We start from the raw sequence: 57,671 nt of genomic DNA, 5'->3' as shown, positions 1-57,671 counted from the left end.
GTGCGAAGCTAACTGTGGCAGCTGATGCAACAGAAGAGCAGGTTCGTGAGCTTGGTCTGAACGATGAGAACGCTAAGAAGTTCCTAGATGGCTTAACGATCCGTAAAGTTATCTTCGTACCTGGTAAGCTTCTAAACATCGTTGCTAACTAATCGTTGTAGACTAAAACGAACTTAATTCGTTTTTTGCAGTCTTTAGACAGGGTAATGACATTACCCTGTCTACTTATTTAAACGCTTTACTTTCAGTGACTAACCTCACTTCAACAAGCAAAAGCCTTTAAATAAGTATTCTACCTTCATGAGAGCCATCAAATAATGCGCCTGATTTCACTATCTTCATTGAAAGTTACTATTGTTGTTCTAACCGTTAGCCTACTCAGTGCCTGTGGTTTTCACCTGCGCGGTGACTACTCTGTACCAGAAGAGCTCAACAAGATCTCGGTAACCAGTTACGACCAATACAGTACGTTCACACGTATGATGAAGAGCCAACTGCGTATTAATGATGTAGAGATTGTCCCACCTGCTGAAAATACCCCTAACCTGCACATCATTAGTGAGGGCGTTGGTGAGCGTACTTTATCGCTATACCAAAGTACTCTTGCCGCTGAGAAAGAACTTACATTCAACGCTTCGTACAGAGTAACTATCCCAGAGTTAGGTTCTAAGACATTCTCTACTAGCGTAACCCGCAGCTATCTTGATAACCCACTAACCGCCCTCGCAAAATCGGTTGAACGCGACATGATCGAAGATGAAATGCGCAAGCTAGCAACTAGCCAAATCCTTCGTCAGATGGCTCGCCTAAAAGCCAACATTGCCGCAGGTAGCATGAATCTAGAGTCTTTAGAAACTGTGCAAGTTAAAGAGCTTGAAAAGCAATACAACATCAAGAATGTTGAGATTGACGACGTCGAAATTGATCCAAGTACAGAAGAACAGCCAGAGCTCAGCGAATCTGCTCAATAATAGGTTTATTTGATGCGTATTTTTGCTGACCGATTACCTGAACAACTTACTAAGCAGCTGAGTAACGTTTACCTGATTTTTGGTAACGAACCACTGCTCTTGCAAGAAAGCCGAGAAGCGATTCAAAAAGCGGCTAAACAACAAGGTTTCGAAGAGCGTCACCGCTTTGCGATTGATAACAGTATGGACTGGAACCAAGTCTATGACTGTACCCAAGCGCTAAGCCTGTTTTCTAGCCGTCAAATCATTGAACTTGAGCTACCAGAGTCAGGCGTGAATGCCGCAATAGCCAAAGAATTGTTGGCTATCTCTGAGCATATCCACAACGATATCTTGCTTATTCTTGTTGGCACCAAACTGACAAAAGCTCAAGAAAACGCTAAATGGTTTAAAGCACTCTCTAACCAAGGGCATTGGGTAAGCTGCCTGACGCCTGATGTCAGCAGGCTACCTCAGTTTGTTCAAGCACGCTGTCGTCAAGTCGGATTATCACCAGATCCTGAAGCTGTTCAAATGCTGGCACAGTGGCATGAGGGCAACCTGTTTGCACTCACACAAAGCCTCGAAAAACTGGCGCTTCAGTATCCAGATGGAAAGCTAACCTTAGTACGCTTAGAAAAGTCTCTGAGCCGCCACAACCACTTTACGCCATTCCATTGGAGTGATGCCCTATTGGCAGGGAAAGGGAATCGAGCACAGAGGATTCTCAGACAACTCGAAGCTGAAGGTGTCGAACCGGTTATTCTGCTGCGAAGCGTGCAAAGAGAGCTTGCGTTACTGCTGCAAATGCAGCAACAAATGAAACTCATGCCGATCGGTCAAGTTTTCGAAAAGCATCGTATCTGGCAATCGAAAAAGCCGCTTTATAACGCCGCGCTAACAAGAGTTTCAATTTCTCAATTACACTCATTGTTTGCATTGCTGACCCAAGCAGAATTGATAACAAAAACTCAGTATGAGCAGTCGCCTTGGCCACTAATCCATCAGCTGAGCGTTGAGTTTTGTATCCCTTCAGCTTCAATACCATCTCACGTATAAAAGCGTGTTATGATCTTAGTAGAACCAAATTCAGATTTAAGGAACACCCAGTGTTACGTGAAGAACTAAAAGACTTTCTTGCAGACAAAGCTGACGACATGAAAGCAGAATCTATTGTGACCATCGATGTAGAAGGCAAATCAAGTGTAACGGATTACATGATCGTTTGTACTGGTACATCTAAGCGCCACGTAGCTTCAATTGCTCAGCATGTTGCTGACGAAGTAAAGAAAGCCGGTCTTGAACCACTTGGTATGGACGGCCAGCAAGAAGGCGAATGGGTTGTACTAGATATGGGTACAAGCATGCTTCACGTTATGCAAGAAGAGCATCGTGAACTGTACCAACTAGAAAAACTTTGGGGCTAAACGTTGAAGATCCAGTTAATCGCGGTTGGCACAAAAATGCCGAAGTGGGTTGAAGAAGGGTTTAACGAATATAAACGCCGCTTCCCTCACGACATGCCGTTAGAGCTCGTTGAAATCACTGCAGGTAAGCGTGGTAAGAACGCTGATATCGCTCGTATTCTTCAAAAAGAAGGCGAAGCCATGTTGGCAGCAGTGCCAAAAGGCAACCGAATTGTCACTCTAGATATCCCAGGAAGAAAGTGGGACACACCACAACTTGCAGAGCAATTGGAAAGCTGGAAGTTGGATGGACGTGATGTTTCTATCCTGATTGGCGGGCCTGAAGGACTAGCACCCGCATGTAAAGCGGCCGCAGACCAAAGTTGGTCTCTGTCTGCGCTTACTCTCCCTCACCCATTAGTACGCGTTATCATGGCTGAAAGCTTGTATCGAGCTTGGAGCATAACTGCTAACCACCCTTATCATCGAGAATAAGCGTTAATGTTACGTAAACGTAGCCAAATCCGTGATTACAAAGCAGAAGCACGACTATTTACTAGCCGTGCTTTTGTTGCGTTTGCAGGCATCATAGCCATGATGTCATTGTTGGTTGTTAACCTGTATAACATTCAGGTCAACCAATATCAAGACTATAAAACTCGCTCTAACGACAACCGTATTAAGGTCGTGCCAATCGCACCGAACCGTGGTTTGATTTACGATCGAAACGGTGTACTTCTTGCCGAGAACCGTCCGGTTTTCAACCTAGAAATCACACCAGAAAAAATTAAAGATATGGACGACACACTTGTCCGTCTACAAGAGTTAATTGAGATCCCACCAGAGCGTATTGAACGATTTAACCGTGAGCGCCGTAATTCACGACGCTTTAAATCAGTACCTATTCTTAACCAGCTGACAGAAGAACAGGTAGCTATATTCTCGGTGAATCAACACAAATTCCCAGGTGTTGAAGTTACAGGTACTTTAAAGCGCTTCTACCCGTACGGTGATGTGCTTACCCACGTTATTGGCTATGTCTCTCGAATCAACGACCGTGATATGCAGCGCTTGGTACGCGAAGAAAAAGACGCCAATTACCAAGCGACCCGTGATATCGGTAAGCTCGGTATCGAACGCTATTACGAAGATTTGCTACACGGCACAGCCGGCTATCAAGAAGTTGAAGTCAATAGCCGTGGACGTGTTATCCGCACGCTCAAATTTGTTCCTTCTGTTCCAGGTAAAGATATTGTACTGAACCTAGATATCAACCTTCAGCTTTACGTTCATAAGCTACTCGATGGCCGACGTGGTTCTGCAGTTGTATTGGATCCAAAAGATAACGGCGTATTGGCGATGGTTTCAAGCCCGAGCTATGACCCGAATGCGTTCGTACATGGCATTTCCTCTAAAGGTTATAACGCACTGCTTCAGGATAAGAACCGCCCTCTGGTAAACCGAACCACACTTGGCATCTATCCACCAGCATCAACGATCAAACCTTTCATGGCTGTAGCTGCATTACAGGAAGGTGTCATTACACCGAATACTACACGTAACGATCCTGGCTATTGGAAGATCCCTAACTCTAAAACTCGACCATTCCGAGATTGGTTACGTTGGGGCCATGGTAAAGTCGACATCGTCAAAGCGATTGAAGAATCGGTGGACACGTTCTTCTACCAGATCGCGTATGACCTAGGTATAGACCGCATATCCAAATGGATGATGATGTTTGGATTTGGTGATTACACGGGCATCGATATTTACGAAGAAAGTAAAGCCAACATGCCAACCCGAGACTGGAAAATGGCCAGACACCGTGTGCCATGGTACCAAGGTGATACGATCCCTGTAGGTATCGGCCAAGGCTACTGGACAGCCACACCAATGCAGATTGCGAAAGCGACCTCTGTACTGGTCAATAAGGGCGAGGTAACAGCACCTCACCTATTGCGTGCCACCATTGAAAACGGTCACCCATTCGACGAGCAAGTTATGTCGGACATTGAAACTTACCCGCCACTAACAGGCGTTAAGAAGAAATACTGGGATATCGCTCAAGAAGGTATGAAGCTGGCTAACCACGGCAAAAAAGGAACGGCAAGACGCTCATTCCAAAATATGTCTTACGTTACCGCAGGTAAATCAGGTACAGCACAAGTCTTTGGTCTGAAAGAAGATGAAGAGTACAACGCCGATGAAATTGCTGAGCACCTGCGTGACCACGCGTTGTTTACTGGCTACGCACCAATCGAATCTCCAGAGGCCGTTGTTACCATTGTTCTAGAAAATGCTGGCGGTGGTTCTTCTAATGGTGCTCCAGTAGTACGACGAATTCTAGACCACATTATCCTTGCAAAAGATTATCAAAGCGAGCCAATAAAATAATGAAACTTGATCCTTCAACAGGACGAAACAGAGCCTTATTTGAAAGGCTCCATATCGATCTGCCACTATTACTCGGCATTCTTGTTTTAATGGGCTTTGCCTTATTAATCATGTACAGCGCGAGCGGACAGAGCCTAGCGATGATGGATCGCCAGGCAATGCGTATGGCACTCTCTTTGGGCGTAATGATCTTCTTAGCTCAGATATCACCACGTACCTACGAGACTTTAGCCCCTGTGCTATTCGCTGGTGGCGTTATTCTGCTATTAGGCGTACTCTTCTTTGGCGAAGCCTCTAAAGGTGCGCAGCGTTGGCTTAATTTCGGCTTTGTCCGATTCCAGCCCTCAGAGCTCTTAAAGCTCGCCGTGCCTTTAATGCTGGCGAGATTTATTGGTAAGCGTTCACTACCACCGACATTCCAAACCTTGGCAATCTCGCTGGTTATGGTGTTCGTACCAACCATTCTAATCGCTAAGCAGCCCGACCTAGGCACTTCTATCCTTATCGCGGCATCGGGTATCTTCGTAATCTTCCTAGCAGGTATTAGCTGGAAGATCATTGCCAGTGCAGCTGTCGCCTTAGGCGCATTTATCCCAATTCTGTGGTTCTTCTTAATGCGTGAATATCAAAAGGTGCGTGTAAGAACCCTTTTTGATCCTGAATCCGATCCATTAGGTGCGGGTTACCACATCATTCAAAGTAAGATTGCGATAGGTTCAGGCGGTATATCCGGAAAAGGCTGGCTACAAGGGACTCAGTCTCAACTAGAGTTTATTCCTGAACGCCATACTGACTTCATCTTCGCGGTTATCGCTGAAGAATGGGGCATGATAGGTATCTTGTTCTTACTGGTTATCTACCTATTCATTATTGGACGTGGTTTGTACCTCGCAAGCCAAGCGCAAACCGCCTTTGGTCGAATGATGGGCGGCAGTATTGTACTGAGCTTCTTCGTTTATATTTTTGTAAATATTGGCATGGTAAGTGGCATTCTACCGGTTGTAGGTGTACCTCTTCCTTTGGTCAGCTATGGCGGCACCTCTATGGTCACCCTAATGGCTGGTTTTGGTATTTTAATGTCGATCCACACACACAGAAAAGCATTCTCAAAGGCGACCTAATCGATGTCCATTACAACGTTTTCAAAAAAAGCATCTTTGGTTGATGAACTGCCAATCAAAAAAATAGTCTCAATTCTGGGCTTAGCGATTTTAATCAATGGCTGTTCCTCGCAGAAGCCAAGTGGCCGCTACGATATCGATTCAGATATCGCGCCAGATGCCCCTATTTCGGTCGAGCATTTAGAGGACGCACACCCTCAATACGAACCCTACAGCCTAGGTGGTAACAGTGACTACACTCTGCGCGGTGAAGACTACAAAATCGTAAAGGAAACCGAAGGCTTCATCGAGAAAGGCAAAGCGTCTTGGTACGGCAAAAAATTTCATGGTCATTTGACATCGAATGGTGAGATTTACGACATGTATTCAATGTCGGCGGCACACAAAACATTGCCTATTCCAAGTTATGTCAAAGTCACTAATACCGACAACAACAAAACAACGATTGTGCGTATTAATGATCGCGGCCCATTCCATGAAGGCCGAATCATTGACCTCAGTTATGCGGCGGCTTACAAGCTTGATGTCTTAAGGACAGGCACCGCAAATGTTGAGATTGAAGTGATCAAAGTTGCAATGCCAACTGATGCCAAAAAGAAGGCGGCTTTGCCACAATTTATTATTCAAGTCGCGACATCGCAACATGAAGACAGAACGGAGAAGTTAGCCAAAGATCTCAGCGAAAAGCTAGCAGTAGCAAGCTTCTTGCAGCCAAATGATGGTCAATACCGCCTAATGCTTGGGCCATTTCATGACTATGCTCTGACTCAAGAGAAATTAGAACAGGTTAAGCTCATGGGTTACCCTTCTGCTTATATCAAGAAACACACGCTAACTCGCTAATTAATCTGACAGTAACCTCTGGTAATCAGCGCTCTGGTGTGACAGAGTGATTCTGGTAAGATATGAATAGTTCACCAAATAATTGCATTCAAAATGATTAAATCTAATAAACTTGTTAAAACGATTTTTGCTACTTCTGTTGCGCTTTCAGCAACAATAGCTACATCGTCATTCGCTGCTCCAATTGTTGTTCCTGATGCACCACAAATCGCCGCTAAAGGTTTTGTTCTGATGGATTACCATTCAGGCAAAGTACTAGCAGAGAAAGAGATGAATACTCAACTTTCTCCAGCAAGTTTAACCAAGATGATGACGAGCTACGTAATCGGTCAAGAACTTGAGCGTGGTAACATCAACCTAAACGACGATGTTGTAATCAGTGAAAATGCTTGGGCTAAAAACTTCCCAGACTCATCTAAAATGTTCGTAGAAGTTGGCACAACGGTTAAAGTTGAAGAACTGAACCGCGGTATCATCATTCAATCAGGTAACGATGCTTGTGTTGCAATGGCTGAGCACATTGCTGGCTCAGAAGACGCATTCGTTGACCTAATGAACGCATGGGCAAGCTCTATCGGCATGAAAGACACGCACTTTGCTAACGTGCATGGTCTAGACAACCCGAACCTATACTCAACGCCTTACGATATGGCACTGCTTGGTCAGGCGCTAATTCGTGACGTTCCTGATGAGTACCGTATCTACTCACAGAAAAAATTCACATACAACGGCATCACCCAATACAACCGTAATGGTCTGTTGTGGGATAAAAGCATGAACGTTGATGGCATTAAAACAGGCCACACAAGCAATGCAGGTTACAGCCTAGTAAGCTCAGCAACAGAAGGCAAAATGCGCCTAGTTGCGGTTGTGATGGGTACTAAGAATGCAAACGCTCGTAAAACAGAAAGCAAAAAGCTGCTTAGCTACGGCTTCCGCTTCTTCGAAACAGTGGCACCACACACTGCTGGTGAAACTTTCGTAGAAGAGAAAATCTGGATGGGTAGCAAAGACACGGTAGCGCTAGGTGTTGATGAAGATACCTTCGTAACTCTGCCTCGCGGCCAAGCGAAAGATCTAAAAGCAAGCTTTGTACTTGAGAAAGAGCTAGAAGCGCCAATCAGCAAAGGTGATGTTGTTGGTAAACTTTTCTACCAAGTTGATGGTGAAGACGTTGCGGAATACCCACTACTAGCACTTGAAGACGTAGAGCAAGGCAGCCTATTTAGCCGCCTATGGGATTACCTAGTACTGCTATTCAAAGGCTTATTCTAAGTAAGTCCAAGGTTTTGTCTAAACAAAACCTTGGCTTGTAGGAAAGCTAACCTAATGAGTAAGTTCATTATTTACTCTTTAGTGAAACAAAAGCCGCCATGTGCGGCTTTTGTTGATCTTGAGTTCAGTGATATTTACACGTAATATTCCGCCTTATTACTCGAGTCTACTGACCGAACACGCTTTTTATCGACTTCCGCCAATTTGCGAGAGTCTAGCCTTTTGGAGCTAATCATGAACATCAATTCTGATGCAAAACTAAAAGACCTCTTAGAGTTCCCTTGTTCATTCACTTACAAAGTAATGGGCCACGCTAAGCCAGAACTGACTGAACTAGTGCTAGAAGTGATCCAGCGTCATGCTCCTGGTGACTACAGCCCAACACTAAAACCAAGTGCAAAGGGTAACTACCACTCTGTTTCTATCAACATCACTGCGACTTCAATTGAGCAGGTGGAAACGCTATACAAAGAACTAGGCGAGATCGAAATCGTTCGTATGGTTCTATAATCCTCGATTACGCATGAAAAACAGCGGCTTATTGCCGCTGTTTTTGTTTATAGCCCCCTACTGCGGTCAAATTCATTCAACTTAATTTTAAATAAATACAAAGAAAGTTGAAAAACCTTGCAGTCCATCTGTAGTTAGAATCATGTTTCGCGTTTATAATGCGTTCACTTTATTAATCCTTGAGGGAGTGCCGCTTTGCAAAATAAGCTAATCGTAAAAAAATTAGGCCGTCAGGATTACGAACCTGTATGGAAAGCCATGCATAAGTTCACAGACGAACGCACAGAAGAAGACGCAGACCAAGTATGGTTGGTTGAACACAACCCTGTCTTCACTCAAGGACAAGCAGGCAAAGCTGAGCATGTATTAAATGCTGGCGATATCCCTGTTATACAAAGCGATCGCGGTGGCCAGGTGACTTACCACGGCCCAGGTCAGTTAGTGGCTTACTTTCTGATTAACATCCGCCGCAAGAAGTTTGGAGTGCGTGATTTGGTTACTCATATCGAGAACCTCGTAATCAACACTCTGAAAGCTTACAATATAGATTCAGCTGCCCGACCTGACGCTCCTGGTGTTTATGTCGATGGCAAGAAAATCTGTTCACTCGGACTACGAATTCGACGTGGCTGCTCATTCCATGGACTAGCACTGAACGTTGATATGGACCTGTCCCCATTCCTACGCATTAACCCATGTGGTTACCAAGGTATGGAGATGGCACAGGTAAGCCAGCTAGGCGGACCAAGTGAATTAGAGAACGTTGAGCAACAGTTAATACAAGAGCTCGTAGAGCTGCTCGGCTATGACCAAGTAGACATTCAAGCCACCAGTAACATTACAGCAGAAGCATAAAATCATGAGCAAACCAATCCAAATGGAAAAAGGCGTTAAATATCGTGACGCTGACAAAATGGCATTAATTCCCGTAAAGAATATGCCTGCTGAACAGAAAGAAGTACTACGTAAGCCAGAATGGATGAAGATTAAACTTCCTTCAGACAGCCACCGTATCCAAGAAATCAAATCAGCAATGCGCAAAAACAACCTGCACTCAGTTTGTGAAGAAGCGTCTTGCCCTAACCTAGCCGAGTGTTTCAACCACGGTACGGCAACGTTTATGATTCTTGGCGCTATCTGTACTCGTCGCTGCCCGTTCTGTGATGTTGCCCATGGTCGCCCTGTTGCTCCTGAAGCAGAAGAGCCGAAAAAGCTGGCTAAGACAATTCAAGACATGAAACTGAAGTATGTTGTAATCACTTCAGTAGACCGTGATGACTTGCGCGACGGTGGTGCGAAGCACTTTGCAGACTGTAACCGTGAGATCCGCGAGCTAAACCCAAATATTCGTATCGAAACACTGGTTCCAGACTTCCGCGGCCGTATGGACGTTGCACTTGAGCTACTGAAAGACAATCCGCCAGATGTTTTCAACCATAACCTAGAGACTGCGCCACGCCTATACCGTAAAGCGCGTCCAGGTGCGAACTACAAGTGGTCTCTTGATCTACTGAAGAAGTTCAAAGAGCAACACCCAGACATCCCAACAAAGTCTGGCGTTATGATGGGCCTTGGTGAAACCAAAGAAGAGATCATTCAAGTATTGAAAGACCTTCGTGAGCACGGTGTAACTATGCTGACTCTTGGTCAATACCTAGCACCAAGCCGTCACCACTTACCAGTAGAACGCTACGTGCCGCCTTCAGAGTTCGACGAGCTAAAAGAGATTGCTCTAGAGCTAGGCTTCACTCACGCAGCATGTGGTCCGTTTGTACGTTCTTCTTACCATGCAGACTTGCAAGCACAAGGTATGGAAATTAAGTAACCTTGATTGCTTAAACCAAGATTGAAAAGGCGCTGAACTATCGGTTCAGCGCCTTTTTCTTATCAACAAACCGTCACGTTACCATTCAGATACAACAAAGCCGCTCAATGAGAGCGGCTTTTTTAAATTCAAATGTCTAGACGATAGACAAGCAAACAATAATGGCTAATTAGCCGAAAGAAGCCCAGATAACCGTTGCCACTAAGATTGGGCACACGAACTTCACATACATCGGCCAAACCTTACCAAACCAGCCAAGTTGAAAGTCCGGGCAACCTTGCTCAAGCTCTTTCACTTTTGAATCTCGGCTCCACACCCATCCACCAAACAGACAGAACATCAATGCAGCAATTGGCTGCAGGTACTGTGTCGCTATCATCGCAACCATGCCAAACATCGCAGCAAAGTTGTAAACAATCACCACACTAAACAGCGCAATAGCACCACCAATCACCCAACTTGTTGACGTACGTTTAGTATTGAGGCGCTCACTCACTAGCGCTACCGGGCCTTCTAACATTGAGATAGAAGACGTCAACGCAGCAATGGTTAGCAACAAGAAGAAAACAATTGCGAAGATCTGACCAAGCACACCTAAGCTATCAAACATCAAAGGTAGAACCGTGAACACCAGTGTGTCAGAGCTCAATAGTGAACCATCTTCCGCATAGATTTGAACGCCTTTTTGCATCGCAACAAACATTGCTGGCATTACCACTAAGCCGGCGATAAAAGCCACTGCGGTATCAACAAGTGTCACGTTCATTGCCATTTTTGGCAGATTTTCTTTCTTACTTAAGTAAGATCCATAAACCAACATTGAACAGCCACCAATCGTTAGCGAGAAGAAGCCTTGTCCCATCGCTGCTAGAATTAGCTTTCTATCCCACACCTTTTCAAAATCAGGCACTAGGTAATGCTTCAAGCCTTCTATTGCGCCAGCTTGAGTCATGATATATACGAACAATAAACCGAACAAAACAAACAGTGCTGGCATTAAACGCGTCGACCACTTCTCGATACCTTGTTTAACACCACCCTGAACAATAAGAATGGTCAGTACGTAGAACGCTACAGTACCAAATACATTACGCTCAACGCTGAAGCCTTTGAACCAATCAGCAGCAGCCTCTAGACCAATAAGATCAGCGACAGCACCAATTAGGAAGCAGATTAACCAACCACCAACAATGCTGTAAAACGCCAGCACGGCACTTGGGACACTTAATCCAATCCAACCAACAAATTCACCGACTTTCTTGCCTAGCGGGTTACTCGTTAGTGAGCGCATGCTATCAACTGGGTTGGCTTGGCCATGACGACCAATCGCCATTTCAACCACCAGCATAGGAAACGCAACCACGAAAATCATGATTAGGTAAACCAGTAGGAAGGCGCCACCACCATTGCTCGCTACTTGAGTTGGAAAACCCCAAATGTTACCCAAGCCAACAGCAGCACCAGCCGCTGCTAAAATAAAGCCTAAACGAGAACTAAACAGCTCTCTTGAAGAGGAAGATTGTTGGTCCATATTGCTCGCACAAAGAATCATTGAACTAGTTGGGAAGTACAGTAATAAAAAGCAATGATAGACACAACCAATAAATGAACAATTCTCTGATTTTTACAATAAACCCGCTATTTAGAACCACAAAATTAACAAAATTCCAGTTCGATAATTTTTCATAAGCAGATATATAAGGATTATCAGAACACCCCATCATCAAATCGGATACTGATCGTTGGGCAAACAATACAAACAAAAAGAGCACCCATCGGTGCTCTTACTATTCATCACTAGACTCGAATTAAATCGTGAATACTTGATAATCTTTTAAATTCGGAATGATTTCATGCAGCTCTTGCTCTTGCTCTGCCATCTCATCAAGAGAATCACAGAACTCTGCACTTTCTTCTTCCATCTGTTTAGCGTGCTGCTTCATTCGCTCTTCAACTTTCAGCTTGAGTTCAGCCATGCTGTCTGTCAATTCCGTCAGGTTGAGCCCACCTTCTTGCTTCATCTTTTCTGACATGGCATTAAAGGCACTAGAGATAAACTCTTGGTTAAAGATCTCTTTAGCCTTTTCGAAATCTTCAGACCAACCATTGGCCATCGACTCAAAGCTGTCTGCAGGCAAAACCAGTTCACCGTCTTTGTAGTAACGGGCTTCTAGATCTGCGAAAAACGTTTTCATCGACTCTTTTACGTTATCAAACGATTCTGGAGAGTCCAAGCTGACAGCAATATCGTCAATCACATCATTGGCTAATGCGAGACTTTCGCTCGCCATCTGCTTAGCTCGCGGTATGTACTCACTCATACTCTCGCGATATTTTTCAATCGCCGCTTGTTGGTCAGCATCAAGCTCAACTTTCTCGCCATGGATATAGAGATCGTTGTTGTCATCGAATACGGCGGTATCACCATTTACCTGATGAATTTCGACTTTTTGGTCATCGATTCGCAACTCATTCTTCAAATCAACTCGACATTGAGCTGCAAATGTTGGCAGGCTCACAACAGAGATCGCCGCTGTTAACGATGCAATTAATACACTGTTTTTCATAAATACATTGCTTTTCATAACATCCTCTCATCAATCTGCCAGATTACTATACCCCGAGTTTATGCTTCTTTGTCAGGGCAAGGTTTTATATCAATTCACTCAGAGCTCAACCAATAGAAACCACTTCATAACAAAACGGTTTATCAGCGACGCTAAACTCAATCTCGTCGCCGACTTCTTTCCCCATAAGAGCCCGACCAAACGGCGCATTCGACGTCACTATAGATACCTCATTACCGTTCCAGGTAACAGAAAGCCCACCGACTCTTGGCCCCATGAAAAAATGCTTATATTGATCGTGCTCGTCAATCACCACAACGTAGCTACTCACTGTTACCTTCTCACTGTCACGTAAAACTAGGTTTCGGTAACACTGAATATCCTCTTCGCACTCTTGCACCCTAACCGCTTGTCCGTGAGCAAGGTACGAGGCTTCTAACGCCAACGTATCGTACTTGTGTTCAGGTACCGTCTCTTCATCAGTCGCAGCATCAATGGCGCGCTGTGTAGCGGACTGCGCGATACGTAATCGGGATTCAAGTTGCTCTAGGATTATTTGGCGGAGCTCGGACTTATTCATACTATTGGGGTGCTTTTCTATAGGAGCTACAGAATAGAATTAGGTACAATCAGGTGCAAGAGATTTGATACCTCAAGTGACGCTATCATCAATCAGTGCTCGCTTTAGCATCAAGACAACACTTATTAATTCAGGTAGAACACAAATGATTGAGCAGAAGCTAAAACAAGTATTCGGATTCGATTCACTGAGAAACGGACAGAAGCAAGTCATTGATAATGTTCTATCTGGTCACTCGACAGCTGCGATATTCCCGACAGGTTCGGGCAAATCACTCTGTTATCAGCTACCTGCTTTAGAGTTGCCCCACCTAACCTTAGTGATATCGCCACTGCTCGCTTTGATGAAAGACCAACTCGCTTTCCTACACAGCAAAGGCATCAGCGCGGCTGCAATCGAATCAAGCCAAGACAGACAAACCACCCAGCAAGTAATGCAATCCGTACGCAACGGAGACACAAAGATCCTGATGATCTCAGTCGAGCGACTGAAAAACGAACGCTTTCGCCAGTTTATTTCCCAAGTGTCTATCTCGTTACTTGTGGTCGACGAAGCGCACTGTATCTCGGAATGGGGCCACAACTTCAGACCAGACTACCTCAAGCTGCCTCAATATCAAAAACAGCTCAATATTCCACAGGTACTGCTGCTCACGGCGACAGCTACCACATCTGTTATTCAAGATATGAAGTCGAAATTCGATATCGATAAAGATCGTGTTGTGGTCACTGGCTTCTATCGTCAAAACCTCGACCTATCTATTCAGCCATCCGAACAAGCTAACAAGTTAGAAAGCTTGTGTAATGTGGTCAACCAAGCGGCGCAAGCACCCACCATTGTCTATGTTACCCTGCAGCAAACGGCAGAAATGGTTGCTCAACAGCTCCGTAATGCCGGGGTTAACGCTGTGGCGTATCACGCCGGTCTTAAACCAGAAAACAGAGACGCCATTCAACAGCAATTCATGAATGATGATGTGCACTGTATTGTGGCGACAATTGCATTTGGTATGGGCGTAGACAAATCAAATATCCGCCGAGTGATTCATTTTGACTTACCAAAATCGATAGAGAACTACTCACAAGAGATAGGAAGAGCTGGCCGTGATGGACAAGCTTCTGAGTGTATTTTACTGGCTAACAAACACGGCTTGAGCATGCTTGAGAACTTCGTGTTTGGCGATACACCGGACAACATGTCCATCCAAGCAGTATTGAGAGAGATCTACGAAAACCAAAATATTGGGCCGTCTGGCGCTAATCAATGGGAAATCATGCTTAACCAACTTTCGCGTGAATCTAACATTCGTCAGCTGCCGCTTAAAACACTACTGGTTTACCTTGAAATTGAAGGCGTGATTGAGCCGAAGTACAGCTACTTTGCGGATTACAAATTTAAGTTCATTCGCCCTAAGCAGCAGATAACCGAGCAATTCCAAGGCGAACGTCGTAACTTTGTTGAAGCGATCTTCCAATGTTCACCGCAAGCGAGAGTTTGGTGCCAGGTCGACTTCGAAGCACTTTGGACTCACTTCCAAGCTGACCGTCAACGGGTAATTGCTGCTATCGATTACTTTAATGAGCAGGGCTGGATTGAACTCGAAAGTAAACAGATCACCGATGTTTACGCAATCCACAATACTTCTGAAGAGATGATGCAGTTGTCTGAGCGACTCACCGAGTTGTTTAAAGCAAAAGAGAACAGCGAGATAAATCGTCTTAATCAAATGCTGAGCTTCTTCGAGGCTAACACCTGTTTAAGCTCGCGCCTAGCAAGCTACTTTGCAGATAACGAAGCGCCAACAGCCTGCGGTCACTGCTCCGTATGCCGCGGTCAAGTAGCAACCTTGCCAAGCGTTGATGTTGAATCAGTCGATGATGAGACTGTCATGACATGGATCCATGAGTTTATTTCTGCAAGCCAGCAACTGATTACCGACGAAGCCATCACTCGTTTTCTCTGTGGAATCACCACACCACTTTCGACCAAGCTTAAAGCAAGCAAAATGGCTGGCTACGGAAAGTTAGAGCAACAACCTTTCGCCGACACCTTAGCGCGCGTAAAACAGCTTCCAAGATAACTCTAAACGATAAAAACCGACGAGGACGCAAAGCGAAGTCGGTTTTTATGAAAAGCACTCGCCAATCTCTGTCTTTAGAAAAAGCTCAGCTGACGCATTTGGTCTTTGGGCTGCAACATCACACTCAAACCCAGTAAGCGTATCTCTCGCCCTTGCTGCCTTTTGAGTATTTCACTTAACAGCTCTTTGAAGTGCTCACGGTCTAGAGAAGCATGAATGTGCTCAATAGTAGTTTGCTGAAAATCAGCGAATTTGAGCTTAATACCCTGTTTGATGATCGCTTTGCTTGGGCTCGCCTTTTCCAATCGAGTTTCAAGTTCAGGGAACAGCTTGTCTTCTATCACTTGCCAACACTCGGCGTAAGTCGATATGTTTTGGGTAAAGGTTCTTTCAACCCCAACAGACTTTCGCTCACGCTCGACAATGACTTCTCGCTCATCGATACCATGGCTGCGCTTCCACAGCGAGGCGCCCTGGCGACCAAATTTCAGTAATAGATCGCGATAATCAGACTCTTTTATATCCTTGCAGGTAAAAAAGCCCGCTTGGTGAAGCTTTTCAATGCTCACCTTGCCAACACCGGGAATCTTTTCAAGTGGTAGCTCATCGATCACCGCTTGCACGTCTTGTGGAGGGATAACAAATTGCCCGTTGGGCTTATTCATATCCGAAGCCACTTTCGCCAAAAACTTTATCGGAGCAATACCGGCAGACGCTGTTAGATTGAGTTCATTCCAGATATCACGACGAATCGATTCAGCGATTAGAGTTGCAGATCCATGACACTGCTTTGAGTCGGTCACATCAAGAAATGCTTCATCCAACGACAACGGCTCGATCACCGAAGTGTACCGAGAAAAAATCTCACGGATCTTTTTAGATATCTCGACATAAACCGACATTCTTCCCGGAACAACTAACAAGTTAGGGCAGAGTTGTAGTGCTTTAGCTGTCGGCATGGCCGAGCGAACACCAAACTTACGCGCTTCGTAATTGCATGTGCTGAGCACACCACGCTGCTTTTCATGTCCGCCAACGGCTAACGGTCGGTTACGGTAGGCCGGGTTATCTCGCATTTCTACAGCCGCGTAAAAACAGTCCATATCGACATGGATTATTTTTCTCACTTTCTCTTGGTCCGCACTACACATCAACCAGTAACTCAACCTCGAAACTGTATATAAAAACAGTATACTCAATGATTACTCGATTTTAAATAGCCTCCAACCCAACTAACCATGATAATTTTCAATAATTATCCGTATTCTGATATTATTATTAATGATAAATATAGTGTACAAGTAGGAATCAATTTTGAAAGAAAAGATACTGGTAGTAGAGGATAGTCGAACATTCAGAAACTACTTGTACCAACAGTTGAATAATGCAGGCTACGATGTTGAAACTGCTCAATCTGTCGCAGAAGCTAAAATTATTTTAGAACGAGAAACAAACTTTTTATGCACTGTCTTGGATTACTGTTTACCTGATGGTCAAGACGGCGAAATTATCGATGTTGTACTCAGCTATCAACAGAAGATTATTGTACTCACACGCATATTCAATAATACACTTAGGGAAGCTGTTCTAGCAAAGGGGGTTATAGACTACATCCTAAAAGACAACTTTTCCCCTGTTAGTTATTTACTTCCATTAATTAAACGGATTTCAAATAATCGAAACCACAAAGCTCTGGTTGTGGATGATTCTACAGTCGTACGGCGATATATCGTTCAACTCCTTGAACACCAATATATTCAAACAATAGAAGCGGAAGATGGTGCCCACGCATTAAGGGTTCTCAATAAAAATAACGATATTACTTTTATTGTTACTGATCATGATATGCCAAACAAAGATGGTATTTCAATGACTCACGAAATCCGTAAGAACCATGATCGTAACCAACTCGCAATTCTCGGGCTTTCTGGAAGTGACGATCGCACCTTAACAGCTCGATTTCTCAAGGCTGGTGCCAATGACTTTCTTTACAAACCTTTCAATCAAGAAGAGTTTTTCTGCCGTATCCACCAAATCCTTGATATGAAAGAGGCTACTAATGAACTACTTCGCCATGCTAACGAGGATCCTCTCACAGGACTATGGAACCGCCGCTACATGTTCAGCCAACTCCCTACAATACCCTCAAAAAGAAGTATTGCAATGATGGATATTGATCTCTTTAAAAACGTAAATGACACTTATGGGCATGATGCAGGTGACGCTGTATTGATTGAGGTTGGAAGAATAATTAAGAATTTTTTTACAAACGATCTCACCGTTCGTTTTGGTGGCGAGGAGTTTTGTATTTTAACAAGTGGACCATTCGTACAATTTGTAGAAGCATTAGAATCAATGAGAAGTGCTATTGAAGACTATGAGATTTGTCATAATTCAAACAAAATCAAAGTGAGCGTAAGTATTGGAGCGACTGATCTTCAGGCCCCTTTAGATAAGCAGATCAAAGCAGCAGATAAGTTACTTTATACCGCGAAACAACAAGGTAAAAACCAAGTCATCTTCGCACGTAACAATTTTCAACTAGATAACGAAAAATAGATTAATTTCCAACAGATAAACTTAAAAAAGATTTATTTAATATTGAATTTTTAACAAACGATCTCCCCAAATAAATTTACTATTCAATAGCTTAATCTTTATTTGGGGAATATAAATATTTAATCGTCCATAGAAACTAAGCAATACGATCTTTATTCCAAGCTGCTTCTTTTTGCTGACGCTCAGCCAGTTTCTCTTCGCGGTACGCTTCACGAGCTTCACGCTTTTTACGCGCATCACACGGTTCTGGGCAGTTACATACTTTATCAATACCAACAGCACCTAAGCCACCACAGCTACCTTTAACTACTTTCTTTTGAATGATGTAGCCAATCGACATTGCTGTAATCACAGCTAGAAAAACACCAAATGTAATCAGAAATGTATTCATAATTTTCTCGCTTACCTTATTTACCTAAGTATGGCTTAAATGCTTCAGAAGCAACTTCTTTAAAGCCATCTGCTGTTTTTACCACCATGAACACTGGGATGTTATGTTGGTTTGCGACTTCCATTCCTTTCTCTTCACCTAAGACCATAAGGCCTGTAGATAAGCCGTCTGCAGTCATTGAAGACGAGTTTAAAACTGTTACAGAAACCACTTTATGGTGAAGAGGCTTTCCTGTTTCTGGGTTGATGATGTGTGAGTAACGAACACCATCACGTTCAAAATAGTTACGGTAATCACCAGAGGTTGCGATAGCCATGTCACCCGGCTCGATGATCTCTTGGATATTACGCTCATCAACACTTGGTTTCTCGATTGCGATGCGCCAGCCTACATTCTCACGGTTTAAACCTTTCAGGCGAATTTCACCGCCAACTTCAACCATATAGTTATGGATGCCAATAGAATCTAGGTAATCTGCGACCACATCAACGCCCCAGCCTTTCGCAATGGTTGATAGATCGACATACAAATTAGGCAGGTCTTTCTTCAGCATGTTGCCTTCAACACTAAGATGATGAATACCAATCTTAGCCTTGCGAGCCGCCAGCTCTTCGTCAGATGGCACAACTTCTGGGCGAGCTTCAGGACCAAAGCCCCATAAGTTAACTAATGGACCAACTGTTACATCCAGTGCTCCTTCAGTAAGACCGTTCAAACGAATCGCTTCTTTCACGACCGTCGCTGTTTGCTCGGACACTTCGAATGCGTCAGCACCTTTGTATTGGTTGAAGCGGCTCAACTCTGAATCTTCACGGTATGTCGACATCTGGTCATTTACTTCTTCAAGTAGACGGTCGATCTCAGTATGAACTTCATTAGACTCAGGAAATTCATCACCATTGATGTATTTAATATTGTAACTCGTGCCCATCGTTGGACCACTCAAATGCACTTGCTCTCTTGACTGCTCACAGCCCGCAAGAAAAATCAAAGAAGTTAATGCAACAAGCCAAATTCTCACTTGCTTACTCCTGTCTAATGTTGAGGATTTATATAAGGAAAAATAAGAGTAAAAAATAGGTATTTTGAATGCCTTACTCTTTCTTATATAAGCCAGTATATTGTCAAAAGCTGTCTTAGAAAAACAAATGGCTGACTCGTAGGAGTCAGCCATAATATCAATCACTTAAGTGGATTAACCACCGAAGTCATCTAGTAGGATGTTTTCATCTTCTACACCAAGATCTTTCAGCATGCCGATAACAGCAGCGTTCATCATCGGTGGACCACACATGTAGTACTCACAATCTTCAGGAGCTTCGTGATCCTTCAGGTAGTTTTCGTACAGTACGTTGTGGATGAAACCAGTGTAACCATCCCAATTATCTTCTGGCATTGGATCAGACAGAGCACAGTGCCAAACGAAGTTATCGTTTTCAGCTTGTAGACCGTCGAAGTCTTCTACGTAGAACATCTCACGCTTAGAACGTGCGCCGTACCAGAAAGACATCTTACGAGTTGAGTTAAGACGCTTAAGCTGATCGAAGATGTGTGAGCGCATTGGAGCCATACCCGCACCACCACCAACGAATACCATTTCGTTGTCTGTATCTTTAGCGAAGAACTCACCAAATGGACCAGAGATAGTACACTTGTCGCCTTCTTTAAGAGACCAGATGAACGATGACATTTGACCAGGTGCAACATCTGGATTATTAGGCGGCGGCGTAGCGATACGCACGTTCAGCATAATAATACCATGTTCTTCTGGGTAGTTAGCCATTGAGTATGCACGGATGATATCTTCATCAACCTTAGACTCGTAGCGGAACAGGTTAAACTTGTCCCAGTCTTCGCGGTACTCTTCTGGTACATCGAAATCAGAGTATTTGATGTGGTGAGCTGGTGCTTCAATCTGGATGTAACCACCAGCACGGAAAGGTACTGATTCGCCATCAGGGATTTGCAGCTTAAGCTCTTTGATGAAGGTTGCTTTGTTATCGTTAGAGATAACTTCACATTCCCATTTCTTCACACCGAAGATCTCTTCAGGAAGTTCGATATCCATGTCAGTTTTCATTGCAACTTGACATGCAAGACGCTCACCTTCGCGCGCTTCACCTTTAGTAATGTGGTCAAGCTCAGTTGGAAGGATGTCGCCACCGCCTGACTTAATTTTTACGCGACACTGACCACAAGAGCCACCGCCACCACAAGCAGAAGATACGAATACGCCAGCGCCAGCTAGAGCACCAAGCAATTTACCGCCCGGCTGCGTCGTGATAGCTAGAGATGGATCATCGTTTACAGCGATTGTGATGTCACCTGTAGGTACAAGCTTAGATTTAGCGAAAAGAATCACTAATACTAAAGCCAGTACAATAATGGTAAACATCGCTACGCCAAGAATAATACTAAACATTTGTTATTCCTTATTACTGGGTGCTTACCCTACAGTTGAACACCAGAGAAAGACATAAAGCCTAACGCCATCAGACCAACAGTAATGAACGTGATACCAAGGCCACGCAGACCTGGAGGTACGTCAGAGTACTTCATCTTCTCACGGATACCCGCAAGAGCAACGATAGCTAACATCCAACCCACACCAGAGCCGAAGCCGTAAACAACAGATTCAGCAAAGTTGTAGTCACGAGTTACCATGAAAGATACACCACCAAAGATTGCACAGTTAACTGTGATCAGTGGAAGGAAGATACCTAGTGCGTTGTACAAAGGTGGGAAGAAACGGTCAAGAACCATCTCTAGGATTTGTACAAGTGCCGCGATAACACCGATAAATGCGATGAAGTTAAGGAAACTTAAATCGACACCTTCAACAAGCGCGTTTTCTTTCAGGATGTTTGTGTAAACAAGGTTGTTTACAGGAACAGCGATTGTAAGTACTACAACTACCGCAACACCAAGACCAAAAGACGTTTTCACTTTCTTAGATACAGCTAGGAATGTACACATACCCAAGAAGAAAGAAAGTGCCATGTTTTCGATGAAAATCGATTTAACTAGTAGGCTAATATAATGTTCCATGACTACCTTACCCTTTCGCTTCTACTTGCTCAGGCTTGAACGTACGAATCGCCCAAATCAAGAAACCAATTAGGAAGAATGCAGAAGGTGCTAGAAGCATCAAGCCGTTTGGCTGATACCAACCACCGTTGCTCACTAGAGGTAGTACTTCCATACCAAATAGTTTGCCAGAGCCTAGAAGCTCACGGAAGAAACCAACAGTGATAAGAACGAAACCGTAACCAAGACCGTTACCAATACCGTCGATAAAAGACGGGATTGGCGCAGACTTCATTGCGAATGCTTCAGCGCGACCCATAACAATACAGTTAGTGATGATTAGGCCGACGAATACAGATAACTGCTTAGAGATATCATACAAGTATGCTTTTAGCACTTGGTCTACCACGATTACCAATGATGCGATAATGGCCATCTGAACGATGATACGCACACTGTTAGGAATGTGGTTACGGATTAGAGAAACGAAGAAGTTAGACAGAGCAGTAACAAACATTACCGCGATAGTCATAACAAATGCTGTTTCTAGCTTAGTGGTTACCGCAAGAGCAGAACACACACCAAGAACCTGTAACGCGATTGGGTTGTTATCCAATACTGGCGCTAAAATGCTCTTTTTAATTTCTTTTGCACTAGACATTAGTTCAGACCTCCGTCACGAACTTTTGCTAGGAACGGACCAAAGCCCATATCACCTAACCAGAAGTCAAATGTATGTTGAACGCCAACACTGGTCAGTGTTGCACCAGAAAGGCCATCAACACCGTGCTCAGTACCTTCAGGAGCACCACCTTTAACTACCTTGATAGCTGGCTTGTGGTTTTCGTCGAATAATTTCTTACCAACGAATTGAGCACGCCAAGTTGGGTTCTCAACTTCACCACCAAGTCCAGGAGTTTCACCTTGCTCGTAGTAAGTGATACCAGAAACTGTGTTGCCATCAGTTTCTACCGCAACGAATGCGTACATCATTGACCATAGGCCGTTACCATGAACAGGGATGATAACTTTAGTAGTTTCAACACCGTCTTTCACTAGGTAAACAGTACCTGTGTTAGCACGACGAAGGATCTTAGCGATGTCATCTTCAGCTGAAAGCTTGATTGACTGAGCCGGATCTTTAGCCGCTTTACGTTGGTCGTATGCAGAAGCATCACCGTCAACGAAATCACCAGTAGCGAAATCAACTAGACGAGGTTCGATGTTCTCTGCGTAAAGTGCTGGGATGTCACCTTCAAGGTCAACACCCGCAACTTCTAGGATCTTAGTTTGCTGATCCAGAACCGCGTTATTTTGTTGCTTTGGTTTAAGAACGACTGCAGCTGTTGAAACGATGATTGAGCACACTAGGCTCAATGCGATAACAACAAACAGCGTCTTTTTAATGCTATCGTTATTACTTGCCATAGCGAGCTAGTCTCCGCTTAATGTTCTTCTCGATTACAACGTGGTCAAACAGGGGAGCAAATAGGTTTGCGAATAGAATCGCAAGCATCATGCCTTCTGGGTATGCCGGGTTAACAACACGGATCATTACACACATTGCGCCGATTAGGATGCCGTACCACCATTTAGCTTTGTTAGTAAATGATGCTGATACTGGGTCTGTTGCCATGAAGAACATACCAAATGCGAAGCCACCTAGAACTAGGTGCCAGTGCCAAGGCATGCTGAACATTGCATTGGTGTCAGAACCGATCACGTTAAACAGCGTAGACACAGCGATCATACCGATCATTACACCAGCAATGATGCGCCATGAAGCGATACGCATGTAAACGATCATCGCTGCACCAATCATAAGTGCTAGAGTCGATACTTCACCGATAGAACCTGGGATGTTACCAATGAACGCATCCATCCACGTGATTGCTTCACCAGATACTGTGTTCACTAGCGCGCTACCGCCGCCTTGAGCCCATTGGCTAAGCGCAGTTGCACCAGAGAAACCATCTGCTGCAGTCCAAACTACGTCACCTGAAATCTGTGCAGGGTATGCAAAGAATAGGAACGCACGGCCAGCAAGCGCAGGGTTTAGGAAGTTACGACCTGTACCACCAAAGATCTCTTTAGCAACAACAACACCGAAGGTAATACCTAAAGCTGCTTGCCATAGAGGAAGTGTTGGCGGAACGATAAGCGCGAAAAGAATAGAAGTTACAAAGAAACCTTCGTTAACTTCGTGCTTACGCACCATACAGAACAGAACTTCCCAGAAACCACCAACGATAAATACCGTTGCGTAGATAGGTAGGAAGTAAGTCGCACCAAGTAGCATCTTACTGCCAACACCTGCATCGGCTCCTAAGGAGGCGCCAAGCATTTGAGTTAGCCAGTAGTGCCAGTTACCATCAATTACAGATGCTAGTTCAGCGCCTGCGTACATGTGGTTAAGTGCAGCGATAGCTTGGCCACCCGCGTTGTACATACCCCAGAACATAGCTGGGAATACCGCGAACCAAACCATGATCATGATACGTTTTAAGTCAACGCTATCACGAACGTGTGAGCTTTTCTTTGTGATAAGACCTGGCGTGTAGAACACTGTAGCCGCTGCTTCGTAAAGCGCGAACCACTTCTCGTGTTTACCACCTGGCTCAAAATGATGCTCGATGTCTTCAAGAAACTTTTTAAGGCCCATGAAAATTACCCTTCCTTCTCAATCGTATCTAGGCATTCACGAAGTAGTTGACCGTACTCGTACTTACCTGGACATACAAAGGTACACAATGCCAAATCTTCTTCATCTAGCTCTAGCGCACCTAGTGCTTGTGCACTATCAACGTCGCCTGCACATAGATCACGAAGCAGCAATGTAGGTTCCATATCTAGAGGCATTACGCGCTCGTAGTTACCGATTGGAACCATTGAGCGATCACTACCGTTTGTAGTCGTTGTCATGTTGAACAACTGACCTTTAAACAGGTGACCAAGGAATGAACGAGTAACAGAGAACTTATTCTTACCAGGCATAGCCCAGCCGAATAGCTCTTTATCACGACCTTCACGTAGAACAGAAACTTGCTGATGGTAACGACCAAGGTAAGCATGTGGACCAGTTGCTTGTGTACCAGTTAGTACAGAACCAGAAATCACACGAACTTCGCCTGGCATTAGCTCGCTGTCTGTCAACTCTTCAAGGCTAGCACCAATTTGAGTACGAACTAGACGCGGGTTGTTAACTACTGGACCAGCCAAAGAAACAACACGATCAGTGTAAAGCTCACCAGTAAGGAAAAGCTTACCGAATGCGATAACATCTTGGTAGTTAATGCTCCACGCTACGTTTTCTGCATTTACCGGGTATAGGTAATGCATATGCGTACCTGCAAGACCTGCAGGGTGTGGGCCATCAAAAACATGTTCTTCAACGTTAGACTGAGCCGAACGAGGTAAGCTAGTACCTTTTTTACAAACGTACACTTTACCGTTAGTCAGAGTTGAAAGAATATCTAAACCAGCAACGAAAGCATCAGACTGCTCGTTAATGATTAATTCTGGCTCAGCTGCTAGCGGATTAGTATCCATAGCAGTTACGAAAATAGCCTGAGTTTCAGAATCAATTGCTGGAACCTTGCTGAACGGACGAGTTCGCAAAGCGGTCCATGAACCAGACTCAACTAACTGAGCTTTAACCGTTTTACGGTCAAGACCTGCTAGTTGGTTAGCTTCATAGCTATTGAACGTGATTTGCTCATTGCCTGCTACTTCAATCACTAGAGATTGAAGAACACGCTTAGCACCACGGTTCACTTCAATAACTTTACCGCTTGCTGGAGAAGTAAATACAACACCTGGGTTCTTTTTATCTGCAAAAAGAACTTGGCCTTTCTTCACTTCATCACCAACGCGAGCATGCATCGTAGGACGCATACCAACGTACTCTTCGCCAAGCAAGGCGACTTTAGTGATGGACTTACCATCATTAATCACCTGGGATGGAGTTCCTGCGATAGGAAGATCCAAACCCTTCTTTATTGTAATCATACGCACTTGCACTACTTTATCGGGAAAAAGATTCTTTTAATTGCGTAAATTCAGGACGTTTTAAAATCGCCCTTAGACACGACATTACAGTGTCCGGTTTTGGTAAATTTGAGATACCAAAATCGCAACATTATCTTAATAAAATTCTCACACAAATCATGTGAGATTTATCAGGTGCCGTATTCTAGCATTTTTTGGCATCTTGATGCCATGACCAATAACTTGAATAGCACGTTTATTTGGTGAGAATTGAAGCATATGGACTCTTAAATATGTATAAATTTGACGAGCCGCACAGATAAATTGGCTTTTGAAAGGTGTTTTAAACAAGAGGTTAACACTCTGTCACAAAGTAATATTTTATGAGTTATGTTGAAACACTGTTAATAAAAACACTACTCATTGTAGGTATTTTTAGACGTTTAATTTGCCATCAGTTTGAGTAATATAACGGCAAAAAACAGATGATTTGGGCGATAAAAAAGGCGGCATAGCCACCTCTTTTTATATGTATTAAATCTATTACTTGCCCCCACCCATACACATTGGGCTGTCTGGCACGTTATCTAGCTGCTTCAACCATTCATCTTTTGTATAAGTGTGAATAGATAAAGCGTGAATATTGTTCGCTAGCTCTTCTGAAAGTGCTTTATTTACCGCTCGGTGACGAGTAATAAGACGCAAGCCTTCAAACGCATCGCTCACAACAATCACCTTAAAATGACTCTCAGAACCAGCCGGAACATTGTGCATATAGCTCTCATTAACCACATTCAAGTGACTTGGTGAAAACTCATTGTGCAATTTTGTTTCGATAACTTCTTGGATCATTGTGATTCCTTAATAACGGGTTGGCATTATCTGTGGGGTGAGTATAAACCCTAACAAGGCTACTGTCTGAGTATTTAATAACGAACAGCATAGGTTTAATCGAGTTTTTCCTATCTTGTTCAGCCCGCATTTGAGACAATATCTTTGTTATTCCTCACATAAGTATCCCAAGTAATGAAAACTGAACTTACCCTTCACGATAGAACTTTGACCTTACATCGTTTCCCTAAACGTTCAAATGAAACGCTTCAAGCTTGGGATGCGGGCGACGAATACATTATTAACCATGTTGAAGAGATGAACCTTGAACCTGGCAAACACATCCTGATCTTAAACGACAGCTTTGGTGCCCTATCCGCTTGGTTCTCAAAAGATCACGATGTGACCATGATGAGCGACTCGTTTATCTCTCATCGAGGCGGCCTGAAAAACTTACAGCGTAATCAGTGCAATCGCGTCAACTTTTTAAACACCATGGATGATATCCCTCACGGTATTGATCTGGTACTGATGCAGCTACCAAAAACCAACCGCCATTTGGTGTGGCAACTGAGTCAATTGCGCCAAGCTTTGCCTGAAGGTTGCCAAGTGATTGGTGTCAACAAGGTAAAAGAGATTCACACGTCAACGCTGAATCTGTTTGAAAAGTACTTAGGTGAAACCAAAACATCACTGGCGAAGAAAAAGCACCGTTTGGTGTTCTCCTCTCCAAACTGTCAGCCTATTCACAAAGTTGAACCATTCGTTGAGTGGGACGTTGATGGTGAAGATATCCGTCTGAAAAATTTACCAAATGTTTACTCAGGGGAGGCACTCGATCAGGGCGCTCGCTATATGCTAGAGCATATCCCTCAAGATCCAGAGTTACGTCATATCATCGATCTTGGTTGTGGTAACGGTGTACTGAGTGTTAAAGCTGGTCAACTGAATCCGCAAGCTCGTATTACGTGTGTCGATGAAAGCTTTATGGCCGTAGAATCAGCGCGCCAAAACGTAAAAGATAACCTTGGGGAAGAAGGCAACTTCCAGTTCATTGCTAACAACTGTTTGGACGGTTTTAAGAAAAACAGCACATACCTAGTTTTGTGTAACCCTCCATTCCATCAACAACAAGCGATTACCGATCACATTGCATGGCAAATGTTCTGTGATGCAAAGCATGTTCTTAGCAATGGAGGTAAATTAATTGTTATTGGCAACCGACACCTCGGATACGATGTCAAACTAGCAAGATTATTTGGTGAAGCGAACGTTGAAACGCTTGAACTAAACCAAAAATTTGAGATATTACAAGCAACAAGAGAACCTGCTAATTTTAACAAATAGGCAGTAGACTGCTTTATAAGAATTTAAAATACCGAGCTTCTGGTGTGAATTTAGAAAGGATAAAGGAATGAAAAAACTGATTTTGGCTGCTTCTATCATGGCTTTGACAGCATGTTCAGCCCCTCAGCAAGAACAGATCAATGTAATGCCAGAAGCTTCACTAAGCTCAAGCAACCTAGTGCAAGGCAAAACCTACACACTAACCAGTAAAGATGTTCGCGCAGCGCAATATGTTGCACTTGTTGATAGCGGCCGAGCTAACATTCAGCCAATTCATGCTAAGCAAAACATGCGCATTTCTCTAGAAAACGCTATCGCACAACAATTTGAGTCTCAAGGCTTTCGTGCCAGCGTAAACAGCGAAAACTCTGTTGTTTTAGAGATTCAAGAAGCGCTAGTTACCGTAGAACACACCATTATGGAAAACCAAATGGACGGTAAAGTAACACTTGAAGTTACGGCTGAAACACCAGAAGGCAAACTGGTCAAGACATTCAATGGTACGGCAACTCGCACTGGTGCATTAAGCGCATCAAACGACGATATCGCAATGGTACTTAACGATGTTATCGACTTAGTGCTGAAAGAGATCGCCAATGACCAAGAACTGCAAACTTACATGAAGGAACGTTTCTAATGGGTCGTATTCTATCTTCTATCGCACTCATGTTAGTGAGCGTGAGCGTGTGGGCTGGCCCTAAAGTGAATGTGGAAACTACGCTAGGTAACTTCACAATCGAGCTAAACCAAGAGCAAGCACCAATTAGTTCTGAGAACTTTCTTAAATACGTAGCAGACGGTAGTTACGAAGGCACTATCTTCCACCGTGTTATTCCTGGTTTTATGGCGCAAGGTGGCGGCTTCAATAAAGACATGCAGCAACAAGCAACGTATGCTCCGATCAAAAATGAAGGTAGCAATGGTCTGAAAAATGACACAGCGACCATCGCAATGGCTCGTACTAACGCACCAAACTCTGCAACTCGTCAGTTCTACATTAACTATGCAGACAACGATTTCCTAAACGCGAAAGGCGGCAACCCAGGTTACGCTGTATTTGGTAAAGTAACCGAAGGCTTTGACGTAATTCAAAAGATGGCGACCATTCCAACTAAACGAATGGGTCGTATGGCAGATATCCCTGCTGATCCGATTGTCATCACGAAAGTGACCCTTCTTAAGTAATCTAAAGCAACGCCCTTATTTCTTGAGGGCGTTTTTCTATACAAGGACGACCTATGTCATTAGGCACCCCCTCTCTTTCTTGGATGCAAACTTTCCGAAGCTATCTCGATAAGCGCTTACTATGGGTATTCATGCTCGGCTGCTCAAGTGGTTTCCCATGGGTTCTTATTGGATCCAACATGTCTGGCTGGCTTAAAGACGCAGGTTTAACCCGTGCAGCTATTGGCTACTTTGGTAGTGTATTTGCCGTATACGCCATTAACTTTTTGTGGGCACCTCTGGTAGACCGAGTCAAATTACCGGTGCTACACGCGATTTTAGGGCAACGACGTAGCTGGATATTTTTCTGCCAATCTATTGTCTTAGTTAGCACCTTATTCATTGCTGGCGTCAATCCTGCTGAGAATTTGGCGTTTACCTCAATGTTAGCGCTCACTATTGCCATTGCCTCAGCCACTCAAGACATCGCGATTGATGCATTTCGTATCGATACCTTCCCGAAATCTGAAGCATCAAAACTGCCACAAGCTTCTGCAATGGCAGTAGTTGGTTGGTGGACAGGCTACTCTCTACCCGGTTATCTTGCCTTTATTAATGCAGATTCTATCGGTTGGAATGGTGTTTACTACGGTATGGCTGGGATCGTAGTCGTTCTCATGATGTTCACATTATTAGTCGGGGAGCCTAAGACCAAACGTAGTAACCTACAAGCAGAAGCGGAGATCCGTCACAACCGACTTTTAGGAAACCCCATTTTGGCCTGGCTAACGGTTACGACCGTAGAACCTTTCTTGGATTTCTTTAAACGTAATGGAGTGAGAGTCGCTCTCACTTTAATACTCTTTGTTTTTCTCTTTAAAATAGGTGAAGCTTTCTTAGGGAGAATGTCGATTACGTTTTACAAAGAGGTGGGCTTTTCCAATGAACAGATTGGCTACTACTCAAAGTTAGTGGGTTGGGGACTGACCATGTTGTTTACGCTAATTGGCAGTATGGTCAATGTAAGGTTTGGTATTGTTCGTGGGCTGATGATTGGCGGAGTCGCGATGGCATCAAGTAATTTAATGTTTGCTTGGATCGCTCATGTGGGACCGAATGAACAGTTATTTGTTGCCACTCTTATGGTTGACAACTTTACAGCTGCTTTTTCAACCGTAGCCTTCGTTTCTTTTTTGACTGTAGTAACTGGACAGGCGTTTTCAGCGACTCAATATGCTCTACTTGCCTCTTTAGGGAATTTAGGCCGCACCACTTTAGCTTCCTTCAGTGGTGAGCTGGTTGATTACCTCAATGATTGGCCAACCTTCTTTATATTGACTGCACTCATGGTGCTTCCAAGTTTGATCATGCTCTATTCGCTGCGCCACTTTTTCGCAGATTTATTAGAAAAAGCAAAAAACAACCACGAATAACAGAAAAAGAAAACAGCGTAAAAAGAGGGTAGCATCACGCTACCCTCTTTTACTTTGTTACTTTGGTTTCGTAAGCGCTAGTCTGTTGTGTCACTCACGATAAGCTTGAAGCCAGTACCGGCTGAATCATCTATCGCCACAACTTGATAAACTACACCATCAGCCAAGGTTGCTGGAGCAGAGTCAATTGCCACAACCGACGGTTGGCCCGCGACAGTAATGGTCACAAAGTAAGACCCTGCTGCAACATAGATGCCATTCGCATAATCTTTAAACTTCACATCACTCAGCGCTGGTGTACTTCCAGCAATGCCTACATTTTCTGTTAAGTAGATATCTACAGACGCCGCAATTGGATTAGCCGCAGCATGCATAATGTTGAGCACCGCGCTGGTTGCCACCGGACGACGGTTTTCGGGAACGACTAAAGGCTCCAAATTTAGCGGACTCACTGTCCCCACGGCATAAATGCTGTAATCCATCCCCGCAAATACAGCGACACCATCCGCATCAATCAATGCGTTAGTCGTCGTGCCATCAGCAAAGATATCTAAATCATAAGTACCCACAGCTAAATCTTTAAACATAGTGATGTCTTTAAACATAAGGTCAGCAAAATCAGCTGATGCTGCTGAGTTTACGAACACGTCGACTGTTGGCGCTCCATCAACTAAATGCCCTACTCTTACTTCCGCCGTCTCTGCCATGTCGTAGATTAACGAGGAGCCACTACCGTCCATAACCATTAACTTCACAGGTGAGGCGCTATTAGAATCAGCTCTCGGCACAGCGGCAATCGTCAATTCGCTACCTGCGGGTAGAGTGATCTCCCCTGAATCAAACGCGATAGCATTCCCACTAACTGTTTCCAGTCTCACACGGTATTGACCTGCTGGAATATTAAGAACATCGGTAAAGTCTTTATAGCCTAGGGTACCGAGTGGAGCACCCAATGGATCGCTCGGCCCTGTCACATACAGGTTTACATCGCCAACACCCGTGGCAGCATGAACGACTTGTACATCTAACGTTGAACTCGTTGCTGTGCCCTCAGCTGGTCGCGTCACCACTAGGGCTTCGACAGGATTGTTGGAACCATCGGCATCCCCTACCACCATAACGGTGTAGTCTAGATCCCCAGTCAAATCGAATTGGCTTTGCGGGATAACCGTTGCTACTGCGTCTCCGGGAAGTTGGACATCGACTTGAACAGATGTCTGCCCCTGATTAACCGCCGAGTAACCAGAGGCCTGCGCGTAATCAACGCTACTCCACAGAGATTGGTTGTCTATAAGTACGTTAGCTAATGGGGCATCGGGGGATGCATGAACGGCTTGGAGCTGCGTTGTAGGCTCATCGTCATCATCACACCCAACAATAAACATCGCTGACACAGCGACAGCTAATAATGGTGAATATTTCATCGGTCTTCTCTCCAAAAAGTTAGACCGGTTCGTCACACAAAAGATACGCTCAGTAAAAATCTTAAAACACACTCTCTCTGTGTTTCGTGTAGGGAACCGTCTTAAAATTCTCGGTGATCGAAACAAGTCACAAAAGCTCGAAGGTTATCGCTCGTCACACCGGTTGCTCATCAATTGATTCCACCACCACTACGAAGTTGATTAAAAATAGATCAGGAAGTGGGTTTACATGAGGAGATATTTATCCGCTTTTAGGGAGAGAATCACATAGAAAGGAATACTGTTGATTTTGATATGCATATCACTCAATTTAGTATAATCGTTTGCTTAGAGCATCAATTCACCAATTAATACACAAAATAATCAGATTTCACAAAATCAATAGAATCAGGAATGCATCAAGACGCACAACAGCCTTAAAGTTCCATCATTTAGATCATTTGTGTGATCGATCTCACCTTAATAATTGCAATTTTCACTCCTTCTCACTTTTATTTGAGAACAAAATCGCTATGATGCTCGCCATTCGGACACACAAACACGCACGGATTAGCGGGTTACTTATTTCAAACATAGAGAGTTCCATTATGCGTAAATCACTTTTAACTCTTGGCCTACTTGCAGCGACTTCTGCTCCAGTAATGGCAGCAGATTATTCTGACGGCGACATCCACAAAAACGATTACAAGTGGCTTCAATTTAACCTAATGGGTGCTTTCGATGAGCTTCCTGGCGAATCATCTCATGACTACCTAGAGATGGAATTTGGCGGTCGTTCAGGAATCTTTGATCTATACGGTTACGTTGATGTATTCAACCTAACTTCAGACAAAGGCAGCGACAAAGTTGGGGATCCTAAAATCTTCATGAAGTTTGCTCCTCGTATGTCTATTGATGGCCTAACTGGTAAAGACCTTTCTTTCGGTCCAGTACAAGAGCTATACGTTGCTACTCTTATGGAGTGGGACGGTACAGATTACAAAACTAACCCATTCTCAGTAAACAATCAGAAGATCGGTCTAGGTTCTGACGTAATGGTTCCTTGGTTTGGTAAAGTAGGCGTTAACCTTTACGGAACTTACGATGGTAACCGTAAAGATTGGAACGGCTACCAAATCTCTGCTAACTGGTTCAAGCCATTCTACTTCTTCGAGAACGGTTCATTCATCTCTTACCAAGGTTACATTGATTACCAATTCGGTATGAAAGATGAGTACGCTTCAGCTAGCAACGGCGGTGCAATGTACAACGGTATCTACTGGCACTCAGACCAATTCGCAGTTGGTTACGGTCTTAAAGGCTACAAAGACGTTTACGGTATCAAAGATAGCGATGCGCTGAAATCATCTGGTTTCGGTCACTACGTTGCAGTAACTTACAAGTTCTAATCGAACTTCTAAGAAAGTTATCTAAATGGCACCCTCGGGTGCCATTTTTTATTGCTTTCATTTAATGCCTCGCTATCCTTGCAGCATCACTTTCTTATCTCGGTATTGCTGTGAACATCACTATTGTTGGTCCCGGAGCGATTGGCGCTTTATGGGCAATAAAACTGCTTCAAGCTGGTCATAATGTGTCTTTGTGGAGTCGTTCTTCTGAACCTTCTGTTGATCTATCTCTTGACGAACAAGCTTCGATTTCCTTCAGCAATAACGACAAAGACAAGCTTTCAGAAAGCGATTTGGTGCTCTTCACTGTAAAAGCTTGGCAAGTCGAAGATGCTATCACGCCACTGCTTCAACATATCGACTCCGATACGATCCTAATGTTCATGCACAACGGCATGGGCGCTGTCGATGCCATAGCTGATCAAATCAATACTCATCCAGTTATATTAGCGACCACCACTCAAGCTGCATTCAAACCCGATCGTAATCATGTGGTTCACACCGGTGCTGGTCAAACTCAGTTAGGGGCTTTTAATCAAGCTGGGGAAAAATGCGCCTTCTTAACCGAGGTCCTTAATCACGCACTGCCTGACGTCAGCTGGAACCCAGCAATAAATACCGCTTTGTGGACCAAACTCGCGATCAATTGCGCAATCAACCCGCTAACTGGCCTTGAGCAAATCAAGAATGGAGACCTATCCAAACCACGCTTTGGTAATACTCTAATCGCGATCCTTGAAGAGCTGACACAAGTTATGCAGGCAGAGGGCATTAGTTGCTCGTTCGACGAATTAGAAACTAACGTCAACAAAGTTATTCAAGCGACGGCAAAGAATAACTCCTCTATGAAACAAGATATGTTCTATCAAAGAAAGACCGAGATAGATTTCATTACTGGCTTTCTATTAAAGACAGCACATAGGCATCAAATCGACGTTCCCGTTAACCAAACACTCTTCACACAAGTCAAAGAACAAGAAAATAGCTGGAAAAAACAAGATTAGCCTGCGCCAATCAATAAGTCGCGATAAAATAATGATACCGCTCAGCATAACGCTGGCACCAATTTCCAAGATTTAGGTAAGAATAGATGCTTGATATCAATCACATCCGAGAGCAGTTCCCTGCGCTATCACAAACCATCAATCAGCAACCACTGATTTACTTAGATAGCGCGGCAACCACACAAAAACCTCAGGTAGTTATTGATGCCATTAGCCAGTATTACTCCAAGCAGAATGCCAATGTTCATCGTGGTAGTCACAGCTTAACCGCGCACGCCACCAGCCAATTTGAAGCCGCTAGAGACAAGGTCGCTCAGTTTATTGGCGCTGCCTCATCGAAAGAGATTATCTGGACTCGCGGTGCCACCGAAGCACTCAACCTTATCGCTCAAACTTACGCTAGAAGCACCCTTCAACCCGGCGATGAAATTCTGGTGAGCGAAATGGAGCACCACGCCAACATCGTCCCTTGGCAAATCGTGGCAGAACAAACCGGTGCTAAGGTCATCAAAATCCCGATGACATCTGACTGTGAGTTTGATCTTACCACTTTTGATGCACTGTTAACGAAGCGAACCAAGATTGTTGCTCTGGCTCAGATAACCAATGTGACGGGTTCTCGCCAACCGATTGAGCAAGTGATCGAAAAAGCCCACAAGATGGATGCCATTGTTGTGGTCGATGGCGCACAAGGTATCGTTCATGAACCTGTGGATGTTGCAAATTTGGGCGCAGACTTCTACGTATTCTCAGGGCACAAACTCTATGCTCCAGCTGGGATTGGCGTACTTTACGGCAAACTTGAATTGCTCAAAGCGATGCCGCCATGGCATGGCGGTGGCAAAATGGTCGAACGGGTCTCTTTTTCTGGCACCACGTTTTCTGAATTACCTGGTAAGTTCGAAGCAGGCACACCAAACGTAGCAGGTGCTATCGCTTTAAGTTCAGCAATCGAGTGGTTACATCAGTTTGAACAACAAGACGTGGAAGATCATATCCACCAGCTACAACACAAAACTTATCAAGCACTCAGTCAATTGGACGACATCCAAATACTCGGTTATAAGCCCAATTCGAGCGTTATTACTTTTGTGATGGATGGCGTTCACCATCAAGATATTGCGACGTTACTTGACCAACAAGGTATTGCCGTTCGCGCTGGTCACCACTGTGCACACCCATTGATGGATGCACTTGGAGTGAAAGGAACGGTTCGAATTTCATTTGGTATTTACAACAACATGGATGATGTTGAAAAGCTCGTAGCGGCGATAGAAAAAGCCGTTGATATGCTTTAGGGGATGGCGAGATTCCCTATTACGCTCCTTCGTCGCTTTAGGGAATGACGAAACACCGTTAGAATTCGTCATTTCAGAACTGAGGAACGAAGTATCTGGAATCTCTAATAGCAATACTATCCAAACGAGATTCCTTATTATGCCCCTTCGTCGCTTTAGGGAATGACGAAATACAGTTAGAAATCGTCATTCCAGAACTGAGGAACAAAGTATCTGGAATCTCTTTAAAGCATTATTGTGAAAAAGTATTGGGACAGTTACGAGCTAGCGAGATTCTTGATCTGCTCAACAATCGCTTTAAGTCCGTTTCCTCTTGAAGGGCTCAAATGCGTAATCAAGCCAATCTCGTCGAAGTAGCCATCGATATCAAACGCTTGAACTTGCTCTGATGTTTTACCGTCATATGCCGCCATTACTAACGCAATAAGTCCGCGTACAATACGTGCGTCTGAGTCGGCACAAAAGTACCAAACACCGTCGATGTTCTGCGAAACTAACCACACTTGGCTCTCACAACCAGATACCACTACCTGCTCACTTTTCAGTTCATCAGGCATTACTGGCAGTCTCTTACCCCATTGAATTACTTGACGGTAACGGTCTTCCCAACCGTTGAAAGCCTGCATTTTTGCGACAATATCATCACTAGTAATTTCTTTGCCAAATGGAGAGCTCGGGAATGACATCATTTTTATATCCAGTAAATTCTTATTAGGCGTACAGTAACGTATTACTTACTGTGCTTTTGAATGATCTTTTCTACAATACGCGAAACAGCAACAAAGCCAAAAGTCGCGGTTACCACGGTTGCAGCACCAAAACCGGTCGCGCAATCCATACGTTTTGGTCCTTCTGCTGTCGCTTTCGCCGCGCATACGCTACCATCAGCTTGTGGGTATTTAAGCTGCTCGGTCGAGAACACACAATCGATGCCAAACTTACGCGCAGGATTCTTAGGGAAGTTATGATGACGACGCAGCGTATCCTTCAGTTTCTTCGCCAATGGATCTTGAATCGTTTTAGTCAGGTCGGACACTTTAATTTGTGTCGGGTCGATTTGACCACCCGCACCACCAGTGGTGATCACTTTGATTTTGTTGCTGCGGCAATACGCCAATAGCGAAGCCTTAGCCTTCATACTATCGATCGCATCAAGTACAAAATCGAACTCTTTCGACAGGTATTCAGCCTGATTGTCAGGACCAATGAAATCGTCGATCAGGTTGACTTTACACTCAGGGTTAATCAGCTTAACGCGCTCGGCCATCACTTCTATTTTACTCTTACCGACCGTGCCCGACATTGCATGAATCTGACGGTTGATGTTCGTAACACACACATCATCCATATCGATCAATGTCAGCTCACCCACGCCAGTACGAGCAAGCGCTTCAACCGCCCATGAACCAACGCCACCAATACCGACCACACACACATGTGCCGCTCTAAGTATGTCGACTTCACTATTACCATACAGGCGACGAGTGCCACCGAATCGTTGGTCATAGTTTTCTGAAGCTGGAGTGGTCAATTCACGCATTGTTGCCGCCAATTTATTTCTGAGAAAAAGAAAAGAGTGCGTTTTATACGCACTCTTGAATAAAAAGTCTAGGGGATTAGCGATTCGCTTTCAATGCCCTATTCTATTATCGTTTACTCGACCTTTTCAGGTGGTAAAGCCCAAGGCGCTTCAGTCGCGCTACCATCTAAGCCCAATTTCCACACTCGACCAAAATGTTTGTAGTGACCCGCTTCTGTACCTGCACGTGGCCCCATACCATGGTAAAGATCCAAGTGGTTTTGCTTAACCGCACCACCCGTATCTAGAACCAGTAACAGTCTTAGTTGGTGTGCCCCGCTCCAAGTACCATCGGCATTTAGCAGCGGTACTTCTGCAAGAATCGGTGTTCCCATTGGCAAGATAGAGCGATCACCTGCGACTGCAGCCATTGGTAGTAGAGGGATTCCTGCGCTGCCCATTACCGATAGGTCATCTCTTGCTTCAAAGAAAACGAAAGATGGGTTTTGTTCTAACAGCTCTTTAACGACTTCGGGGTCATTCGCCAACACCCACTCTTTGATCGCCTTCAACGACATCTTTTCACGGGGAACCAAGTCTCGCTCGATCAACACACGGCCAATGCTCACGTAAGCTTTGTTGTTTTTTCCTGCGTAAGCAAAATACTGCAAGGTATCGTCATCACCAAAATGCACGAAACCGCTGCCTTGTACTTCCATCATAAACGGGTCGATACGATTATCAGCGTAGCCAAGCTCAAGTCCTTGACCGTCCAAGGCGCCATTGTAGATCTCTTCACGGGTTGGACACTCTTTATCGCATTCAGGAAGGCCATAAACCGGGTAACGGTACTCTTCATTCGCTTCATGGCGCAGTTCCATTACTGGAGAGAAATAACCGGTGAAAAGCACATTGCCCTGCTTATCACCACCACCAAGTTGAGCTGTTTGAACACCAAAGTTTGCGAGTTCACTTGGGTCACCACTTAGCATCGCCCACTCATTAAGTTGCTTGTATAGCGGCTCGTAGATTTTCGCCATCGAAGGAGATTTAGACACCACCATTTCAGCCTGCTCAGCAAATGCGGTGTAGTCTCTTGGTTTATTGGATTCAACCTGATCGACCTTGTTTAAGGTGCGAGGAAATTCATCATCAAGATGTTGTTGAGCGAGATCGGTAGGTTGAGCACAGCCAAATAAGACAGAGGCAGCGACAAGGGGAAGCCATTTTTTAATCACAAGAGTCATCCTAAAAATTCTATGTATCGAGGATGACAAAAACGATCAGATAACACAATCTTAGTTTGTAAGAGTTTACAAGAAGATAACCTATCGGACGGAGTTATCGGTGTGGCCTTTTAAACGAAAGACGGGATTGTAATGACTCTCTGAATCCAGCGTCATTTCTGTGTTGTCAGAATTGGTCATTCGGAAGCGGTACGTCTTATCTCCCGCTTTATACTCGAAGTAGTTGCCGTCAAATTCAAAACTGGTCGCGATAATAGATCCAGCGACAGACACTCCATTGGCATTCAACACAAACTCATCCGTCGCATAATGAGCCACATCTTGCTCAATCCAAGTGCCATACAGTAAATGATTTGGCGTTGCAGCCTCTTGCAAGCGAGTAATGACATCACCATAAAGTGATACGACAGCAAACGAACCGACCAGAGCCAGCACCATCAGGCAACGCTCTATGATCTTGCGCTTCAATGGAGATTGATTGCGCTGTTCAGCCTCACTGTAGAGGCCTTTAGTAATCTCATCGATTTTATTCTTTTGTGCTGAAGCTTGTGGCATTCGGTTACTACTCATGAAGATGCTGTGCGCATTCTACACTGAGACACTTTATATAATGAAGCCTAGATGAGAATTGTTTGCGCTTTATTCCAAAAAGATGTTGTTTAAGTTTGAATTTAAATGCTAAATTATCGAATAAATAAACAAATTGGACTTGTTCTGTGAAACTAAGAAGTACAGCGCTAGTAAAAGGCTTTAGACAATCAACCCCCTATGTTAACGCACACCGTGGCAAAACCATGGTCATAATGCTGGGAGGCGAAGCCGTTGCCGATAAGAACTTTGGCAACATAATTAGTGACATCGCTCTGCTCCACAGTCTTGGAGTAAAGATTGTTCTCGTTCACGGTGCAAGACCACAGATCAACCAACTGCTAGCAAAGCAAGATTGCCACACACCCTATCATAAGAACATTAGAGTCACCGATGAATACGCTCTAGGTGTGGCTATGCAGGCTGCTGGACAGCTTCAACTAGCTATTACCGCTCGTCTTTCAATGAGCTTAAACAACACGCCAATGGCGGGCACTCAACTTAACGTGATGAGTGGCAACTTCATTACAGCACAGCCACTGGGTGTAGATGATGGCACCGACTATTGCCATAGCGGACGTATTCGTCGAATCGATATTGAAGGGATTAATCGCACGCTCGACCAAGGTTCTATCGTGTTGCTTGGCCCTATTGCCAGCTCCGTTACAGGCGAAAGCTTTAACCTACTCTCTGAAGAGGTCGCTACCCAAGTAGCGATTCGTTTGAAAGCCGATAAGCTCATTGGCTTCTGCTCTGAGCAAGGGGTAACAGACCAAAACGGCAATGTGCTCGCCGAGCTGTTTCCTAAAGATGCTAAACATATTCTTGAACGCTTAACTGAGCATCAGAATCCAGTTGAAGACATGAGCACCGGAACTATGCGCTTCCTAAAAGGAGCAATTTCCGCTTGTCGTGCAGGCGTACCTCGTTGCCACTTAATCAGCTACAAAGTGGATGGCGCCCTGATCCAAGAGCTATTCTCTTTCGATGGTATTGGAACCCAAGTGGTGATGGCGAGTGCCGAGCAAGTAAGACAAGCTCAGATTGACGACATTGGCGGCATCTTTGACCTTATTCGCCCACTTGAAGAGCAAGGCATCTTAGTGCGCCGCTCTAGAGAACAGCTAGAGCAAGAGATCCACCGATTTACCATTATTGAAAAAGATGGCCTGATTATCGGTTGCGCAGCCCTCTACGCATACCCGGAAGATCATATGGCGGAGATGGCTTGTGTGGCTATCCATCCTGATTATCGTGATGGCAACCGCGGGCAAATATTACTGGATTATATGCGTCATCAATCGAAGTCTCGTGATATCGACCAAATTTTCGTTTTAACCACACACAGCCTGCATTGGTTCCGTGAACAAGGGTTTTACGAGATTGGAGTTGATGAGCTACCGATGGAAAAACAGGGCCTATACAACTATCAACGTAACTCAAAAATCTTAGCGTTAAATGTGTAAATAAAGTTTTGGACTAGAATCTCACTTCAAAAGAAAAATAATTGCAAATGTAATCGTTTTCTATATGAGATTTATTAGGTATGCACTTTAAGTCACAAACAAAATTGTTTAGAATTTGGTCGCTTTAACAAAATAACAAATGTTTTTATTGGAATGACCACCTCAACCGCCCTATGACACAAATCATTTGAGCGAATCGAAGTGGTTACTGCACGGATTGCTATACCCGTTAACGATCAGCAGGCGATTGATGCTCTGGTCGTTGATATAAACAGCAAAAAGAGCAACATTGATATGAGAACCATTGTTTGTAACTCGCTGCAAAGTTTTTGGGATATGGCTGATAACCAATTCTTAGAAGGGCTAGACGTTCACTGCGTGTTCCCTGTGAGCGAAAATCTAAAAGAGTTTATTTTGAATTGCCAAGCAAAATACAAGATAAACCACATATCGTTTACTCGAGCGTTTTTAGGCACTGATTCCTAGTACGCTCAAAGTAACCAGGGATGGTTGCTTTGTACATATGCCTCAATTATCTCTAGTTGGTTAAGCGACTTCCTAAACCACTCACTCGCTCTGTTTTCACTTTAATCCCACGCTTCAATACACTCGTATCACTGAACATCATCAGTCGTTTCTTCGCACGCGTAATCCCCGTGTAGATAAGCTCTCGAGTCAAGATTGGGCTGAAATCTGGTGGCAGAATCATTAAGGTCAAATCAAATTCACTACCTTGAGATTTATGAATTGTCATCGCATAAGCCGTTTCATGCTCAGGCACTCGACTTGGTAGTACAGCTTTCACACTGCCATCAGGTAATTCAAAATATACCTTCAAACGAGGGGTTGAGTCAGGTTGGCTTGAATCCGACTCAAGCATGCAGATACCAATATCACCATTATATAAACCCAAGCCATGATCGTTACGCGTTACCATCACTGGTCGCCCGTGATACCACAATTCATCATTATGTGGATTCACTAAACGCCTTGCGGCAAGCGCTCTTTCAATTCTGTGGTTGAGGCCATTAACACCAAAATCACCTTCACGAATAGAGCACAGTAGTCGGCATTGGCTGAACAAATCGAGTACCGATTTGGCTCTCGCTTCTTGAGTTTCTAGCTCTTCCAATGGCACATTCATTCGATTGAGATACGCACCATACTCATTAACCAAGGTACGCAGCATCAAGTTATAGCTGTCGCTCGATAAAGGATGATTTTCGATATCGCCAAAACCTTTGGCAAACACTTGGTCTACTTGATTCGCTGAGCCGTTATTGATTGCTTTTGCCAACTGACCAATACCAGAGCGCGCATCGAAACGGTAACTCTTCTGTAGCATACATAAGCTGTCTGCAATGGCAGGAGGATTAACGACTCCCGCTTTTACCTGCTGTGAATTGGCTATCGCATCAAAGCCTGTCATCTCCGCAATCAAGTTGCCTTGAGCACTGCTATAGCCTGCTGAATTAAATGAGCAGATATCACCTAACACTGCGCCTGCTTCAACTGAAGCCAGTTGGTCTTTATCTCCCAATAAGATAAGCCTTGCGTGTGCAGGAAGTGCATCCACTAGCTTATACATCATCGACAGATCAACCATCGACGCTTCATCCACCACCAAGATATCCAGGTGAAGTGGATTACGTCGATTGTGTCTAAACTCAGCACGGTTGGGAATAGCGCCAAGTAATCGGTGCAAAGTGCTCGATTCCGTTGGTATGTTAGCTTTTACTTCAGGCGCTAAAGGCAGTTGCTCAATCGCTTTACCAATTGATTCAGTTAAACGCGCCGCCGCTTTACCCGTTGGTGCAACGAGCTTAATCGTTGGTGTTTTACCTTGGCTTAGTGATTGCTCGACCATCGCCGACAATAACTTGGTTACCGTGGTCGTTTTACCGGTACCCGGTCCGCCAGAAATCACCGCAAAGCGACGACTGAGAGCTACTGCTGCTGCCACTTTTTGCCAATTCAAGCATGCCGATAACGGTACCAAGCTGTCTAAAACATCTAAGTCTGCTACCTGCTTAGCTTGGACGATCGCTTGGTCAATTGCCCCCCAATTCAGAGATTGCTCATCGACAATATCAAGATGATCACACACCAGCTGTTGACGCAGTACCTGAGACGTCTGCTGATTTGCTTCAGCCTTGGCTAAGGCGTTAAACAGAAAATGATAACTACGTGCGAAGAGCTGATTGAGTGTTTCCGTCAGCGCCTTTTTCTGTTCAATATTAAACTCTACTGGCTTACTTAAACGGTTTAACGTGTCTGCCAGCACCACCTCGTAGTTCCAGTAACGCTGTAAGTAGACACGCTGCCCGTCAAACATCAGCGGCTTAACACAGTCATTGGTTGATCCAACTAAATTGGACGATTGCAGTACCGCCAACCAATCAATACCTAACAACTTTTGATTCAATTGCAGAGCCGTTTCACCGTACAACCCAAGTAACTGAGCTAGATCTGCCGTTTGTTCGTGGCCTGTCGTATGCTGATGTATCAGCTGAGTACAAATGTGTCCTTTGCCTAATTCATGGCTCACTACCCCGGCAAGAAAGCCGATCTCTTGAGAGTAACTCGTAGCTTGCTGAGCAATAAAACGAGCAAATTGATAATCCAACTGACGAATAGAACCCTTATCCGCAAGAAACTTGAGTACATCCATGAGTTGCTCAGGAATAAGTGAAACTGGCTTTGCTGTGTTCGCAGTATCTATGCTGGTATTAGTGGTCGTTGTTGTCATTATAAAAGCCCCATCTGTCCAGTTTCATCGTCATTCAATTGTGCTGAACGTCTGTCTATCACTTTACCGTCAATCAATTGATCCATTTCATCAAGTAAAGCCAGTGTTGGTTTCGCTGAGAAAATACCTTGTTGAGATTGGCCATCCATTCCTCGTAGGAACAAGTAGTACACGCCGCCAAAATGTTGCTCGTAGCTGTAATTGGCAACACGACTACGTAAGAAACGGTGCAACGCCAATGCATAGATCTGATATTGCAAATCATAGCGATGGTCCGCCATCGCCGATTTCAATGCTTCACCATGGTAGACGGCAACATCATCACCTAAATGATTCGATTTCCAATCGAGTACATAGTATTTACCTTGATGCTCGAACACCAAATCGATGAAGCCTTTCAGCATACCTTGCACGGTTTGAAAACCTAAGTCGCCCGCTTTAGCCGATAACGGATCATGATATTGAATGGTTTGATTCAGTTCAGGTGCAGCCAACACTTCGATAGGTAATAAGAACTCCATCTCAACTAAGCGTTGTGTCGAATCTTTCTCGCTTAGTTTTAAGTTCTTGCCATCCAATGCGGTGTTCAGCACCGTATCAACCAGTTGTTGAAGCACAGGTAGCCACTCTAATTCGTATTGCTCTGATTCTAATAAGTGAGTGATTACTTGCGTGTTGTGTTCGCTGGTTGCTGGCCCGGTAAATTCAACCTCCTCAAACAAGGTGTGTAAGAAAGTACCCGGGCGAGCACCACGAGGGAACGTAAAAATAGAGCGTTCAGGTTCAATCAACTCAGACTCATCCTGCTCATCAGCCGAGTCAATATCAAAGCCAGACACCTCAATGGTCGCGTCATGACTTGCACCGTGACTGCCTTGCTTTACAAGCCCTGAATAACTGGTGATACGCCAAGCCCTGTCGATTGAAGCCTTGAGTTCATTAGCATGTAAGTCTTCACTCACTTGCTCTGTTTGTACAAACACTTGCTCATGCGCGGTTGGTGTTTCGGCTAGCAGGACACTTGAGTTCTTACTCTCAATGGCTGCAAGAGCCTGATGCAATTCGGCAATACCTTGCTCTTGACCGTTTTGAACCAAATAACCCATCGCACTTAAATGAACACCAGTCGGCTCTTTAGTTGAACGCCCTTTACGCAGTGGCGCCATACCAATGAAACAGCCATAAACCGCACGAGTCAGCGCTACATAAATCAAACGCAAGTCTTCCGCTAGTCGCTCTTTATCGGCTTGAGCTAAGGCAGTGTCACTACCTGTGATATCCAGTACTGTGGTGTCTGAATCATGGTCGTAGAATTTGCCTTCGCTCGCCTCTCGGTAACTCGCAACAAATGGCAAGAATACTAAGTCATATTCCAAACCTTTCGACTTGTGAATGGTAACGATTTGAACCAAGTTTCTCTCTGATTCAAGACGCTGAATGTCGTCTTCGCTGCCGCCTAAACCATTTTGAGCATCGGAAATCGCTTCTGCCAACCAACGTAACAAGCCGTAGTCGCTGTCGAGCTCTTGTCTTGCCTGCTGCAGCAATTCACCTATGTGCATCAAATCAGTGAGTGAGCGCTCACCATTTTCTTCTTCCAGCAAGCGTTCCGCGAGATGTCGCTTGCTAATCACGCTGCGCAGCATTGGTAACACGCCACGCTGTAGCCACAACTTACGATACTCTCGAAACTCATTAACCACGTTTTCCCACACCACTTCATCGTTATTGAGTTCATCCAATGATGCGGCATCGAGAGCAAACAACTCGGAGGCTAGACTCGCGCGCAATGCACGGTCGTTTTCAGGTGTCAGCACCGCTTGTAGCAAGCGTTGAATATCTTGCGCAACCAAGCTAGTGAATACACTGTCTCGGTTAGACAAATACACACTTGCAATGCCTTGTTCAGAGAGTGCATTCTTGATCAGACGACCTTCACTGCCGGTTCTAACCAAGACAGCAATATCGCCCGCATTCACGGCATGTTGTTTTTTGCCGTTATCAAAATAGGCTTGTTGGTTTTGAGAAGCGGTCAGAATGGTTTGAATTTGACTCGCCGTCGCCTCTGCCATTGCTTTGTGATATTCGCCCTTTGGTAAGGGCTTTTCTTCAGCCTCCTGTAACCAGAACGTGAGTGCATGCTGAGTTTCACCATTCAATACCCATTGGCGCTTATCGGCAGATGGACTGGCTGCAACAGGCAAAAATGGAATGTCTTGGTCGTAGATAAACGGGCTATCCGAGTTCATAAACACTTGGTTTACTGCACTCACCATATCAGCACTTGAACGCCAGTTAGTGCCTAAGGTGTAGTGAGCACTGACTTGGTTTCTCGCTTTGATATAGGTAAAGATATCTGCGCCACGGAAGCCGTAAATCGCCTGCTTCGGGTCACCGATCATAAACAAGCCGCACTGCGGATTATCGAGATAGATTCGGCTAAAAATACTGTATTGAAGCGGGTCGGTATCTTGGAATTCATCGATCATCGCTACCGGGTATAAAGTGCGAATTCTTTCCACTAGCAGTGACTGCTCATCGACATCAATCGACGCAGATAACTGAGTCAGTAGATCATCAAATGATAACCACTGCCTCTGCTGTTTTGCCTTAGCGAGCATAGTTCGACAGTGAGTAATCGCATGCGCCAATAACGGAGCTTTCAAATCAGCTGGGTTATTTAAGAAATCCTCAATTGCTTCGAAAACAGCGTGCTGAGGCGCAGTACCTTTCGGTGTTTTTTCGATTAACGTAGCTTGAGAGAATTTTTCTAACTTGTCTGGATATTGATAATCATGAGTGTCGCTCTGCGCCCATGCCGTCACAGCCTCTAGCCATGTCGGCAGAGACTTCTTGGTGTAACTGCGTTTGTTCACATCTGAACCTGAGATCAAAGCCAAAAAGTCCGCTTCAGACTCACACCACAGCGCTTTGAGCTGCTTCACTTTATCTAGGTTCTGGTTGTGTAGAGTTTGCAAATCACCCGACATCGCGTCAACGGTTAGCTTCAATGGAGAGCCCGTCAGATAACGATTGACGTCTGCTAATAATGCAGCCGGTGAACCCCAGATATTACGCACTTCGCCAGCTAGCTGAATAGGCAACGGGTAAAACTGCTTACGCCAATAGTCGGCAACCACTTGCGCTTTGAGATGGCTTTCATCAGTCACAAATTCATTATCAAATCGGCTGCCAGACTCGAAGGCATTTTGAGTCAACATACGCTGACAGAAGCCGTGAATGGTGTAGACCGCAGCTTCGTCCATTTGCCTTTCGGCATTGAGCAGTGTTTTCGCAGCGCCAGCATGGTCTTCGATCTCTTGCAGCAAAGGAGCAATCACTGGGTCGTCACTTTGCCCGCGAGAAAACGCAATGCGAGCATCATGGATTCGAGCACGGATACGGTCACGCAATTCTGCGGTTGCTGCTTCGGTAAAAGTCACGACTAGGATTTGATCTACAGTGAGAGGCTCGTGATGTCGGGTAGCTTCTGTAAGCTCATCTTGTGGTGCTGCCGTGCCGTGTCCGAGCAGTAGGCGTAAGTACAAGCCAGCGATGGTAAATGTTTTACCTGTACCCGCCGATGCTTCAATTAAACGCGCACCATGAAGCGGAAACGTCATGGTGCTTAGTGTCTGTGGAGCAATTACCTGAACACTGCTTGTGGTCGTCATGCCTTACTGCCTTCTGATAAATATGTTGTTACAAATGTGACCTAGCGTGGAAAACGTCATTCAATTTACGTCCTACGCTGATTTGTTAATAGTTAGTGCGATCTCTCTCACGGATCAATTCGGATCGCCTCGCTACTATGCGCCCACGAGTTCAGGAGCGCGATTCGAGTTTTATACTCATTGCCTATTTAGAACCACAGAATAATGGTCCCTCTGACCTGTGGCCGTACAGCGAACGCCCTACACTAATAATGATTTACTGGCGGCCACTTTATTTCCTGTACCTTGCTTCTCTTCACCTTGATTCCCTTCACACTGAAAGCAAGCACTCCAAATGCATACTAGCGACTTTCTTTCGTCTTTCATGAATTCAGCGCATCCTCTATTGATCTTGTCGATCACAGTCATTTACTCCTGATCTTCCAGATCGGCAGCAGCCAACCTTGCCGCCTGTAACACAAGTGTTGAATACATACGCGACTCAGCAGCCAGCTCATCGTCCCACTTAGGCCAAATACGTGAGATGTAGGTATCTCGACCCTCGCCAGTAAAAGCGAAGCTGTCATTAAAAGTATCGGCCATTTTCTTGAGCGACTTCTCTTCATCATCGACCCATTTACCACGGCTAAAGCCCGCTTCAACGCCGGCCAAGGCGGTTTTCGGGAAGTAAGGCAATGGTGCTGTCATACCTTGATAGAACAGTCGTACTAACTCAGCCAATAAACCCTTCGCCTGCTGTGCATCGCCGATAGGCTGTAGCGTTTGGTGAACCACGCCCTCTTTTCTGTCATAACCAATTATATGAGTTGTTTTGCCATGCCCCATCACTGCGCAACACAAGTGATCGATCCACGCGGCCAAGTAATCTTGCGAACGAATTTTGCCACTACGGAAGCGCACTAAGCCCGATTGATAGTTTTGAGTCAGCCACCCCATCAAACGAACCGGTTTGCCTTCACCTAGTACATCAAACTCAATATTCACCTCAAGATCTTGCTGTGGCTGCCCACTTACAAATCGAATCTCTTTGGCTAAGTCTTCCGCTTGAACGCGGTTAGTTTCAAACTCGATATCACCAAAAGCGCCAACCGGTAAGCGACCTTGAGCTTTTTGCTCAGAGACAAACAAGCGAACCGCTTCATCTGCCCCTTCAGGGTTATCCAGCAGCACTTGCAGAAGAGCATCCTTAAGCTGAAAGCTCTCTAAGCCATTAAGCACGAATGGCTCATCGTCTTCCATTACCGGAAGCGGTGGCTCAAACACTACTTTGAGACGGCGATTAAAGAAGTATTGCACTGGCAAGCGCCAGAAACGCTGTAGCTCAACCAGATCGAGTTCTAACGGATAAGTCGCGCCAAGCAAATAGTCGTCCAAAGCACGATTGAATTCACCACTGCGTTCACCAGAACGGTTAGCCGCAGGAAGCCACTCTTTGGCGTAGCTCAATACATGGCTTTCATCACCTTGTGTAAAAGCTGCCGGGCTGAACGGAGTCATGGTGTGCTCAAAGCTGATCGCTTGAGTCAGCTTGATACCAGAATCATCACTTGGTAGCGCTTGATCGCCACTTAGGCAGTAGTTCTGCTGGCAGTACTCAATCAATTCTGAAACCAATACCGACGGTACTCGCTCAGTATTATCTTGAATCGAGCGGCCGACATAACTGATGTACAAACGCCCTTGCGCCGACAACATTGCTTCTAAGAATAAATAGCGGCTATCCTCTCTCCTAGATCGATCTCCGGGACGAGCCCTGCCTTCTAACAAATTGAAGCTCTCGACAGGGTTAGAGGGAGGGTAAACACCATCATTCATGCCCAAAAGACAAACGGTTTTGAACGGGATAGAACGCATCGGCATCAGAGTACAGAAGTTTACTTGCCCCGCTAAGAAACGCTGACTGATACGCGCGCCTGACAGTTTATTGTTTAAGTACTGATAGATGATGCTTGGCGATAGCTCTTGCTCGTACAAGGCATCATCAAGCTGTTCATTCAGTTGAGAAAGTGCATCACGAATCGACTTAAGCACTACCTCGCCTTCTAGCTCAACGGCGAAGAAATCATCAATCATTTGCAACAAGGTTTCACGCCACATATCAATGGATTGCGTCTTGGCAAGGCGTTGACGGTAATGGGCAATACGATCAATAAAGTGCGCTAACTTACCCGCAAGTTCGGCGTTAATGCCCTGAACTTCGTTATAAGCCGCAATTGGAGAATGCTCGGTTTCAAACAAACCTGCAGAATCCGACATCGCATAGCCCAGTAGCATGCGCTGGATACCAAATAGCCAGGTATTTTGCTCGGTGGCAGGCAAATCAAACTCAGTTGCAGTCGACGAATCGACCCCCCAACGGATACCCGCTTCTTCAACCCACTGCTTGGCTTGCTCAAATTGAAATTCATCAATACCAAAGCGTGCCATCATCGCTGGGATTTCTAGTAGCTCTAGAAGTTCAGAAGCTAAGCAGCGCGTGTTTGGTAGCGCGACCAACTGCATGAACGCGGTCAGAATCGGGCTCTCTTGGTCTGCCGTTCGATCCGAGATCGAGTATGGGATATAACGCTCACCCGGAGCATTACCAAATACCGCCTGAATCGCAGGGCTGTAAGCATTGATGTCTGCCACCATCACGATGATGTCGCGTGGCTTTAATGTTGGGTCAGCGTCAAACATTGCTAACAGCTGATCATGAAGAACTTCAACCTCACGCATTGGGCTGTGACAAGCATGTATCGTCAATGAACGATCGCCCAGCTCAACCACTTGTTTGTGGTTGCTGGAATCTAAGATGTGATCGTCTTGGTGCTCTTCTAACTCAAGAATATCGGCTTGCAGTTGATGCAGCAGGCTGTCTCTCTCGACATCAATAAAGAATTCATGCTCTTCACTGTCTGATTGAGACAGCAAGAACAAATTGTCTCTGCCTAGCTTGCCCATAGACGCGAGTAAGCTATTGCCTACTGCTTGGCTGGTATGCAGCTCATCTTCGACATTGGCTTCAATACCATCTTTCAGTGGCGAGACTTCTCCTTCTAGCTGAGGCAAGCCATCAACCAGAGTAAACTGCTTACGACGCTGCGCTTCCACTCTTGCCAAGTATTTACGGTCGCGGATGTCACCCCAGTAATGTTGGCAAGGGTTAGTAAACATCAGGTGAACATCAATCTGCTCGCCAAGCGCTTTCAACGCATCCATGTAACGAGGAGGCAGTGACGAAATACCAAACACAAACAGACGTTTAGGCAGGTGTTGTAACTGGCCTTGTTGATTAGCTAACGCTTCAATGAAGTCGTGATACAAGTTACCACGGTGATATTTCGATTGGCCTTGAGAGAGCGTTTGATCGTAGAGTGCCTTCCACAAAATCGGCTGCCAATGGTGCTCTTGTTGCCCTTCACTATCAATCAATTCTGCAACGGGCTCGCCTGCTTCCCACATCGCCATCCACTCAGGTCTATACACCAAGTAGCCATCGAAAATATCGGCAATTTTCTCGGCTAATTGATACAACTTAGAGCCGTCTTCATCGTTTTCAAGATAGCGCTGTAGGGGTAAGAAATCAGAGTGGTCAAGTTTCGCGGGCAGCAAACTCATTAGCTTCCACGTCATCGCTTCTTTGTTAAAAGCACTGCGTTTCGGTACGTCAGGAAGCACCTGGGTGAACATATCCCAAATGAAAGTTGCTGGAAGAGGAAAATCGATATTTGCTGCTACACCAAACTCTTTGGCGAGTTCCATCTTAAGCCATTGAGACATACCCGGGCTCTGAACCAAGATCTGCTCTTTTTCGAAAGGATTGGCTAAAGGGTCACTTTTGATTAAGTGAACGAGAAGAATTTTTAAAGTATCAACTTTATTTGAATGATAAACAGTAAACAAAAATCAACCTACAAACCATAGCTCTAAAACTTGAAGACTAGCATAAATACTTAATTTTATAGAGGGTTTAACTTATCTTTGATAAGGAATATTGATACTATTCAACTAGGTGAAGTATGAACTATTGGTTAGTTAAACCAACACACTTCAATAAAATACCAAATTGGAGAGTGATGTATGATTTATGTAAGAATTGTAAACGCAAACGAAATTGGAATTAGGAAAGGTGGAAAAAGCAAGCGTGCTGGTAGCTTTTTGATGGTATCCAAAAAGTGCTTATCCTTTCTTCCTGAACAAAATTTCGAAATTCCAGACAGTACAATTGAAGTACAGTACATATCGCCAAACGGTCAAGAAATGGGCTTAGTAGATTATGTATGGCATAACAAAGCACTTCATGAAGAGAAAAGTACCCGAAATGAACACCGTTTATATTTTACGCGTAGCCTCGACTCAGATAGCTATATAGAACCTGATGACATTATTGTTATGAAAAGAGTTATTGAATCAAATTTCAATGGTATAAAGTTATTCTTGTTCAAGAAAGAGAAAGACAAAGAATACAACTCTATTTTTGAAATAATTAATGGGAAAAGTCACTCTATGATTGAAGACATAGGTATAGATTATATCGATAACTACCAGTTTTCTGTAAAAGGTCTGCCTAATGTATATATAGATGATAATTCAACTTCATCTAAGAATATACATGACATACCATTAGAGCTGAGCGATGAAGACATCATCACACCATCAGCGGCTTCAATGATAGAGAACTTACGCTCTTTAGGGTACAGTATCGAAGAGGCTATTGCTGACATTATCGATAATAGTATTTCAGCAAGTGCTACTAACATAGATATAGAAATGAAATGGCATGGAGGCCAATCATACATAGCTATCTGTGATGATGGCCATGGTATGGATGAAGCTGAGCTTATTCAAGCAATGCGCCCTGGTTCCAAAAACCCGAGAGCAGCAAGAGAATCAAACGATCTGGGAAGATTTGGCATGGGTATGAAAACGGCTTCCTTCTCATTGGGTAAAGAACTTACTGTTTTCACGAGAAAAAATGGTTCTAGCTCCTTAAGAAGGTGGGACTTAGACCTTGTGTCAGATTTAAACGAATGGAAAGTACTTAAAAATCAGTCACCCGATTCAAAGTTTAATTATGCACCAGAATGTTCTTCAGGCACTGTTGTACTTATTGAAAGTTTAGACCGAATGATGAGCCTTAATGGTTCTGGAAATATGATTTCTGATGAAGACTTCTACTCATTACTAGGTAAAGTAAAATTTCACCTTTCTCTCGTATTTCATCGTTATTTAACTCAAAATAAAATAACCATCACGATAAACAAACGTAAAATCACCCCATTTGATCCTCATTTTGATTGTTTCTCATCTATGGGAAGTAACAAGTCAATCATAAATGACAATGTTTCTATTTCTAGTTTTATTGTACCTAAAGAATCCGACTTACCCGTACCAATAAAAAGGAAACTTAAGAAAGAAGTAGGTTTTAACCAATTACAGGGAGTTTATATATACCGTGGCGATAGAATAATATCTTATGGTGGTTGGTTAAATTTAGGGAGAAGGCATAGCATGAAGATAAATGATGATTATGCTTTAGGTAGAGTTGTAGTTGAAATTAAAAATAGTGAAGATAAAAATTGGCAAATTGATATTAAAAAATCTACTGCACATCCTCCATTAAACATGCTTCCAAACCTAAACAGAGCAGCAGAAACAGTTAGAAAGCTATCTCTTGAAAAAATAAAAATGAGCACTAATAAAAATAGAAAAGTTGAGAATCATGAAGGCATTTGGTCTAGAAAAGACAATGAAATAAAAGTTGATAGATCTAACTCTCTATATAGGATCATTGCAAGCAATGATAAAGTAGGAGAGCAGTTTATGGATTATATAAAAAGCTTAGAAGAAAAACTTCCACTATAGAAATTATAAAATGACAATTGAACAAGAAAAACAAATTGAACTGGCTATAAAGCTAACAAGAATGGAAATTACGAGTTGCTTTATAGAACAAGGAAAAGTTCCTACCCCTATCGAATTAGAAGGTATTCTAACAAGCTACTTTCAGCGATTTGGTATAACTCTATCAGAAGAACATTTTGGACAAATGGTTGACAATCTCAGAGTTCATTTCTCTGTTGAAGTTGAAGGTCAATCAGCGACTGTAGCTGATAATTCAGATCACATAGAATGGTTACCTAAACGAAAGGGACAAATAGAATGGGGCTTTTGGAAACGTTATGAAACGTACCTATTGGATGAAAAAGGCCTACCTGTAGAGAGTGTAAAGTCAATACACCGCACTACCGACAAAGCTCTAGCACATCTAGAAGACCCAAATCGTTCGGGTGATTGGGATCGAAGAGGCCTAGTAGTTGGTAGCGTGCAATCAGGGAAGACTGGCAATTATACAGGATTGATATGTAAAGCAGCAGATGCAGGATACAAAGTAATTGTTGTCCTTGCGGGTATTCACAACGACCTTAGAGCTCAAACACAAATGCGACTGGATGAGGGCTTTTTAGGATACAGCAGTGAAAATGGAGCTGGTAGCAAAGTTGGTGTTGGGAAAGATGACACAAATAAATTAAAAGCTAACACTATAACAACCTGTGCTGAAAACGGTGACTTTCAATACAATACTGCGAAGCAATTTAATATTGCCCCAGATCAAACACCACTACTATTTGTCATAAAAAAGAACGCCTCGATACTTGAAAACCTAAATGCTTGGGTTTCTCAGTTTGCAGATATGAAGTCCAATAAAGTTAAAGACACTTCAATCCTTGTTATCGATGATGAAGCAGATCAAGCATCTGTTGATACTAGCGACTATGATCCAACAACGATCAACAGATTGATCCGTAAGCTTCTTAATTCTTTTGAAAAAAGTGCATATGTAGGCTATACAGCCACTCCTTTCGCCAACGTACTCATAAGTGATGCAGGGCAACACAGCCTATATGGTGAAGACCTCTTCCCCAAAAGCTTCATTCTAACATTACCTACACCTAGTAATTATATTGGCCCAAATAAGATCTTCTCAACTGAAGCAGATCAAAATTATCCAATAATTAGGAGTCTTACCGATGATATCGACGATGCTAGCGAGTGGATTCCAACACCTCATAAAAAAGATTTGGTTCCTTTCTATCATGGTGAAGATAAAGTTCCACCATGCTTAGAGAACGCTGTTATATCCTTCATTATTTCTGTTGCCGTTCGTAATTTAAGGGGAGCAAGAAATAAGCACAATACAATGTTGATTCATGTAACCCGATTTAAAGATGTTCAATTAGAGGTGGCAGAGCAAGTTCAAGATTTCTTAGATATAGTAACCAACCAGTTCTTTGATAATGACAACTTTATTGAAAGAGTTCGCCAAGTCTGGCATCAAGATTATATGGAAACAACGAAAACCATTCGAGGTAGCGTTGATCAGTCATGGGATGCCGTTCAACATGAGATTTGTGAAATTTTAGAAAGCTTTGAAGTCAAAACCATCAATGGCTCTTCCAAAGACGGCCTAGAATATAATCGAGAAGATTACCCGGAACGTGTCATTGCAGTAGGTGGCGACAAGCTATCACGCGGCCTTACTCTTGAAGGGTTATCTGTAAGCTATTTTCTAAGACAATCAAACATGTATGATACGTTGATGCAAATGGGTCGCTGGTTTGGTTATAGACCTAACTATGATGACCTATGTCGTTTGTATACTAACAGCTCTATGGTTTCGAGCTTCCAATCAATCCTTAGTGCTTCAGAGGAGTTGGTTGAAGAACTCAATGAAATGAGCGAGCTAGGTATGAGCCCGAAAGATTTTGGCTTAAAAGTTAAAGTTCACCCCGGCTTACTAGTTACTAACCGATTAAAGATGCGAGAAACTAGGGAAGTAGACGTCTCTTTTGCGAGTGGGGTTGCTGAATCAACAGCCTTAAGCACCCGTGAACTCAGGAACAACTGGGAAAGACTAAACCAATTCTTATCACTTTATCAACCACATCAAATTAGTACTAATAAGCAGATTAGCACCAACTATATATCGAGAAATTGGAAAGATATTATCTATATCGACTCAGTAAAAGGTATTGATGTTGCCAATTTAGTCGCAGACTTACAAACTCTCGAGTCATCTACCTCTGTCGTACCTGCAGTTATCGCAAAATACATTAACACTCAGGTATCAAGCGGTGAATTAACTGATTGGACTGTCGTCATTCATTCAGGTTCAGGCCAAAATGTTAATTTTGATAATGGATTGACAGTTAATGCATCGAGACGAAAAGTACTCAAGAATGATAGTGACCGCTTAACCTTCAGAAGGCTTGCTAGCAAGCATGATGAATTTGTTGACTTGAACAGTGGTGAAGTTACTAAAAAACTCGATATCTGGAGTGCTCGAGAGAGTACTAACTTAAAAATCAAAGATATCCATAGTCGCCAGATAAGACATAAATCGAAAGGTTTATTAATGTTTTATATAGTAGAGCCAACGGATAAAGACAAGCAATTAATACATACAGACAGCCCAGTAGTTGGCTTCATGGTAAGCTTTCCTAGGTCTCAAACGGCAAAAACCGTGAAATATGTAGCTAATAATGTCTGGGTAAATGAGAACCTTTAATGTTAAATACCGTTAGTAAAATTTTTAGTGAGTTAGAAGCTGATAGGGATATGCTAACTAACAAGAACAATACGCTTGAGCGTATTGTTCTTGCTTGTAAAAACATAACATTCTTTCTCTATTATTCTCCATCAACGTCAAAAAGAGGTCTTCGTGTATCGATATCTAATGTAGAAGCAAAAATGAAGTTTAAGGTAGATTCAAAAGGGTTTACCTATAGATATCATGCAGAATCTCTCTACATCGAGGAAGATAAAGAATATATCACAAATATTTTTAAAGTATTCGTATCTGAGCTGATCCCTAAGAATGACATTGGGAATTCAAATTTATTTTTTGATAATTTTAAGAGTACCATTTTGGAATGGCGTGATTTCTTCCAAGAAGTTAAACAAGTCCAACCAAACCCGGAATTAGTGAAAGGGCTTTTTGGTGAATTATCTTATCTAATATACCTTGTACGCTCAGGTGTTTCCAATGCGATTGACTGTTGGACGGGGCCTTTAGGCTCTAGAAGTGATTTTTTCGTGGGTAATAAACGATTGGAAATAAAGACGACCACAACAAAGAATCCGACAAAATTTTCGATATCAAGCTCAGACCAATTGAGGTTAGGTAAAAGTGAACTATATCTTGTTTTGTATGAATTGATTGAAAATGAAGGTGGTTATAGCCTCTCTAGCTTGATAAAAGAGTTGATTACTATCTTAGGTGATAATTTTCAGGCAAAGTCAGAGTTTTATAAAAAACTTGAAAAAGTCGGATGCAACGAGGTTTTTACTTTATTAACAAAATCATACACCTACAATATAGATGGGTACTCTAAATATCATATAATCGAATCTTTTCCGACTTTAACAGAATCTAACATTCCAAAAGGAATTGTTGATGTTAAATATTCTATTTTAAAAGATAGTATTAATAAATTTGAAGTTGAATTTTAATTAATAGTAAAAAGGCTACTTTATGGATGCATTCATAAAAGTATTAAAAAGTGAAGAATCAGGATACACTAAAGACACTCCAGGAGAGAGAGGGGAATATATTAGAATTTTCAAAAATTCTTGGCATTTATTTCCACCATTATCAAAGACTAAGTTTAATGATACTAAGATATTAAAGTTCTATACAAAAGATCACCACTCAATTGCGTTAAACATCGTCTACAACAACGCAAAATATTTCCTTCACTTGGGACTCAAAAGAGATCATGATGAAGTTCGAATTTATAGAAATAAAAGCATTGATAATTTACTCTCTTTAGATAGGCATGTTATAGTCGTAATAATTAAACTTAGCGACGATGAATATTACATTGAATCTATTCAAAAAACTGATATTGATTACTTAGATTTCGAGTCTATAGCTAAAGAATGCTTAAAAAATGGTAAAGTTGATACTGAAAAATTAAGACTTACTAAAAGGTTTTCCGACTTATCCAATGTAAAAAAGACTGATACCGAAATTGAAAATATTGCTGAAATAGTCAAAAGTACAACGGAACACATAACTAAGGGCAATAAAGCTCGAACACAACAAAAACACCATCCAGATGATCCCGCGGGAATATTTAGTTCTCTAATAAAAAATCAAACCGAATTTGCTCGCTTTATTCGTGAAATATATGACAATAAGTGTGCAATTAGAGGAACTTCATTAATCGAAGGCCAACATGTTGGTTTAGAGGCTGCCCATATAAAATCAGCATCTCATAAGGGCCCTTTATTACCGTCGAATGGCATATTAATGTCTAGTGACTTGCATAAATGTTTTGATCAGGGGTTCTTTGGGTTGAATGATGATAATGAGATTATTATTAGTTCTACAGTTCCTAAAACATCAGTTCTCTATCAATATAAAGGGTTGAAAATAAAGCCCAAAGACCCAATCTGCTCACCATTTCATGAATATAATAGACACCATAGAAGTGAACATAAATTATTTTAGTATCCATTAGCTCATACCCTCCATATAAGATTGAATTTCAATCTTATATGGATTTTTCAATTCACTTTTCTTCATTAATAACTTTAGCCAAAGAATTAGCAATATACAAAGAGAAATGTGGTGGTACCGCATTACCAATCATTTTATAATTCGCACCTTGAGCTGCACAAAACTCAAAATCATCTGCAAAAGTTTGTAGTCTCGCAGCTTCTCGTACTGTAATACTTCGAGCCTGCTCTGGGTCTGGGTGAATATGCCTTAAACCATCTTTATATAGGTGTGCAGGTATCGTATTACTTGGTAAATTAGGTCGTAACACATGGTACTTGTGTACAGAAGAGGATTTACCTGTTTTCTCTGTATACAGTTTTTTTAGTGCATCACTGTGAACATATTTATTACATCCACTTTGAATATCTTCTGCTAATAGATTAAATATCTCTATATCACGTGCATTATGAAAACGAGGCTCATGATTTAATAAATCTTGTTTTGAGTCTTCTGTTTTATGTGATGTTCTCGCTAC

General features: G+C 43.6%; 50 protein-coding genes (2 of these 50 cut by a window edge). 27 read left to right on the top strand and 23 right to left on the bottom strand.

Features of this window, described 5'->3' with window-relative positions; all coding sequences use genetic code 11:
• From leuS to lipA, 12 genes are all read left to right on the top strand, one after another.
• Window positions 1-152: the final stretch of a leucine--tRNA ligase gene (leuS, locus tag BTO10_RS10140; RefSeq protein WP_105024459.1), read on the top strand. Its footprint begins 2,425 nt before the window's first position; the window shows 152 of its 2,577 coding nt (coding positions 2,426-2,577); the start codon falls outside the window, past its left edge; the stop codon is at window positions 150-152.
• Between the two features lie 165 nt (window positions 153-317).
• The gene (locus BTO10_RS10135) at window positions 318-971 is read left to right on the top strand and encodes an LPS-assembly lipoprotein LptE (protein ID WP_105024458.1); all 654 of its coding nucleotides are present in this window, start codon (window positions 318-320) and stop codon (window positions 969-971) included.
• A 12-nt stretch (window positions 972-983) separates the two neighbouring features.
• Complete coding sequence (gene holA, locus BTO10_RS10130; protein WP_105024457.1) at window positions 984-2,009, top strand: DNA polymerase III subunit delta; 1,026 nt, start codon at window positions 984-986, stop codon at window positions 2,007-2,009.
• Between the two features lie 50 nt (window positions 2,010-2,059).
• Window positions 2,060-2,377: a ribosome silencing factor gene (rsfS, locus tag BTO10_RS10125; protein ID WP_008224165.1), complete on the top strand. Its 318-nt coding sequence runs from the start codon at window positions 2,060-2,062 to the stop codon at window positions 2,375-2,377.
• 3 nt (window positions 2,378-2,380) lie between these two features.
• Window positions 2,381-2,851, top strand: coding sequence for a 23S rRNA (pseudouridine(1915)-N(3))-methyltransferase RlmH (gene rlmH, locus BTO10_RS10120; protein ID WP_004737638.1), 471 nt, complete (start codon window positions 2,381-2,383; stop codon window positions 2,849-2,851).
• A gap of 6 nt (window positions 2,852-2,857) precedes the next feature.
• Window positions 2,858-4,750, top strand: a complete 1,893-nt coding sequence (gene mrdA / locus BTO10_RS10115) for a penicillin-binding protein 2 (protein WP_105024456.1) — start codon at window positions 2,858-2,860, stop codon at window positions 4,748-4,750.
• Window positions 4,750-5,871, top strand: a complete 1,122-nt coding sequence (gene rodA / locus BTO10_RS10110) for a rod shape-determining protein RodA (protein WP_105024455.1) — start codon at window positions 4,750-4,752, stop codon at window positions 5,869-5,871. The genes mrdA and rodA overlap by 1 nt, the downstream gene beginning before the upstream one ends.
• A 3-nt stretch (window positions 5,872-5,874) precedes the next feature.
• The gene (locus BTO10_RS10105) at window positions 5,875-6,714 is read left to right on the top strand and encodes a septal ring lytic transglycosylase RlpA family protein (RefSeq protein WP_105024454.1); all 840 of its coding nucleotides are present in this window, start codon (window positions 5,875-5,877) and stop codon (window positions 6,712-6,714) included.
• A 93-nt stretch (window positions 6,715-6,807) separates the two neighbouring features.
• Complete coding sequence (locus BTO10_RS10100; protein WP_081090352.1) at window positions 6,808-7,989, top strand: serine hydrolase; 1,182 nt, start codon at window positions 6,808-6,810, stop codon at window positions 7,987-7,989.
• Between the two features lie 231 nt (window positions 7,990-8,220).
• Window positions 8,221-8,499, top strand: a complete 279-nt coding sequence (gene ybeD, locus BTO10_RS10095; protein ID WP_026084358.1) for a DUF493 family protein YbeD — start codon at window positions 8,221-8,223, stop codon at window positions 8,497-8,499.
• A 195-nt stretch (window positions 8,500-8,694) separates the two neighbouring features.
• Window positions 8,695-9,354: a lipoyl(octanoyl) transferase LipB gene (lipB, locus tag BTO10_RS10090; protein ID WP_105024453.1), complete on the top strand. Its 660-nt coding sequence runs from the start codon at window positions 8,695-8,697 to the stop codon at window positions 9,352-9,354.
• A gap of 4 nt (window positions 9,355-9,358) precedes the next feature.
• Window positions 9,359-10,324, top strand: coding sequence for a lipoyl synthase (lipA, locus tag BTO10_RS10085; RefSeq protein WP_004737631.1), 966 nt, complete (start codon window positions 9,359-9,361; stop codon window positions 10,322-10,324).
• A 169-nt stretch (window positions 10,325-10,493) separates the two neighbouring features.
• Here lipA and BTO10_RS10080 read toward each other — a convergent pair whose 3' ends face one another.
• The 3 genes from BTO10_RS10080 to BTO10_RS10070 all read right to left on the bottom strand — a co-directional run bounded on the left by BTO10_RS10080 (window position 10,494) and on the right by BTO10_RS10070 (window position 13,471).
• On the bottom strand, window positions 10,494-11,855 hold the full coding sequence (locus BTO10_RS10080; protein WP_105024452.1) for a sodium-dependent transporter: 1,362 nt from the start codon (window positions 11,853-11,855) through the stop codon (window positions 10,494-10,496).
• Between the two features lie 277 nt (window positions 11,856-12,132).
• Complete coding sequence (locus tag BTO10_RS10075) at window positions 12,133-12,909, bottom strand: YggN family protein (protein ID WP_105024451.1); 777 nt, start codon at window positions 12,907-12,909, stop codon at window positions 12,133-12,135.
• Window positions 12,910-12,997: 88 nt separating this feature from the next.
• Window positions 12,998-13,471 (bottom strand): GreA/GreB family elongation factor, encoded by a 474-nt coding sequence (locus tag BTO10_RS10070; RefSeq protein ID WP_105024450.1) that lies wholly within the window; start codon window positions 13,469-13,471, stop codon window positions 12,998-13,000.
• Window positions 13,472-13,616: 145 nt separating this feature from the next.
• Here BTO10_RS10070 and BTO10_RS10065 point away from each other — a divergent pair, with 145 nt between their 5' ends.
• Window positions 13,617-15,551: a RecQ family ATP-dependent DNA helicase gene (locus BTO10_RS10065; protein ID WP_105024449.1), complete on the top strand. Its 1,935-nt coding sequence runs from the start codon at window positions 13,617-13,619 to the stop codon at window positions 15,549-15,551.
• A 74-nt stretch (window positions 15,552-15,625) separates the two neighbouring features.
• Here the strand turns inward: BTO10_RS10065 and dinB are convergent, their stop codons facing one another.
• Window positions 15,626-16,702: a DNA polymerase IV gene (gene dinB, locus BTO10_RS10060; RefSeq protein ID WP_105024448.1), complete on the bottom strand. Its 1,077-nt coding sequence runs from the start codon at window positions 16,700-16,702 to the stop codon at window positions 15,626-15,628.
• Between the two features lie 163 nt (window positions 16,703-16,865).
• Between dinB and BTO10_RS10055 the strand changes: the two genes are divergently transcribed.
• Window positions 16,866-18,110, top strand: coding sequence for a diguanylate cyclase (locus BTO10_RS10055; RefSeq protein WP_004737625.1), 1,245 nt, complete (start codon window positions 16,866-16,868; stop codon window positions 18,108-18,110).
• Window positions 18,111-18,246: 136 nt separating this feature from the next.
• Here BTO10_RS10055 and nqrM read toward each other — a convergent pair whose 3' ends face one another.
• From nqrM to bolA, 9 genes are all read right to left on the bottom strand, one after another.
• Window positions 18,247-18,501, bottom strand: a complete 255-nt coding sequence (gene nqrM, locus BTO10_RS10050) for a (Na+)-NQR maturation NqrM (protein ID WP_004737624.1) — start codon at window positions 18,499-18,501, stop codon at window positions 18,247-18,249.
• Window positions 18,502-18,517: 16 nt separating this feature from the next.
• On the bottom strand, window positions 18,518-19,522 hold the full coding sequence (locus BTO10_RS10045; protein WP_004737623.1) for an FAD:protein FMN transferase: 1,005 nt from the start codon (window positions 19,520-19,522) through the stop codon (window positions 18,518-18,520).
• A gap of 174 nt (window positions 19,523-19,696) precedes the next feature.
• A complete protein-coding gene (nqrF, locus tag BTO10_RS10040) occupies window positions 19,697-20,923 on the bottom strand; it encodes an NADH:ubiquinone reductase (Na(+)-transporting) subunit F (protein ID WP_004737622.1) in 1,227 nt (408 codons plus the stop codon).
• A gap of 29 nt (window positions 20,924-20,952) precedes the next feature.
• Window positions 20,953-21,549: an NADH:ubiquinone reductase (Na(+)-transporting) subunit E gene (nqrE, locus tag BTO10_RS10035; protein WP_004737621.1), complete on the bottom strand. Its 597-nt coding sequence runs from the start codon at window positions 21,547-21,549 to the stop codon at window positions 20,953-20,955.
• 7 nt (window positions 21,550-21,556) lie between these two features.
• Window positions 21,557-22,189 carry an NADH:ubiquinone reductase (Na(+)-transporting) subunit D gene (locus BTO10_RS10030; protein WP_004737620.1) on the bottom strand — a complete coding sequence of 211 codons (633 nt, stop codon included), beginning with the start codon at window positions 22,187-22,189 and terminating at the stop codon, window positions 21,557-21,559.
• Entirely contained in the window at window positions 22,189-22,956 is a 768-nt protein-coding gene (locus BTO10_RS10025; RefSeq protein WP_004737619.1) for a Na(+)-translocating NADH-quinone reductase subunit C, read from the bottom strand. Before BTO10_RS10025 ends, BTO10_RS10030 begins: the two co-directional genes overlap by 1 nt.
• Complete coding sequence (locus BTO10_RS10020; protein WP_004737618.1) at window positions 22,946-24,190, bottom strand: NADH:ubiquinone reductase (Na(+)-transporting) subunit B; 1,245 nt, start codon at window positions 24,188-24,190, stop codon at window positions 22,946-22,948. Before BTO10_RS10020 ends, BTO10_RS10025 begins: the two co-directional genes overlap by 11 nt.
• Window positions 24,191-24,195: 5 nt before the next feature.
• Window positions 24,196-25,536: a Na(+)-translocating NADH-quinone reductase subunit A gene (locus BTO10_RS10015; RefSeq protein ID WP_105024447.1), complete on the bottom strand. Its 1,341-nt coding sequence runs from the start codon at window positions 25,534-25,536 to the stop codon at window positions 24,196-24,198.
• Between the two features lie 522 nt (window positions 25,537-26,058).
• A complete protein-coding gene (gene bolA, locus BTO10_RS10010) occupies window positions 26,059-26,367 on the bottom strand; it encodes a transcriptional regulator BolA (protein ID WP_105024446.1) in 309 nt (102 codons plus the stop codon).
• Between the two features lie 174 nt (window positions 26,368-26,541).
• Here bolA and BTO10_RS10005 point away from each other — a divergent pair, with 174 nt between their 5' ends.
• The 4 genes from BTO10_RS10005 to BTO10_RS09990 all read left to right on the top strand — a co-directional run bounded on the left by BTO10_RS10005 (window position 26,542) and on the right by BTO10_RS09990 (window position 30,290).
• On the top strand, window positions 26,542-27,693 hold the full coding sequence (locus BTO10_RS10005) for a methyltransferase (protein WP_105024445.1): 1,152 nt from the start codon (window positions 26,542-26,544) through the stop codon (window positions 27,691-27,693).
• A gap of 67 nt (window positions 27,694-27,760) precedes the next feature.
• Complete coding sequence (locus BTO10_RS10000) at window positions 27,761-28,330, top strand: YajG family lipoprotein (protein WP_004737614.1); 570 nt, start codon at window positions 27,761-27,763, stop codon at window positions 28,328-28,330.
• Window positions 28,330-28,878: a peptidylprolyl isomerase gene (locus BTO10_RS09995; protein ID WP_105024444.1), complete on the top strand. Its 549-nt coding sequence runs from the start codon at window positions 28,330-28,332 to the stop codon at window positions 28,876-28,878. Before BTO10_RS10000 ends, BTO10_RS09995 begins: the two co-directional genes overlap by 1 nt.
• Before the next feature lie 53 nt (window positions 28,879-28,931).
• Window positions 28,932-30,290 carry an AmpG family muropeptide MFS transporter gene (locus BTO10_RS09990; RefSeq protein ID WP_105024443.1) on the top strand — a complete coding sequence of 453 codons (1,359 nt, stop codon included), beginning with the start codon at window positions 28,932-28,934 and terminating at the stop codon, window positions 30,288-30,290.
• A gap of 77 nt (window positions 30,291-30,367) precedes the next feature.
• On the opposite strand, the gene BTO10_RS09985 is transcribed toward BTO10_RS09990, so the two are convergent.
• A complete protein-coding gene (locus BTO10_RS09985; RefSeq protein WP_105024442.1) occupies window positions 30,368-31,714 on the bottom strand; it encodes a DUF4397 domain-containing protein in 1,347 nt (448 codons plus the stop codon).
• A gap of 587 nt (window positions 31,715-32,301) precedes the next feature.
• Here BTO10_RS09985 and BTO10_RS09980 point away from each other — a divergent pair.
• The 3 genes from BTO10_RS09980 to csdA all read left to right on the top strand — a co-directional run bounded on the left by BTO10_RS09980 (window position 32,302) and on the right by csdA (window position 35,404).
• Complete coding sequence (locus BTO10_RS09980) at window positions 32,302-33,102, top strand: nucleoside-specific channel-forming Tsx family protein (RefSeq protein WP_004737610.1); 801 nt, start codon at window positions 32,302-32,304, stop codon at window positions 33,100-33,102.
• Window positions 33,103-33,212: 110 nt separating this feature from the next.
• Window positions 33,213-34,106 carry a 2-dehydropantoate 2-reductase gene (gene panE, locus BTO10_RS09975; RefSeq protein ID WP_105024441.1) on the top strand — a complete coding sequence of 298 codons (894 nt, stop codon included), beginning with the start codon at window positions 33,213-33,215 and terminating at the stop codon, window positions 34,104-34,106.
• An 86-nt stretch (window positions 34,107-34,192) separates the two neighbouring features.
• Window positions 34,193-35,404, top strand: coding sequence for a cysteine desulfurase CsdA (gene csdA, locus BTO10_RS09970; protein ID WP_105024440.1), 1,212 nt, complete (start codon window positions 34,193-34,195; stop codon window positions 35,402-35,404).
• Between the two features lie 257 nt (window positions 35,405-35,661).
• Here the strand turns inward: csdA and csdE are convergent, their stop codons facing one another.
• From csdE to BTO10_RS09950, 4 genes are all read right to left on the bottom strand, one after another.
• Window positions 35,662-36,093 carry a cysteine desulfurase sulfur acceptor subunit CsdE gene (gene csdE / locus BTO10_RS09965; protein WP_105024439.1) on the bottom strand — a complete coding sequence of 144 codons (432 nt, stop codon included), beginning with the start codon at window positions 36,091-36,093 and terminating at the stop codon, window positions 35,662-35,664.
• Window positions 36,094-36,134: 41 nt separating this feature from the next.
• On the bottom strand, window positions 36,135-36,944 hold the full coding sequence (tcdA, locus tag BTO10_RS09960) for a tRNA cyclic N6-threonylcarbamoyladenosine(37) synthase TcdA (RefSeq protein WP_105024438.1): 810 nt from the start codon (window positions 36,942-36,944) through the stop codon (window positions 36,135-36,137).
• Window positions 36,945-37,057: 113 nt separating this feature from the next.
• Complete coding sequence (gene mltA, locus BTO10_RS09955) at window positions 37,058-38,170, bottom strand: murein transglycosylase A (protein ID WP_105024437.1); 1,113 nt, start codon at window positions 38,168-38,170, stop codon at window positions 37,058-37,060.
• 81 nt (window positions 38,171-38,251) lie between these two features.
• On the bottom strand, window positions 38,252-38,725 hold the full coding sequence (locus BTO10_RS09950; protein ID WP_004737604.1) for a DUF2850 domain-containing protein: 474 nt from the start codon (window positions 38,723-38,725) through the stop codon (window positions 38,252-38,254).
• Window positions 38,726-38,886: 161 nt separating this feature from the next.
• Between BTO10_RS09950 and argA the strand changes: the two genes are divergently transcribed.
• Both argA and BTO10_RS09940 read left to right on the top strand, forming a co-directional pair.
• Window positions 38,887-40,224, top strand: coding sequence for an amino-acid N-acetyltransferase (gene argA / locus BTO10_RS09945; RefSeq protein ID WP_105024436.1), 1,338 nt, complete (start codon window positions 38,887-38,889; stop codon window positions 40,222-40,224).
• A 294-nt stretch (window positions 40,225-40,518) separates the two neighbouring features.
• Window positions 40,519-40,710, top strand: coding sequence for a hypothetical protein (locus tag BTO10_RS09940; RefSeq protein ID WP_008223046.1), 192 nt, complete (start codon window positions 40,519-40,521; stop codon window positions 40,708-40,710).
• Window positions 40,711-40,762: 52 nt separating this feature from the next.
• On the opposite strand, the gene recD is transcribed toward BTO10_RS09940, so the two are convergent.
• From recD to recC, 4 genes are all read right to left on the bottom strand, one after another.
• Window positions 40,763-42,973 (bottom strand): exodeoxyribonuclease V subunit alpha, encoded by a 2,211-nt coding sequence (gene recD / locus BTO10_RS09935; RefSeq protein WP_105024435.1) that lies wholly within the window; start codon window positions 42,971-42,973, stop codon window positions 40,763-40,765.
• The gene (recB, locus tag BTO10_RS09930; RefSeq protein WP_105024434.1) at window positions 42,973-46,647 is read right to left on the bottom strand and encodes an exodeoxyribonuclease V subunit beta; all 3,675 of its coding nucleotides are present in this window, start codon (window positions 46,645-46,647) and stop codon (window positions 42,973-42,975) included. Before recB ends, recD begins: the two co-directional genes overlap by 1 nt.
• A gap of 240 nt (window positions 46,648-46,887) precedes the next feature.
• Window positions 46,888-47,055: a hypothetical protein gene (locus BTO10_RS23460; RefSeq protein WP_181143973.1), complete on the bottom strand. Its 168-nt coding sequence runs from the start codon at window positions 47,053-47,055 to the stop codon at window positions 46,888-46,890.
• A complete protein-coding gene (gene recC, locus BTO10_RS09925; RefSeq protein WP_105024433.1) occupies window positions 47,056-50,532 on the bottom strand; it encodes an exodeoxyribonuclease V subunit gamma in 3,477 nt (1,158 codons plus the stop codon).
• Window positions 50,533-50,709: 177 nt separating this feature from the next.
• Between recC and BTO10_RS09920 the strand changes: the two genes are divergently transcribed.
• The 4 genes from BTO10_RS09920 to BTO10_RS09905 are packed head-to-tail and all read left to right on the top strand — an operon-like array spanning window position 50,710 to window position 57,145.
• On the top strand, window positions 50,710-52,494 hold the full coding sequence (locus tag BTO10_RS09920) for an ATP-binding protein (protein ID WP_105024432.1): 1,785 nt from the start codon (window positions 50,710-50,712) through the stop codon (window positions 52,492-52,494).
• A gap of 10 nt (window positions 52,495-52,504) precedes the next feature.
• A complete protein-coding gene (locus BTO10_RS09915) occupies window positions 52,505-55,198 on the top strand; it encodes a Z1 domain-containing protein (protein WP_105024431.1) in 2,694 nt (897 codons plus the stop codon).
• Window positions 55,198-56,142: a PD-(D/E)XK motif protein gene (locus BTO10_RS09910; RefSeq protein WP_105024430.1), complete on the top strand. Its 945-nt coding sequence runs from the start codon at window positions 55,198-55,200 to the stop codon at window positions 56,140-56,142. The genes BTO10_RS09915 and BTO10_RS09910 overlap by 1 nt, the downstream gene beginning before the upstream one ends.
• Window positions 56,143-56,164: 22 nt before the next feature.
• Entirely contained in the window at window positions 56,165-57,145 is a 981-nt protein-coding gene (locus BTO10_RS09905; protein ID WP_105024429.1) for an HNH endonuclease, read from the top strand.
• Window positions 57,146-57,206: 61 nt separating this feature from the next.
• On the opposite strand, the gene BTO10_RS09900 is transcribed toward BTO10_RS09905, so the two are convergent.
• Window positions 57,207-57,671: the 3' portion of a DNA cytosine methyltransferase gene (locus tag BTO10_RS09900; RefSeq protein WP_105024428.1), read on the bottom strand. It continues 747 nt past the right edge of the window; 465 of the gene's 1,212 nt are visible here — the last part of the coding sequence; the start codon falls outside the window, past its right edge; the stop codon is at window positions 57,207-57,209.

The organism is Vibrio chagasii (genome assembly GCF_002954585.1).
In the GTDB taxonomy this organism is placed as follows: domain Bacteria; phylum Pseudomonadota; class Gammaproteobacteria; order Enterobacterales; family Vibrionaceae; genus Vibrio; species Vibrio chagasii_A.
The sequence above is the reverse complement of the archived record's forward strand: the minus strand, read 5'-3'. Positions and strand labels throughout refer to the sequence as shown.

Excerpts from the sequence above, each read along its gene's own strand:
- BTO10_RS10135 (WP_105024458.1), top strand. The coding sequence starts at position 318 with ATGCGCCTGATTTCACTATCTTCATTGAAAGTTACTATTGTTGTTCTA.
- holA (WP_105024457.1), top strand. The coding sequence starts at position 984 with ATGCGTATTTTTGCTGACCGATTACCTGAACAACTTACTAAGCAGCTG.
- mrdA (WP_105024456.1), top strand. The coding sequence starts at position 2,858 with ATGTTACGTAAACGTAGCCAAATCCGTGATTACAAAGCAGAAGCACGA.
- rodA (WP_105024455.1), top strand. The coding sequence starts at position 4,750 with ATGAAACTTGATCCTTCAACAGGACGAAACAGAGCCTTATTTGAAAGG.
- BTO10_RS10105 (WP_105024454.1), top strand. The coding sequence starts at position 5,875 with ATGTCCATTACAACGTTTTCAAAAAAAGCATCTTTGGTTGATGAACTG.
- BTO10_RS10100 (WP_081090352.1), top strand. The coding sequence starts at position 6,808 with ATGATTAAATCTAATAAACTTGTTAAAACGATTTTTGCTACTTCTGTT.
- lipA (WP_004737631.1), top strand. The coding sequence starts at position 9,359 with ATGAGCAAACCAATCCAAATGGAAAAAGGCGTTAAATATCGTGACGCT.
- BTO10_RS10080 (WP_105024452.1), bottom strand. The coding sequence starts at position 11,855 with ATGGACCAACAATCTTCCTCTTCAAGAGAGCTGTTTAGTTCTCGTTTA.
- BTO10_RS10075 (WP_105024451.1), bottom strand. The coding sequence starts at position 12,909 with ATGAAAAGCAATGTATTTATGAAAAACAGTGTATTAATTGCATCGTTA.
- BTO10_RS10070 (WP_105024450.1), bottom strand. The coding sequence starts at position 13,471 with ATGAATAAGTCCGAGCTCCGCCAAATAATCCTAGAGCAACTTGAATCC.
- BTO10_RS10065 (WP_105024449.1), top strand. The coding sequence starts at position 13,617 with ATGATTGAGCAGAAGCTAAAACAAGTATTCGGATTCGATTCACTGAGA.
- dinB (WP_105024448.1), bottom strand. The coding sequence starts at position 16,702 with ATGTGTAGTGCGGACCAAGAGAAAGTGAGAAAAATAATCCATGTCGAT.
- nqrM (WP_004737624.1), bottom strand. The coding sequence starts at position 18,501 with ATGAATACATTTCTGATTACATTTGGTGTTTTTCTAGCTGTGATTACA.
- nqrF (WP_004737622.1), bottom strand. The coding sequence starts at position 20,923 with ATGTTTAGTATTATTCTTGGCGTAGCGATGTTTACCATTATTGTACTG.
- nqrE (WP_004737621.1), bottom strand. The coding sequence starts at position 21,549 with ATGGAACATTATATTAGCCTACTAGTTAAATCGATTTTCATCGAAAAC.
- BTO10_RS10030 (WP_004737620.1), bottom strand. The coding sequence starts at position 22,189 with ATGTCTAGTGCAAAAGAAATTAAAAAGAGCATTTTAGCGCCAGTATTG.
- BTO10_RS10025 (WP_004737619.1), bottom strand. The coding sequence starts at position 22,956 with ATGGCAAGTAATAACGATAGCATTAAAAAGACGCTGTTTGTTGTTATC.
- BTO10_RS10020 (WP_004737618.1), bottom strand. The coding sequence starts at position 24,190 with ATGGGCCTTAAAAAGTTTCTTGAAGACATCGAGCATCATTTTGAGCCA.
- BTO10_RS10015 (WP_105024447.1), bottom strand. The coding sequence starts at position 25,536 with ATGATTACAATAAAGAAGGGTTTGGATCTTCCTATCGCAGGAACTCCA.
- bolA (WP_105024446.1), bottom strand. The coding sequence starts at position 26,367 with ATGATCCAAGAAGTTATCGAAACAAAATTGCACAATGAGTTTTCACCA.
- BTO10_RS10005 (WP_105024445.1), top strand. The coding sequence starts at position 26,542 with ATGAAAACTGAACTTACCCTTCACGATAGAACTTTGACCTTACATCGT.
- BTO10_RS10000 (WP_004737614.1), top strand. The coding sequence starts at position 27,761 with ATGAAAAAACTGATTTTGGCTGCTTCTATCATGGCTTTGACAGCATGT.
- BTO10_RS09995 (WP_105024444.1), top strand. The coding sequence starts at position 28,330 with ATGGGTCGTATTCTATCTTCTATCGCACTCATGTTAGTGAGCGTGAGC.
- BTO10_RS09990 (WP_105024443.1), top strand. The coding sequence starts at position 28,932 with ATGTCATTAGGCACCCCCTCTCTTTCTTGGATGCAAACTTTCCGAAGC.
- BTO10_RS09985 (WP_105024442.1), bottom strand. The coding sequence starts at position 31,714 with ATGAAATATTCACCATTATTAGCTGTCGCTGTGTCAGCGATGTTTATT.
- BTO10_RS09980 (WP_004737610.1), top strand. The coding sequence starts at position 32,302 with ATGCGTAAATCACTTTTAACTCTTGGCCTACTTGCAGCGACTTCTGCT.
- csdA (WP_105024440.1), top strand. The coding sequence starts at position 34,193 with ATGCTTGATATCAATCACATCCGAGAGCAGTTCCCTGCGCTATCACAA.
- csdE (WP_105024439.1), bottom strand. The coding sequence starts at position 36,093 with ATGATGTCATTCCCGAGCTCTCCATTTGGCAAAGAAATTACTAGTGAT.
- tcdA (WP_105024438.1), bottom strand. The coding sequence starts at position 36,944 with ATGCGTGAATTGACCACTCCAGCTTCAGAAAACTATGACCAACGATTC.
- mltA (WP_105024437.1), bottom strand. The coding sequence starts at position 38,170 with ATGACTCTTGTGATTAAAAAATGGCTTCCCCTTGTCGCTGCCTCTGTC.
- BTO10_RS09950 (WP_004737604.1), bottom strand. The coding sequence starts at position 38,725 with ATGCCACAAGCTTCAGCACAAAAGAATAAAATCGATGAGATTACTAAA.
- BTO10_RS09940 (WP_008223046.1), top strand. The coding sequence starts at position 40,519 with ATGAGAACCATTGTTTGTAACTCGCTGCAAAGTTTTTGGGATATGGCT.
- recD (WP_105024435.1), bottom strand. The coding sequence starts at position 42,973 with ATGACAACAACGACCACTAATACCAGCATAGATACTGCGAACACAGCA.
- recB (WP_105024434.1), bottom strand. The coding sequence starts at position 46,647 with ATGACGACCACAAGCAGTGTTCAGGTAATTGCTCCACAGACACTAAGC.
- BTO10_RS23460 (WP_181143973.1), bottom strand. The coding sequence starts at position 47,055 with ATGACTGTGATCGACAAGATCAATAGAGGATGCGCTGAATTCATGAAA.
- BTO10_RS09920 (WP_105024432.1), top strand. The coding sequence starts at position 50,710 with ATGATTTATGTAAGAATTGTAAACGCAAACGAAATTGGAATTAGGAAA.
- BTO10_RS09915 (WP_105024431.1), top strand. The coding sequence starts at position 52,505 with ATGACAATTGAACAAGAAAAACAAATTGAACTGGCTATAAAGCTAACA.
- BTO10_RS09910 (WP_105024430.1), top strand. The coding sequence starts at position 55,198 with ATGTTAAATACCGTTAGTAAAATTTTTAGTGAGTTAGAAGCTGATAGG.
- BTO10_RS09905 (WP_105024429.1), top strand. The coding sequence starts at position 56,165 with ATGGATGCATTCATAAAAGTATTAAAAAGTGAAGAATCAGGATACACT.